The organism is Alteromonas sp. CyTr2 (assembly GCF_947311905.1).
Classification (GTDB): Bacteria; Pseudomonadota; Gammaproteobacteria; order Enterobacterales; family Alteromonadaceae; genus Alteromonas; species Alteromonas macleodii.
This window is the reverse complement of record NZ_CAMZMZ010000017.1, coordinates 1-57,671: the sequence shown is the minus strand read 5'-3', so window position 1 is coordinate 57,671 and position 57,671 is coordinate 1. Positions and strand designations below refer to the sequence as shown.

The 57,671-nt window shown below is 46.2% G+C and carries 48 protein-coding genes (1 of these 48 running past the window's edge); 31 read left to right on the top strand and 17 right to left on the bottom strand.

The features are described 5' to 3' along the window. A protein-coding gene (gene ilvY, locus QME20_RS10865; RefSeq protein ID WP_156079065.1) for an HTH-type transcriptional activator IlvY crosses the window boundary here: on the top strand, positions 1 to 521 show its 3' portion. It extends 352 nt beyond the left edge of the window; the window shows 521 of its 873 coding nt (coding positions 353-873); its start codon lies beyond the left edge, outside the window; it ends in the stop codon at positions 519 to 521. A 20-nt stretch (positions 522 to 541) separates the two neighbouring features. Here ilvY and QME20_RS10860 read toward each other — a convergent pair whose 3' ends face one another. After that, positions 542 to 2,056, bottom strand: a complete 1,515-nt coding sequence (locus tag QME20_RS10860; protein WP_281715920.1) for a YifB family Mg chelatase-like AAA ATPase — start codon at positions 2,054 to 2,056, stop codon at positions 542 to 544. 208 nt (positions 2,057 to 2,264) lie between these two features. Then, positions 2,265 to 2,882, bottom strand: a complete 618-nt coding sequence (locus QME20_RS10855) for a trimeric intracellular cation channel family protein (protein WP_014951393.1) — start codon at positions 2,880 to 2,882, stop codon at positions 2,265 to 2,267. Positions 2,883 to 3,324: 442 nt separating this feature from the next. Between QME20_RS10855 and ilvD the strand changes: the two genes are divergently transcribed. Both ilvD and ilvA read left to right on the top strand, forming a co-directional pair. Then, positions 3,325 to 5,175 (top strand): dihydroxy-acid dehydratase, encoded by a 1,851-nt coding sequence (gene ilvD, locus QME20_RS10850; RefSeq protein ID WP_281715919.1) that lies wholly within the window; start codon positions 3,325 to 3,327, stop codon positions 5,173 to 5,175. Next, positions 5,175 to 6,728 (top strand): threonine ammonia-lyase, biosynthetic, encoded by a 1,554-nt coding sequence (gene ilvA, locus QME20_RS10845; protein ID WP_014977809.1) that lies wholly within the window; start codon positions 5,175 to 5,177, stop codon positions 6,726 to 6,728. The genes ilvD and ilvA overlap by 1 nt, the downstream gene beginning before the upstream one ends. Positions 6,729 to 6,973: 245 nt before the next feature. Here ilvA and plsB read toward each other — a convergent pair whose 3' ends face one another. Next, the gene (gene plsB / locus QME20_RS10840) at positions 6,974 to 9,427 is read right to left on the bottom strand and encodes a glycerol-3-phosphate 1-O-acyltransferase PlsB (protein ID WP_281715918.1); all 2,454 of its coding nucleotides are present in this window, start codon (positions 9,425 to 9,427) and stop codon (positions 6,974 to 6,976) included. A gap of 267 nt (positions 9,428 to 9,694) precedes the next feature. On the opposite strand from plsB, the gene QME20_RS10835 reads away from it, so the two are divergent. The 7 genes from QME20_RS10835 (at position 9,695) to QME20_RS10805 (ending at position 21,503) form a co-directional block, all read left to right on the top strand. Beyond that, the gene (locus QME20_RS10835; protein ID WP_039228784.1) at positions 9,695 to 11,980 is read left to right on the top strand and encodes a diguanylate cyclase; all 2,286 of its coding nucleotides are present in this window, start codon (positions 9,695 to 9,697) and stop codon (positions 11,978 to 11,980) included. Positions 11,981 to 12,152: 172 nt separating this feature from the next. Then, on the top strand, positions 12,153 to 15,713 hold the full coding sequence (locus QME20_RS10830; RefSeq protein WP_281715917.1) for a hypothetical protein: 3,561 nt from the start codon (positions 12,153 to 12,155) through the stop codon (positions 15,711 to 15,713). Positions 15,714 to 15,825: 112 nt separating this feature from the next. Next, positions 15,826 to 16,452, top strand: coding sequence for a transcriptional repressor LexA (lexA, locus tag QME20_RS10825; protein ID WP_014951387.1), 627 nt, complete (start codon positions 15,826 to 15,828; stop codon positions 16,450 to 16,452). A gap of 582 nt (positions 16,453 to 17,034) precedes the next feature. Next, on the top strand, positions 17,035 to 18,198 hold the full coding sequence (gene coxB / locus QME20_RS10820; RefSeq protein WP_014951386.1) for a cytochrome c oxidase subunit II: 1,164 nt from the start codon (positions 17,035 to 17,037) through the stop codon (positions 18,196 to 18,198). A gap of 9 nt (positions 18,199 to 18,207) precedes the next feature. Then, the gene (gene ctaD, locus QME20_RS10815) at positions 18,208 to 19,851 is read left to right on the top strand and encodes a cytochrome c oxidase subunit I (protein WP_014977806.1); all 1,644 of its coding nucleotides are present in this window, start codon (positions 18,208 to 18,210) and stop codon (positions 19,849 to 19,851) included. 147 nt (positions 19,852 to 19,998) lie between these two features. Continuing rightward, positions 19,999 to 20,586, top strand: coding sequence for a cytochrome c oxidase assembly protein (locus QME20_RS10810; RefSeq protein WP_014951384.1), 588 nt, complete (start codon positions 19,999 to 20,001; stop codon positions 20,584 to 20,586). A gap of 23 nt (positions 20,587 to 20,609) precedes the next feature. After that, positions 20,610 to 21,503: a cytochrome c oxidase subunit 3 gene (locus QME20_RS10805; RefSeq protein WP_014951383.1), complete on the top strand. Its 894-nt coding sequence runs from the start codon at positions 20,610 to 20,612 to the stop codon at positions 21,501 to 21,503. A gap of 15 nt (positions 21,504 to 21,518) precedes the next feature. Here the strand turns inward: QME20_RS10805 and QME20_RS10800 are convergent, their stop codons facing one another. Continuing rightward, positions 21,519 to 21,728 (bottom strand): DUF2909 domain-containing protein, encoded by a 210-nt coding sequence (locus tag QME20_RS10800; RefSeq protein WP_039221374.1) that lies wholly within the window; start codon positions 21,726 to 21,728, stop codon positions 21,519 to 21,521. A 45-nt stretch (positions 21,729 to 21,773) separates the two neighbouring features. Here QME20_RS10800 and QME20_RS10795 point away from each other — a divergent pair, with 45 nt between their 5' ends. From QME20_RS10795 to QME20_RS10770, 6 genes are read left to right on the top strand one after another with little or no spacing between them, the layout of a single operon-like run. Next, positions 21,774 to 22,478 (top strand): SURF1 family protein, encoded by a 705-nt coding sequence (locus tag QME20_RS10795; protein ID WP_061096216.1) that lies wholly within the window; start codon positions 21,774 to 21,776, stop codon positions 22,476 to 22,478. Continuing rightward, complete coding sequence (locus tag QME20_RS10790; protein WP_281715916.1) at positions 22,471 to 23,010, top strand: hypothetical protein; 540 nt, start codon at positions 22,471 to 22,473, stop codon at positions 23,008 to 23,010. The genes QME20_RS10795 and QME20_RS10790 overlap by 8 nt, the downstream gene beginning before the upstream one ends. A gap of 5 nt (positions 23,011 to 23,015) precedes the next feature. Continuing rightward, complete coding sequence (locus QME20_RS10785; RefSeq protein ID WP_281715915.1) at positions 23,016 to 24,233, top strand: COX15/CtaA family protein; 1,218 nt, start codon at positions 23,016 to 23,018, stop codon at positions 24,231 to 24,233. Next, positions 24,226 to 25,143 (top strand): heme o synthase, encoded by a 918-nt coding sequence (gene cyoE / locus QME20_RS10780; protein ID WP_281715914.1) that lies wholly within the window; start codon positions 24,226 to 24,228, stop codon positions 25,141 to 25,143. Before QME20_RS10785 ends, cyoE begins: the two co-directional genes overlap by 8 nt. Further along, positions 25,140 to 25,784 carry an SCO family protein gene (locus QME20_RS10775; RefSeq protein WP_014977801.1) on the top strand — a complete coding sequence of 215 codons (645 nt, stop codon included), beginning with the start codon at positions 25,140 to 25,142 and terminating at the stop codon, positions 25,782 to 25,784. The genes cyoE and QME20_RS10775 overlap by 4 nt, the downstream gene beginning before the upstream one ends. Position 25,785: 1 nt before the next feature. Continuing rightward, complete coding sequence (locus QME20_RS10770) at positions 25,786 to 26,373, top strand: GNAT family N-acetyltransferase (RefSeq protein ID WP_014951376.1); 588 nt, start codon at positions 25,786 to 25,788, stop codon at positions 26,371 to 26,373. A gap of 79 nt (positions 26,374 to 26,452) precedes the next feature. Here the strand turns inward: QME20_RS10770 and QME20_RS10765 are convergent, their stop codons facing one another. Beyond that, positions 26,453 to 27,679 carry a polysaccharide deacetylase family protein gene (locus QME20_RS10765; RefSeq protein WP_281715913.1) on the bottom strand — a complete coding sequence of 409 codons (1,227 nt, stop codon included), beginning with the start codon at positions 27,677 to 27,679 and terminating at the stop codon, positions 26,453 to 26,455. Between the two features lie 121 nt (positions 27,680 to 27,800). Between QME20_RS10765 and QME20_RS10760 the strand changes: the two genes are divergently transcribed. Then, positions 27,801 to 29,147, top strand: coding sequence for an MATE family efflux transporter (locus QME20_RS10760; RefSeq protein ID WP_168463140.1), 1,347 nt, complete (start codon positions 27,801 to 27,803; stop codon positions 29,145 to 29,147). A 75-nt stretch (positions 29,148 to 29,222) separates the two neighbouring features. Here QME20_RS10760 and QME20_RS10755 read toward each other — a convergent pair whose 3' ends face one another. The 4 genes from QME20_RS10755 to nfuA all read right to left on the bottom strand — a co-directional run bounded on the left by QME20_RS10755 (position 29,223) and on the right by nfuA (position 32,473). Next, complete coding sequence (locus QME20_RS10755; protein WP_281715912.1) at positions 29,223 to 29,975, bottom strand: class I SAM-dependent methyltransferase; 753 nt, start codon at positions 29,973 to 29,975, stop codon at positions 29,223 to 29,225. Between the two features lie 270 nt (positions 29,976 to 30,245). After that, complete coding sequence (locus tag QME20_RS10750; RefSeq protein WP_014951372.1) at positions 30,246 to 30,629, bottom strand: VOC family protein; 384 nt, start codon at positions 30,627 to 30,629, stop codon at positions 30,246 to 30,248. Positions 30,630 to 30,716: 87 nt separating this feature from the next. After that, entirely contained in the window at positions 30,717 to 31,421 is a 705-nt protein-coding gene (locus QME20_RS10745; protein WP_281715911.1) for an aspartate/glutamate racemase family protein, read from the bottom strand. 473 nt (positions 31,422 to 31,894) lie between these two features. Beyond that, complete coding sequence (gene nfuA / locus QME20_RS10740) at positions 31,895 to 32,473, bottom strand: Fe-S biogenesis protein NfuA (protein WP_014951369.1); 579 nt, start codon at positions 32,471 to 32,473, stop codon at positions 31,895 to 31,897. A gap of 160 nt (positions 32,474 to 32,633) precedes the next feature. Here nfuA and QME20_RS10735 point away from each other — a divergent pair, with 160 nt between their 5' ends. Continuing rightward, positions 32,634 to 35,291, top strand: a complete 2,658-nt coding sequence (locus QME20_RS10735; RefSeq protein WP_281715910.1) for a M14 family zinc carboxypeptidase — start codon at positions 32,634 to 32,636, stop codon at positions 35,289 to 35,291. 56 nt (positions 35,292 to 35,347) lie between these two features. On the opposite strand, the gene QME20_RS10730 is transcribed toward QME20_RS10735, so the two are convergent. Then, complete coding sequence (locus QME20_RS10730; protein WP_131137175.1) at positions 35,348 to 36,061, bottom strand: ComF family protein; 714 nt, start codon at positions 36,059 to 36,061, stop codon at positions 35,348 to 35,350. A 98-nt stretch (positions 36,062 to 36,159) separates the two neighbouring features. Here QME20_RS10730 and bioH point away from each other — a divergent pair, with 98 nt between their 5' ends. From bioH to QME20_RS10715, 3 genes are all read left to right on the top strand, one after another. Beyond that, entirely contained in the window at positions 36,160 to 36,969 is an 810-nt protein-coding gene (gene bioH, locus QME20_RS10725; protein WP_156087274.1) for a pimeloyl-ACP methyl ester esterase BioH, read from the top strand. A 177-nt stretch (positions 36,970 to 37,146) separates the two neighbouring features. Further along, positions 37,147 to 37,464 (top strand): hypothetical protein, encoded by a 318-nt coding sequence (locus tag QME20_RS10720; RefSeq protein ID WP_014951365.1) that lies wholly within the window; start codon positions 37,147 to 37,149, stop codon positions 37,462 to 37,464. 14 nt (positions 37,465 to 37,478) lie between these two features. Then, entirely contained in the window at positions 37,479 to 38,405 is a 927-nt protein-coding gene (locus QME20_RS10715; protein WP_281715909.1) for a putative metalloprotease CJM1_0395 family protein, read from the top strand. A gap of 121 nt (positions 38,406 to 38,526) precedes the next feature. Here the strand turns inward: QME20_RS10715 and QME20_RS10710 are convergent, their stop codons facing one another. From QME20_RS10710 to greB, 3 genes are all read right to left on the bottom strand, one after another. Continuing rightward, positions 38,527 to 40,305 (bottom strand): C1 family peptidase, encoded by a 1,779-nt coding sequence (locus QME20_RS10710; protein WP_281715908.1) that lies wholly within the window; start codon positions 40,303 to 40,305, stop codon positions 38,527 to 38,529. Positions 40,306 to 40,732: 427 nt separating this feature from the next. Beyond that, on the bottom strand, positions 40,733 to 43,081 hold the full coding sequence (locus QME20_RS10705; RefSeq protein WP_281715907.1) for a Tex family protein: 2,349 nt from the start codon (positions 43,079 to 43,081) through the stop codon (positions 40,733 to 40,735). Positions 43,082 to 43,259: 178 nt separating this feature from the next. Continuing rightward, a complete protein-coding gene (greB, locus tag QME20_RS10700; RefSeq protein WP_014951337.1) occupies positions 43,260 to 43,745 on the bottom strand; it encodes a transcription elongation factor GreB in 486 nt (161 codons plus the stop codon). A 174-nt stretch (positions 43,746 to 43,919) separates the two neighbouring features. Between greB and QME20_RS10695 the strand changes: the two genes are divergently transcribed. Further along, complete coding sequence (locus QME20_RS10695; RefSeq protein WP_170826521.1) at positions 43,920 to 44,189, top strand: hypothetical protein; 270 nt, start codon at positions 43,920 to 43,922, stop codon at positions 44,187 to 44,189. A 266-nt stretch (positions 44,190 to 44,455) separates the two neighbouring features. Here QME20_RS10695 and fkpA read toward each other — a convergent pair whose 3' ends face one another. After that, positions 44,456 to 45,241: an FKBP-type peptidyl-prolyl cis-trans isomerase gene (fkpA, locus tag QME20_RS10690; RefSeq protein ID WP_014951335.1), complete on the bottom strand. Its 786-nt coding sequence runs from the start codon at positions 45,239 to 45,241 to the stop codon at positions 44,456 to 44,458. A gap of 197 nt (positions 45,242 to 45,438) precedes the next feature. Here fkpA and QME20_RS10685 point away from each other — a divergent pair, with 197 nt between their 5' ends. The 3 genes from QME20_RS10685 to QME20_RS10675 all read left to right on the top strand — a co-directional run bounded on the left by QME20_RS10685 (position 45,439) and on the right by QME20_RS10675 (position 47,070). Further along, positions 45,439 to 46,371, top strand: coding sequence for a hypothetical protein (locus QME20_RS10685; RefSeq protein WP_281715928.1), 933 nt, complete (start codon positions 45,439 to 45,441; stop codon positions 46,369 to 46,371). Positions 46,372 to 46,380: 9 nt separating this feature from the next. Beyond that, positions 46,381 to 46,629 (top strand): SlyX family protein, encoded by a 249-nt coding sequence (locus QME20_RS10680; RefSeq protein WP_156079025.1) that lies wholly within the window; start codon positions 46,381 to 46,383, stop codon positions 46,627 to 46,629. Positions 46,630 to 46,911: 282 nt separating this feature from the next. Beyond that, positions 46,912 to 47,070: a hypothetical protein gene (locus QME20_RS10675; RefSeq protein ID WP_012520154.1), complete on the top strand. Its 159-nt coding sequence runs from the start codon at positions 46,912 to 46,914 to the stop codon at positions 47,068 to 47,070. A gap of 22 nt (positions 47,071 to 47,092) precedes the next feature. On the opposite strand, the gene QME20_RS10670 is transcribed toward QME20_RS10675, so the two are convergent. After that, the gene (locus QME20_RS10670) at positions 47,093 to 48,205 is read right to left on the bottom strand and encodes a DUF748 domain-containing protein (protein ID WP_281715906.1); all 1,113 of its coding nucleotides are present in this window, start codon (positions 48,203 to 48,205) and stop codon (positions 47,093 to 47,095) included. A 177-nt stretch (positions 48,206 to 48,382) separates the two neighbouring features. Further along, positions 48,383 to 48,589: a YheV family putative zinc ribbon protein gene (locus QME20_RS10665; protein ID WP_012520152.1), complete on the bottom strand. Its 207-nt coding sequence runs from the start codon at positions 48,587 to 48,589 to the stop codon at positions 48,383 to 48,385. Positions 48,590 to 48,707: 118 nt separating this feature from the next. On the opposite strand from QME20_RS10665, the gene QME20_RS10660 reads away from it, so the two are divergent. The 4 genes from QME20_RS10660 to QME20_RS10645 are packed head-to-tail and all read left to right on the top strand — an operon-like array spanning position 48,708 to position 52,490. Then, a complete protein-coding gene (locus tag QME20_RS10660) occupies positions 48,708 to 50,660 on the top strand; it encodes an ATP-binding cassette domain-containing protein (RefSeq protein WP_281715905.1) in 1,953 nt (650 codons plus the stop codon). Beyond that, the gene (locus QME20_RS10655; RefSeq protein ID WP_281715904.1) at positions 50,641 to 51,150 is read left to right on the top strand and encodes a TIGR02444 family protein; all 510 of its coding nucleotides are present in this window, start codon (positions 50,641 to 50,643) and stop codon (positions 51,148 to 51,150) included. The genes QME20_RS10660 and QME20_RS10655 overlap by 20 nt, the downstream gene beginning before the upstream one ends. A gap of 20 nt (positions 51,151 to 51,170) precedes the next feature. Beyond that, positions 51,171 to 52,205 carry a hydrolase gene (locus QME20_RS10650; protein ID WP_281715903.1) on the top strand — a complete coding sequence of 345 codons (1,035 nt, stop codon included), beginning with the start codon at positions 51,171 to 51,173 and terminating at the stop codon, positions 52,203 to 52,205. Between the two features lie 48 nt (positions 52,206 to 52,253). Next, on the top strand, positions 52,254 to 52,490 hold the full coding sequence (locus QME20_RS10645) for a YheU family protein (RefSeq protein WP_061486828.1): 237 nt from the start codon (positions 52,254 to 52,256) through the stop codon (positions 52,488 to 52,490). Between the two features lie 53 nt (positions 52,491 to 52,543). Here the strand turns inward: QME20_RS10645 and QME20_RS10640 are convergent, their stop codons facing one another. After that, complete coding sequence (locus tag QME20_RS10640; RefSeq protein ID WP_131137166.1) at positions 52,544 to 53,098, bottom strand: outer membrane beta-barrel protein; 555 nt, start codon at positions 53,096 to 53,098, stop codon at positions 52,544 to 52,546. Between the two features lie 857 nt (positions 53,099 to 53,955). Between QME20_RS10640 and QME20_RS10635 the strand changes: the two genes are divergently transcribed. Further along, complete coding sequence (locus QME20_RS10635) at positions 53,956 to 55,581, top strand: glucan biosynthesis protein G (RefSeq protein ID WP_156079023.1); 1,626 nt, start codon at positions 53,956 to 53,958, stop codon at positions 55,579 to 55,581. Then, complete coding sequence (gene mdoH, locus QME20_RS10630; protein ID WP_281715902.1) at positions 55,562 to 57,553, top strand: glucans biosynthesis glucosyltransferase MdoH; 1,992 nt, start codon at positions 55,562 to 55,564, stop codon at positions 57,551 to 57,553. The genes QME20_RS10635 and mdoH overlap by 20 nt, the downstream gene beginning before the upstream one ends. Positions 57,554 to 57,671 lie beyond the last annotated feature (118 nt).

Genomic DNA, 57,671 nt, shown 5'->3' with positions numbered 1-57,671 from the left:
CGGGTGTTGATATACGCCTAATTACCGGCGATCCTGCCCTTGCGATAGAAAAAGTGAAAGGCAAACAGTGCGACTTATCTATTGCTATCTACACCCCTGATATGCCGACAGATTTACATTTCACCGCGCTTGATAATGTACCTTTGGTACTTATTGCCCCAAGAGAGTGGCGACTTACTCAACTAAGCCAGTTGGACTGGACCAAGCATCAGGTGATTATGCCCGAAACTGGCCCAACCCGTCGTACTGCCTATCACTGGTTTGCTGAGCATGGCATTCGTCCAAATGTGTATGCTTATGTCGGCGGTAACGAGGCCATCGTGAGCATGGTGGCACTTGAATGTGGCGTGGGATTTGTGCCTAAAGTGGTACTTGATCACTCCAGTATGGCCAATGCTGTAACCCAAATACCTGTTGAAGATATTGAGCCTTATGCTTTAGGTTTGTGCTGCTTGCAGGATAAGCAAAACGAGCCGCTTATTAACGCCTTTATGCAGCTTAATTTGCAAGCGCGAGGCTAAGTTTAAGGCATAGCTGATGCTCAGCTAGCGCTCAACTGTTTAATAAGGTTATCGAGGGCGCGATAGCCCAATGCTTCTGCAATGTGCGCCCGCGATACAGCGTTCTGCTCTTCAAGGTCAGCAATGGTTCTTGCCACTTTTAACGTGCGATGAAACACCCGCATAGACAAATTAAGCTGTTTAGCAGCGGCTTGTAAAAACTGCAAGTCAGCGTCATCTAGCAAGCATATATCGGCAAGCTCACCTGCGTGCAGCGCACCATTTGGCTTACCTTGCCGTAGCCCTTGTTTGTGACGAGCTGCAATGACTCGCTCTCGCGTTGCGTGTAACGAGTCGTCAGGTCTATTGGCACGCTCTGGCAGGTCGTAGTCAGGTAGGCGCGGCACTTCGACTTGTATATCAATTCTATCAAGCAGTGGTCCCGATAACCGGTTCAAGTAGTTGAGCTGTTGCTGCGGGGTTAGTCGGTTATCATCAATATCACCCGTCGGGCTTGGGTTCATCGCCGCTACTAGTTGAAAGTTGGCGGGGTATGTGGCGCTTCCTGAAGCACGAGACAAATGCACGTCGCCGGTTTCAAGTGGCTCGCGCAATACATCCAGTGCCTTTCGCCCAAATTCAGGCAGTTCGTCTAGAAACAAAATACCATTATGAGCCAGCGATATTTCACCCGGTACAGGGTTTGAGCCACCGCCAGTAAGCGCCACCGCAGAGCTAGTATGATGGGGCGAGCGGAGGTGGCGAGTTAGAAAACGCTCTGCATGCAGTTTTTCGCCTTTCACAGAGTGAATGGCAGCCACTTCCAACGCTTCTTCCTCGCTCATATCGGGTAATAGCGATAGCATTCGGCTGGCGAGTAAACTTTTGCCTGTGCCTGGAGGGCCAACCATCAAAAGATTATGTGCACCACTTGCCGCGATAATAAGCGCTCGTTTGGCCTGCTCTTGGCCGATAATGTCATCCCACCCTGTTAAGGTTTTGTTAGGCGCCCGTGAGGTAAACGGCTGGCCTTTGACGAGTTTTTTGTTGCCGGTAAGGTGTTCATAAACAGACAGTAAATCGAAAGCGGGATAGCGCGTTGCGTGAGAAACCAATGCAGCCTCTACGTCATTATCCCCCGGATATACGAGCGCAATATCTTCATTTGCGGCTGCCATGACAACAGGAATAAGCCCGTTAACCGGCTTTATTTCACCGTTTAATGCAAGCTCGCCCACAAAGGCAATGTTAAGTAGGCTAATGTCTGAGATGTAGCCCGACGCAGCTAAAATGCCTACGGCAATGGGAAGGTCGAACCGCCCGCCAAACTTGGGAATATCTGCTGGCGCTAAATTGACGGTTATTCGTTTTGCGGGAAACTCAAAACCACTGTTTATCAGGGCGCTGCGTACTCTTTCTCGCGCTTCTTTAACGCTGGTTTCTGCCATGCCGACCAGTTGAAAAGCAGGTAAACCATTAGCTAGGTGAATCTCTACACTTACCTCTGGCGCTGCCACGCCCTGCCCTGCAAAGGTTTTAAGAACAGCCATTCCCATAATCTAAACAACCTCCTCTCGCTGAATACTTATGATTCGTGGTTATGAAACGCAAACGTGTCAGCGCGGTAAAAATGTAAGCCAACGCAGTCGGCGTAAACTTTAGAGAGAGTCGGGATAAGATGTAACTGTACTAACGATGGGATCTACTGAGAGTGCATAAAACGCTTGGCATGTAATGATCCTGCTCAGCAAACTTAGGCTAGTGCTAGTGGTGGTCGTTGTAGAAAACGGGCAGCTGCCAATGCCAGCGCATGGCGCCAAGCCTAAACAGTACGGTTGTGACAAGGGCCGCAATACCACACCACTGTGTGGCGAGTTCCATTTGCATGCCTATTCCATAAACCACGCCCCCTGCAATACAGGTCATGGCATACAGTTCGCCGTTGAGTACCAGCGGTACCTCTCGGCAAATAACGTCCCGTAACAGACCGCCAAACACGCCGGTAATGGTGCCCATGGCAACCGCCACGGCCATGCCTGTGTCGTTTGCCAAGGCTTTCTCTATGCCTACTACGTTAAACAGCGCCAGCCCGAAAGCATCGGCAATTAATAAATAGTGAAAAGGAAAGCGTGGACTAATACGCAGCCAGATAATGGGTATAAAGGCGGCTATCAGTGTGGTGTATAAATAATCGGTATCGGCAATCCAGAAGACCGGGACATCTAACATGACATCACGCAGTGTTCCGCCGCCAATGGCGGTTGCGCTGGCAAGCACGACCACGCCAAATCCATCCATACGCTTTTGATAGGCCATCAGGGTGCCGGAAATTGCGCACACTGCAACCCCCGCTAAGTTTAACCAATGAAACCAATCAAACATCTTCTTGTACCCTTTTACTACCCTTAAAAACTCGCCATTCCTACCGCAAAATACTTGATCAGGCCTTATGTTTCATGCTATTTCTTTGCCCAATATCGAAACGTACTGTTGAGATTACGGTTCGTGATATTGAGTGATGAGGTAAAGCCATAACCTCTAACGAACAACATTTCATAATTACAATGCCAATGGATATAGGTATTGTATGTCAAATATATCATATAAAACAAAGCGCTACTGATGTGTTAGCAGTTAGGCTTTGTTGCTCCTCGCTTTGAACGACCTTAGATGATGTGTTACATCACCAGTATGACATGCAATTTTGAGTAAAACAGCGCGTATTGGAAGTTGAGCCAAAGCATTACTGGTTTACCACTGTTTTTTAGTTTCACAAAAAGGTCTAGCGCCTAAACCTAGAACCTTAAATTAACGGGAAGGATTTATGCCCAAGTTACGTTCAGCAACTACCACCCAAGGTAGAAATATGGCGGGAGCTCGCGCGTTATGGCGAGCAACTGGAATGAAAGACTCTGATTTCGGCAAGCCTATTATTGCTATTGCGAACTCATTTACGCAGTTCGTACCTGGGCATGTTCACCTAAAAGATCTCGGCCAATTAGTGGCACGCAGCGTTGAAGAAGCGGGTGGTGTGGCGAAAGAATTCAACACTATCGCGGTGGATGACGGTATCGCCATGGGGCACAGCGGTATGCTGTATAGCTTACCATCTCGAGAAATCATTGCTGATGCAGTGGAATACATGGTGAACGCACATTGCGCCGATGCCATCGTTTGTATTTCTAACTGCGACAAGATTACCCCGGGAATGCTAATGGCGTCTATGCGCTTGAACGTACCGGTCATTTTTGTGTCTGGGGGCCCAATGGAAGCGGGTAAAACCAAGCTTTCAGACCAGCTTATTAAACTAGACTTGGTTGACGCCATGGTAGCGGCTGCTGACGACAAAGTTAGCGATGCTGATACCGACGAAATTGAGCGCTCAGCCTGCCCTACCTGCGGCTCATGTTCAGGGATGTTCACCGCGAACTCCATGAACTGTCTAACCGAAGCGTTAGGTTTATCTTTGCCGGGCAACGGCTCTATGCTGGCTACCCACGCCGACCGTGAAGGTTTATTTAAACAAGCGGGCAAACAAATTGTTGAGCTGTGCAAGCGTTACTACGGCGACGATGATGACAGTGTATTACCACGTAATATCGCTAACTTTAAGGCTTTTGAGAATGCCATGAGCTTGGATATTGCCATGGGTGGGTCGACCAATACCATTTTGCATCTGCTAGCAGCGGCAATGGAAGGCGAAGTGCCGTTTACTATGGCAGACATCGACAGATTGTCTCGCAAAGTGCCTCACCTATGCAAAGTGGCACCTTCAACACCCAAATACCACATGGAAGACGTACACCGAGCGGGTGGCGTTTTGGGTATTTTGAACGAGCTAAATAAGGCTGGCTTGCTGAACACCGATGTTAATCATGTTTTAGGAAAACCGCTTACCGACGTTATCAGCGAGTGGGACATCACTAACCCTGATAACGAAGACGCTATTACCTTTTATCGCGCGGGTCCTGCGGGTATTCGCACGACAAAAGCATTTAGCCAAGATTGTCGTTGGGACGAAGCCGATGACGACCGCGAAAACGGCTGCATTCGCTCTATCGACCATGCGTTCAGTCAAGAAGGTGGCCTAGCCGTGCTTTACGGTAATGTGGCTGAAGATGGCTGTATTGTAAAAACGGCTGGCGTAGATGAGTCTATTCTTAAATTCAACGGAACTGCGAGAATCTACGAAAGCCAAGATGATGCGGTAGCAGGTATCTTGGGCGATGAAGTAAAAGCCGGTGATGTGGTCTTCATTCGCTACGAAGGTCCCCGCGGCGGCCCGGGTATGCAAGAAATGCTGTACCCAACGTCTTACTTGAAATCTAAAGGGTTAGGCAAGCACTGCGCTTTGGTAACAGACGGACGCTTTAGTGGCGGTACCAGTGGGTTGTCTATAGGTCACTGCTCACCTGAAGCCGCCAGTGGTGGTGGCATTGGCCTAGTGGAAGATGGCGATAAAATTGAAATAGATATACCCAATAGAAGTATCAATATTGCTATTAGCGATGAAGAACTAGCAGAACGCCGCGCGAAAATGGAAGCCAGTGATAAGCCTTGGAAGCCGAAAGAGCGCGTTCGTGAAGTCTCCACATCACTTAAAACCTTTGCGGCGTTAGCAACCAGTGCCGATAAAGGTGCAGTGCGTGATGTGACTAAGCTGGAAAATCTTTAATGGCAGCCGAACACGTTAGCGATCATGAATATTTGAAGAAGATCTTACTTGCCCCTGTTTACGATGTAGCAGTGGCAAGTGAACTTTCCTATATGTCTTTGCTTTCAGCCGAGCTTGGCAATGAAATTTTTCTGAAACGCGAAGATCAGCAGCCGGTAAAAAGCTTTAAGCTGCGCGGTGCCTATAACCGTATTTGCTCACTAAGCGACGAGCAATTGCAAGCTGGCGTAATTGGCGCCTCGGCGGGTAATCATGCGCAAGGCTTAGCGTACAGTGCAAAAATGAAAGGTATTCAGGCGACTATTGTCATGCCTGAAACCACGCCTGATATCAAGGTAGACGCAGTACGACGCTTCGGCGGTGAAAACGTAAATGTGGTATTGCATGGCACCAGCTTTGATCAAGCAAGTAGCCATGCAAAAGCATTATGTGAGACCCACGGTTATACCTTTGTTCCGCCCTTTGACGACCCCGATGTCATTGCAGGGCAAGGTACAGTCGCGCGAGAGTTGCTAGAGCAAAACCCACACCTCGATATCTTATTTATTGCTGTGGGTGGCGGTGGTTTAGCCGCTGGTATTGCGGTTTACTTAAAGCAACTAAAACCAAGCATAAAAATCGTTGCGGTAGAGTCGGAAGAATCGGCCTGTTTCATTAAAGCAAAGGCGCAAGGCGCGCCTACCGAGCTTGAAAGCGTCGGCATTTTTGCTGATGGGGTTGCTGTTAAAGTGATGGGGCAGGAAACTTTCCGTCTGTGTAATCGTTTAATTGATGAAACCATTACGGTTACTAATGATGAAATATGCGGAGCAATTAAGGATATCTTTGATGATACCCGTGTTATTGCAGAGCCTGCAGGCGCATTGTCGGTGGCGGCAATTCGCAAGTACGCTAAGCAACACGACCTCAAAGGTAAGAAGTTAGGCGGCATTCTGTGTGGCGCAAACATCAACTTTCATACCCTTCGCTATGTGTCTGAACGCTGTGAATTAGGTGAGCAGAAAGAAGCGGTCTTTGCGGTTAAAATTCCTGAAAACAAAGGTGCGTTTAAACAGTTTTGCGAGTGCGTTGGGGCAAAAGCAATCACCGAATTTAACTATCGCTATGCCAGTGAGAGCGAAGCACATATTTTCGTGGGCGTTAAGCTCAAAGGCGGGCAGCAAGAGTTCGCGGCACTGCAAAGCGACCTTGAAAGCAAAGGGTATGACTGCGTTAACTTAACCGATAATGAGTTAGCGAAGCTCCATGTTCGCCACATGGTTGGTGGCCGTCCGCCAACTATTCTCAACGAGCAAGTCTTCAGCTTTGAATTTCCTGAGCGTCCGGGGGCGCTACTGAACTTCTTAAATACGTTAGGTGAACAGTGGAATATTACCCTATTTCACTATCGCAACCATGGCGCAGCAGAAGGTTTGGTATTGGCAGGCTTTGATATCGCACCAGAAAGTAGAGATGACTTTAACCAGCATGTTGCTGAGTTAGGCTATAAGGTTGAAGAAGTAACAGACAACCCCGCCTATCGTTTTTTCCTGTCGCAACCAGCGAAGGTTTAAATAGCGAAACAGGCGAAACGAGCCTATCTCCCGTTTTCGCTTTGTATTGCTTCGCGTTAAGCGCAGGTTTACCGGGGAGCGATACGAAGCGGCACTATCTAGCGTCTATCTATCAATGAAGTATGGGGATTTTCAATGCCTGCCTAGATAGATTGACGCGCAATAAAAAGCCCATGCAGTAGCATGGGCTTTCTCTTTTTACCTAAGCTCCGTAGTGCTGGCAAATTCAGCCAGCTAGCGTCGCCTTAATTCGAAGCGTTTAGTGTAACGTTCTCCAAATGCTGCATCATTTCTGGCCAAATCAGGGCCATAACGTCAGCACGTAAGGCTTCACACTCTTCTGAGTACTTCAAGCTGCCATCTTTTTCAGAGTCCAGCCAGTGGTTTTCTTTCAATGCACTGATAAAGCTAGACAACACATTCTTATCGTAAAACTCTGGTGAGCTTAGCCCGTAGAGAGCAGATAAGCGTTCAGCCACTTGCTTACTTTCGCGCTCAAGCGCACTTCGGCTAATCACTTTTTCTTTATCAAGAATGGTCAATACCACCGCGTAACGCTGAAGCGTTTCCTGCATACATCGGCTTAACAGCCATGCTGAGTGGAATTGTTTGCAGTGTGCATCTGGCGGCAACAGTTCATCGCCCTCCTGACGCAACAATCCTTTGTTTAGTAGCGCTGTTATAAGCGCATCAGTATGCGCAAGCGCCTCATCTTGGGTAAGGTGCAAGAACAGCTCTTTTTGCAGCAACGGATAAAGCGCCGCAATAAGCTGAAAAATACTGTTCTTCGTGGTGCCTTTCTTCGCGAAGATAGACGCCATAATAAGACCTGGGATCGCGAATAAGTGCAAAATGTTGTTGCGATAATAAGTAAGGTATACCGCAGATTTTGGTTGAGGACTGATCAAACGCCCATAATCGTCTTCTTTTACGTCAAAGCGGCCTAATTTCAGCGTATCGCGCAGTAGCTCTTCCGCTGATGAATCTGGAATGGTGGCATCATCGCTGAACGGTACCGCTTTAAACAAGTCCATGAAATCGCCCATTGCTTGTTTTAACTCAGCTTCACTCATGGTCTGTCGTTTAGAAGACAGTAAGCATAACGACGCTAAGGCCATACCATTTAATGCCGCTGCGCGGTTAATTCGCGTCATGACATTATTGGCCAGTTCGTTAACCGCAGGTGTCAGCCACGCTGGTTTTTTCTCTGGCTCGGCATCGCGACAATCTCGCCAGTTAGGCACATGATTTTCAAGAAACTGGTTAAGCGCAATGGGTTCGCCAAAATTCACGTATCCGTGACCATAATTCTTGAGTTTACGAATAGCTGAGAACACCTGAAGGTTAGATTCTTTTTTCTTCTTAGAGCCTTTGAGTTCGTTCAAGTAGCTCTTCACTTCCATCACGTTCTCATAGCCAATATAGACAGGCACGATACTAACGGGACGGTTAACGCCTTTGAGCATGGCTTGAATGGTCATGGCTAGCATGCCCGTTTTCGGTGGGATCAAACGGCCGGTTCGGCTGCGGCCACCTTCGGGATAGTATTTTACCGAATAGCCTTTGTTAAACAGCAGCTCTAGATATTCTCTGAATACAGCTGTGTAGAGCTTGTTGCCTGCAAAACTGCGGCGTAAGAAAAAAGCACCGCCACGACGGAACATTTTTCCAACCGGCCAAAAGTTCAGATTGATACCTGCAGCGATATGTGGCGTAACCATACCCTCGTGATAAATCACGTAAGTCAATAATAGGTAATCCATGTGACTACGGTGGCACGGTACGTAGATGATTTCATGACCATTAGCCGCCAATTCACGAATGCGATCGGCATGACCTACACTAATACCGTTATAAATTTTGTTCCAGATACGGGTAAGTAGCCTGTCGCCAAAACGAATTAGCCCTTCGCGGTAGTCTGCCGCGATTTCTGTGATGTAGGTTTGGGCAGTCTCTTTCGCTTTTTCATGAGGCACCTTCTTGCTTCGTGATTCCTCAGCAATAGCGCGACGCACTGCATCAGAGCCCAACACACTATTATTGAGTTCTTGGCGCTCTAACAGCGTAGGGCCAGTCATGCTTTGGCGCTTTCTTTGAAAGTGAGTGCTTGCTACGCGCACAAGCTTATGTGCAATACTTTGGTCACTACCATGTTGATTGGACATCGCGCGTGCAGAAACGGCTTTAGAGTAGTTAATAAAGTTGTCGCGGCCCAAAAACAGCACAATGAACAACTTACGAAGCCAACTTGGCGCCGCTTTATCAGCAATGAGATCGCTTAAGCCTGGCTTACCACGACCCGGGGCACGGCCCCACGTCACATAGACAGGAACAACTTGTAAATCTAGGTTTTCATGGTCTCTATGCAAATGAAAGAGATCAGTAAAAACGTCTTCAATTCCCGTATCTTTAGCCGACGAACGGAAAAGAGGCTGGGTTTTGCGTAAAAATAAGGTCGACGAATACTCTCGCCCCGCTAATGTGAGGGTTTCTGTAGGACTAGGTAAACCTAGCGCTTTAGTCGACATTCTCAGTGCAAGTTGGTCTGTCACTGAGTTGGTGGGAAGTAGATAAACGATAGGTTTACTTTTATCTATTCCTAATTCGGTTTCAACGTTAACTGGAATGCTGTGGGCTTTAACCAGTAACTTAACAGGATAATGAAATACCGACAGAAGGGCTTTTCGCATCCACGACATGAATTATGTAATCCTATGAAATAAAAACGGGTGAAGTGTAACACAAACGCGTCACAATCTCGCGACAAGCCAATTTCATCGCTTCTCATGCTGTAATGACTATCCATAACATGGGAAGTTCAAAAGCGCCCTTCTCCTTTTCTTGTGAGTCACAGCCATTTCTATAATGGGTTCGAATACAGAGAACGTAACATTAGCTGTATTTAATTGCGGTACAGCCGGACTGTTACTACTTTTATAAGGGCAAATGAATATGAGCAAGCAGTAGTGGATGATCAAAGCCGTTTAAAGACAATTGATGACTTTATGCTCAATAGCGAAGTGCCGTTAGATCTAGATGATTTAATGATGGTGCTCGCAGAGGCATACAAGGTGCCGATCGCACTCATTGGCGTCGTCGGAGAGTTTGAAGAAACCTTTAAAGCACACTACGGAACCACTCTTTCTAAAGTCACTCGTGAACATGCGTTTTGTAGTCACGTCGTTGAAGAGCGCAAGCAGGTGGTTGTTAGCAACGCGCAAGAAGATCCACGGTTTATGCATAATCCTCTCGTCACCGGAGAGCCTCACATTTGTTTTTACGCAGGAACGCCGATCGAGATAAATGATCAGGTAATCGGTGCCGTATGTTTAATTGATACCGTGCCAAGAGAAATAGACGCAAAACACTTAGAAGTTTTAGAGAGAATAGGTGCTTTGGTTAGTCAGCATATTTCGCTTTCAAGAGAACACGAAGCGCTTAAACGCGAGCATGGGCTTATTGAGAAGTCTCCTATTGTGTTGGCAACGTGGCGCTATGATACGTCGTTGAGGCTGGTGTATATCTCGAAAAATAGTGAGCGTGTATTGGGAGTTTCACCCCAAGATTTGCTCACTGGAACGGTGGCATTGAGTGAGGTGCTGTCTGAGGAGGCGGAGGGTGATTTTACCTTTGCTATGCAGGCCCACATGGAAGGTGTGGAAACGCACACCTGCCGTCTTCAGATAAAGACGCCAACGCGTACTATTTGGGTGAGCATGATATCAACGGCAAATTTTCGCGAAGACGGCATGTTGTACTCGGTTCAAGCATTTTTGTTTGACACTAGTGACCAAAAGTATGTGGAAGATAAGCTCAACAAAACCAATCAGCGGATGCGTTTATTACTCGAGGCTTCAGAGTTAGGAACATGGGACTGGAACTTGGCCGCCGATGTTAATCAAGTCAACAAGCGCTGGTGCGACATTGTTGGTCTTGAGTATGAATACTACGACAGTGGCTCCCGCTTTTTTAGACAGCTCATTCATCCCGCGGATTACGTCAAAGTTGAAAAGCAGCTCAACATGCATCTAATTGGTAAGAGCAAAGTCTTTAACACCACATTTCGCATGAAACACACTGATGGCTCTTGGGTTTGGGTTGAAAGTTATGGGAAAACCGTTGAGACAGATGCCCAAGGTAAGCCGGTTCGTATAGCAGGTATTCATAGAGATATAACGCAGCGAATGGAAAGCGAACTGCATGAGAGAAAGAAAACCCAGCTCCTTCAATTTATCAATAAAACCCGGGCATCATATCTGCAAAACAATGACTTGACGATGGCGTGTCAGTCCGTACTGGCTGAACTCATAGATATCTCAGATAGCCAGTTTGCCTTCGTCGGCCAAATGAAAGGAGACGGTAGCTCATCTAGACTTTTCATTCATGCGATTTCTGAAATTGTTTGGGATAACAGTAGCTTTTCTCAATATGCAGAATACAAAAAACGAAACCTCTACTTTAGTAACTTCGACAACCTTTTTGGAACCTCAATTTTAACGGGAGAAGTTACCATTAGTAATGCGCCAAACAGTCACCCTAATTCCAAAGGTGTTCCGCACGGTCATCCGCGCATTAGCCGATTTTTAGGCCTACCTATAAAAGTGAAAGATAAAGTAGTGGGAATGGTCGGTTTAGCGAATAAGTTTGATACCTACACTGACGAAGATGCTGAGTTTCTACAGCCCTTTTTAGATGCATTGGCTGGCTTGTTCTACGCAGTAGAGCTTGAGGAAGCCCGAGCCGTTGCTGAAGAGAAGCTTAGGCATTTGGCGATGACTGATTCTTTAACGGGCCTTTATAACCGACGCGCGTTCCTTGACGAGTGCATCTCATTTTCAAAACAACATTGTCGTGGATGTGTTGCTATCGTCGATATTGATCACTTCAAAAAAGTAAACGATACCTACGGTCACGATGCTGGAGATCAGGCGCTTATTGCTGTTGCGAGAAAAATAGCTAAACATAATCAAACGCCAAATGTCGTGGCTCGATTAGGAGGAGAAGAGTTTGCAATAGTCATGATAGGTGACAAGAAAGAAGAGATCCATAGGCAGCTAGAAGCACTGCGCATTGCTGTTGAAGAAGGAAGGGTGACCTACAAGACAGACACGATGAATTTATCGATCAGCATCGGCGCAACATTTATCAAAGACACCTTTGAGGCGGATTTCAGCGCCCTCTTATCGCTTGCTGACAAGGCGCTGTACAGAGCCAAGGAGCAGGGCAGAAACCAAGTCGTATGGGATGAATAATAATAGTACGTGGCTTCGCCTACATTAAATATAAGCGTATACGCCCAAGGCGCTGTTGCTAGATTGATAAAGTTAAGTTATAAAAAACGAATATTTTATTAAACTTAATAATTAGGCTTGTTTTGAGCTTTTAACTAAAAAGCCGACATGCCTTTTAAATCAGGGACGATGTATGAAAACTTCGCGCTTGGGTTTTTCTGGCCTTTTTTCTCTTTTAGCTCTAACTGCGTGTGGTGGTGGAGGTGGCTCTGATTCTTCTCCACCTACAAACCCACCACCTCCACCTGAGCCGACAGCACTAGAAATTTTATCAAATCCTTTAGATTACTCAGAGTCACGACTAAACTCGGCGGCAACCACCTATGCTGATGCGAACTACAGTGGAGAAACGAAAGTCTCTACTGTGGATATCGGCGCAGTACAAGAGGTTTACATCACGCTCTTTGGTGACAATACAAGTGGCTCACCCTATGTAGATCAATATGATATCTACACCTTCCTAGATGAGAACGGCAACGTTGAAGGTACGACCGAGTGCTATGAATCAGGATCAGTAACATACTCAGGTAAGCTTGATGAAGACACGGGTAAAGGAACGATTACTGTAGACTATGATCAGTGCATTCAATATTACGACTCCACTCGGTATGACGGACAATTTTCGCTAGTTATTACTGACGCAGGTGAAAACAGCTCCGAAGTAACGTCTTATTTCACTACTTTGTCTATGCTAGACGGTGGCGTGCGCACAACATTAAAAGGCTACTTAAGTGTTGATTTTCGCTACCGCCCACAAACAGGTACGTTTTATGAAGAGACGAGGCAGTATCTTACTGTCACGCACAATGGTGAAACTTACAAGGTCAGTGGCACATCAGCAGAAGGAGTGACAAACAACACCTTCGTGTCTGAACTTAATGGTTCAATCTACATTGCGTCTAAAGGCAAATTGGACTTTGCATATTCTTCTGATCAGGGCGACCTTCCCTATTCGTCATCTGGCTCGCTGGTCGTAAAAGGAGATAAAACGGCTGGAATTGACGTTATTGATGGCGCAGTTCGCTATGGCGAAGATAACAACGGCGATGATATTTACGATGTAGGTGTATACTTTAATAATCTAACAGCGTTTGCCAGCGGAAATCATACTGGCCTTGCGCTTTCAGATATCGATGCGATATCCGTACCTCCTGTAGTGAATCAGCCTTATTACTATGCCTATGAGACTGTCTATACCACAGATGAAGTCACCGTTGAGCCTGGCTACTATCATGATTCAGATACTCCCGACTCAGAGCTGGTGATTTCGTTTCGCTGGTATGTAAATGGTGTAGTCCTTGACGATGTTAATGGTACCACGCTGCCACCTTACAGCGCAGTCTTCGGTGATGAAGTTAAAGTTACCATGGTGGTGTCAGACGGTATTAACGTTGTTGAATCCCAGCCTACTTTCGTTGAGATCGGCAATTCTCCTATGACGCTCACTGCATCGAATATGCCTGAAGTAGTAACTGCGGGCGGATACGTAGAGTTTACCGTATCGATGAGTGACCCAGACAGAGTTGACGATGACGTCGCGGGAGAGCTTATTTCAGCGCCTCCCGGTGCTTCGTTAAATGCGGAAGGTCTGATGACCTGGAATGTACCTGCGAATCAACTTTTCAACGCTCAAACTTATATGTTTAGTTTCGCTAGCTTAGACGGAACTGAATCCCAACACACGCTCGAAATCACTTCTTATGCGGACAAGGCCCCGGCTTATGCTCGTACTACTGTGATGACACCAATTTATAATCACGGCTTTGCTATTGCTTCGACCAATGGTGTAAGTGAACTTATCACGGTAAATGCTCGCAACGTGGGCGCATTTTCGCTAGAAGGCAATACGCTTAAAAATACCTATGTGTATCCGTATAAACTGCCAACTAAAGGCGAAATTAGAAGCGTGCATACCCAAGATGTTGATGGTGACAATAATGATGAAATCTACCTTCTTACTCAACAGGGATTGTCTGTAATAAAAGACCGCGAAAGTAACGCAGAAGCGGTGTTTATTATTGAAGATAGTATTATTTCTGGCTTATTTTACGACATCAATGGTGACGGAGTTGATGAAGTTGCTTATTTATATGGGAGCGAATATTACAATGCGACTTCTATTGCCATTGTAGATGTTCGCACAGGTGAGCAGTTGCAACAGTACGATATTGACGGCGTCAATAACCTTGCTTTTGGTAACGTAGATGATGACGCATCGATAGAAATGGTAACGAACAATGGTTATGTATTTGATATCGAAAGCGGTGCCAACCAATGGCTATACGGTAGCGGGTTCAGCGACGCATTTGTTGTGCTGGGTGATATGAATAACGATGGTGTAGATGAAATCATCGGTGCCGATAGTTGGAATGATATCTCAATCTACTCAGCAGTATCGAAAAGCAGTTTGGCAACGGCGGAACATGGTGACATTTGTGATATCGCCTATAGTAAAGAAAGCCCAGCTACAGAAGGAATAGTGGTTGTCTCCGAGTGTCAGTGGGGACAAGTTAGAGGTTTTGCATTAGAAGCGGGACAAATCTCTGAGCAGTGGGCTCTTAACCACAACACTTACAGTGGCATGTCACTTCTCATTGACGATTTAGACAATGACAATGTGGACGACATTATTTGGACTGGTGAGAATCAAATTTTAGTAGCGCAACAAGATGCCAACGGTGAATATGCCTTGTCAGATATAAAAGGTGCGCCGCGCGCGAGTAGATATCATGCCGCGGGTTGGGCACCTTATGGCGATAATGATGAAAGAGCCGTCTTTGTTAGCGATACAAGTAGTTACGAATCATCTATTCAGATTTTATCGGTAGATAAAGAGGATAACTTTGCGATAAGTGCTGAGGTTGGCGAAGATGTCTATAACTATAGCAAACCGGTCGTTACAGACTACAACAATGACGGTGTGGGTGAGTTACTAATAGGGGCACTGGATTATAGTTCGTCGTTTAATGTCGTGAGACTTACAGATAACGCTATTCAGTGGACACTGAACAATAATCAGAATAGTGAAATTTCGTTTATTGAAGCCATTGACGTAAATAACGATAGTTACGCCGATGCAGTTATTATTGAGAACAATCGACTTAAAGCGTTTGATATCGAGAATCAAGTGCTTATCGACTCAATCATTAACGATTTTTCAATTAATGCGCTTGCTGCCTCTGAAAAAGACGGTGTGCATTATTTTGCTGTTGGGGGCTATAGTTCGCTCAAGCTCTATAAAATGCAGGATGGTGAATTTGTTGGATTGAATGAATTGGAAACCAATTGTGACCAATTGCTCACGGTAAATTTTGATAGTGATAGCGAACTTGAATTTGCGTGTTTAAATAGAAACTACAACACCATCAATGTTTATGACGTGGCGAGCGATGCATTAGAACTCAAAGACGCTATAGCACCGTCATTCTACCCTCAGTATATAGCGGCTGTTCCAACGACGTCGTCTAATCAGTCGATTCTCGCTATCTACCAGCCTAACGAGAATGACTATTCGTACAATTATTATGACAGCATCGCATATCGCGTGGTTGAGGTTGATAATAAAGGCAATGTGGTGTGGCAAAGCCCTGGACTTGGGCTCGATAATGTTGAAGGCATGCGCACACGTCAAAATAGTGATGGGGAGCTGGAGTTACAAATTAGTAACCCGAACATGGCTCTTCTCGTAAAATAAGAGGAAAGCACTTGTCGTAGGCTATTGCAGATCGCAAAAGACGCGGCAAGTGCTTGTTATTTAGTTTTAGGTGTATATACTTACAGGAACTGTATGAACAGACAGGTCTTTTATGCGCCCACTCACAGCTCGACAAACCGAAGTTTTAGAACTTATTAAAACAACCATGTTAGAAACGGGAATGCCGCCTACTCGTGCGGAAATAGCCCGTCAGCTTGGCTTTCGTTCTGCTAATGCAGCAGAGGAGCATTTGAAAGCATTGGCGCGTAAAGGCGTGATTGAAATTTTGCCTGGTACGTCTCGTGGCATTAAGCTCAATATCCCTCTTGATAACGACGCACAAGAAGAAGAAGGCCTACCGTTAATTGGGCGTGTTGCAGCCGGTGAGCCGATCTTGGCGCAAGAGCATGTTGAATCGCACTACAAAGTCGATCCTGCACTGTTTCAACCCCATGCCGACTTTTTGCTACGCGTTAACGGTATGAGCATGAAAGACATTGGTATTTTAGACGGTGATCTTCTCGCTGTTCATCGCACCACTGATGTACACAACGGTCAGGTGGTTGTGGCGCGTGTAGATGAAGACGTCACCGTAAAGCGTCTAGAGAAACGCGGGCGTGAAGTATTGCTTCATGCTGAGAATGATGAGTTTGCACCAATAAAAGTTGATTTGGCGACTGAACATTTTGCGATAGAAGGCATTGCGGTGGGTGTGATCAGAAACGCTGACTGGATGTAGTATTTTAGCTTGTTTGTATAAAAGCGGCGCGTTAGCCGCTTTTTTTATGTCTTTTGTTCCTGTTTTTTTCTTCAATCTGCCAACTTAGGTTTTATCCTGCCCAGCAAACCTGTTGGTTTTCTGCGCGCTTATTTTTATCATTACTCACGTTATTCTTTCTATGAATGCTTCAAGTATTTTCCATTTTTTATTTTGAATTTTGTTTGAAATCGACATTGAGTAATCGATTACTTATTGATTTCTTAACTAGTTAGTCGAGCATTTACTTTAACCCCGTGTTCAAAATGCCTGTTTGATTCCAAGGGCATCTCACAGCAATGGCTTTCTCTTTTTGCACGTGAAATCCCCCGCGACCATTTTAGCAAATGATTAAAAATTAACCACTTCGTTAAATTTTTAATAGAAAAGACTAGACGGCACGACATTATTGCGCAATTCTTATACAGAGATTAACAAAATAATAACAATGACTCTAAATTTGTTTTACAAGTTGAGGTTATGGGTCAATCGTTCGCAAACCATTTGGTAGGGCATCGCGCAAATTAATCAGCGTCTTTGACCACGCCATTACGGAGGTGCTGAGTGAAACAACTAACGACCGTTTTCGCAAAATGGTGTTCTAGTATACCAATTTTGCTTTTTTCCCCTTTGCTTTTTGCGCAAGAAGCAAGCGAAGAAGCCTCTTCGCTTAATTTGAGACGCGGTGCTACCGACATCAGTGGGCAGGTATACGACCTCCATATGTTGATGTTCTTCATTTGTGTAGGTATCGCGGTTGTAGTTTTTGGCGTGATGTTCGCCTCAATGTATCTACATAGAAAGTCCCGTGGCGCCAAGCCAGCTAATTTTCACGAAAACGTGAAGGTTGAAATTGCTTGGACCGTTATTCCTTTCCTTATTCTTATCTTCATGGCGGTACCCGCAGCGAATACTCTAATTGCTATGGAAGACACGTCTGAGCCTGACATGACGGTGTTAGTAACAGGCTCTCAATGGAAATGGCACTACAAGTACATGGATAGCGATGTAGAGTTTTATTCTTTACTCGCCACTCAGCGCGAGCAAATAGAAAACAAATTTCAGAAAACAGATAACTACCTGCTGGAAGTCGACCGTCCCTTGGTTATTCCTACTGGGAAAAAAGTACGCTTTCTTATTACTTCTGACGACGTTATCCACTCTTGGTGGGTTCCTGACTTTGCCGTGAAAAAAGATGCCAACCCCGGCTTTATTAACGAGTCTTGGGCCAAGGTGAATGAGCCGGGTATTTATCGCGGACAGTGCGCAGAGCTTTGTGGTAAAGACCATGGCTATATGCCGGTTGTGGTAATAGCTAAAGAACCCGCCGAGTTTGAAAAGTGGATGGGCGAACAAGAAGAGATTGTTCGTAAAGCAAAAGAAGAAGAGCAGCGTCTACTTTCTATGAATATGTCTATGGATGAACTGATGAAAGAGGGCGAGCGAGTATACAACGCAACGTGCGCTGCTTGCCATATGCCAAATGGTGAAGGTTTACCTGGCGTGTTCCCGGCATTAAAAGGCAGCAAGATGGCACTAGAAGATCAGCAAGGTCACATTGACATCGTGCTGCATGGAAAGTCAGGAACAGCCATGCAAGCGTTTGGAAAAATGCTAAGTCTTAAGGAAATTGCCGCCGTAGTCACTTACGAGCGAAATGCCTGGGGCAATAAAACTGGCGATATGGTTCAAGCCAAAGATGTCAACGCAGTGGCAAACGGAAACTAGGAGCAGACAATGAGCAAAGCAACTGAAGTTATTTCGCCAGATACCTCTGCGCCTCACAGTGGTCAAGTAAATGGTGGTCACCTACATGATGACCATGAACACCACGATCATATTCCTAAAGGGATAACGCGTTGGTTGTTTACCACTAACCATAAAGACATAGGCACACTTTACCTGTGGTTTGCCTTTATTATGTTTTTAGTTGGTGGTGCGATGGCCATGGTGATCCGCGCTGAACTATTCCAACCCGGTCTACAAATTGTAGAGCCAAACTTCTTTAACCAAATGACTACGGTACACGGGCTTATCATGGTATTTGGTGCAGTAATGCCAGCCTTTACTGGGCTCGCAAACTGGCTTATTCCCATGATGATCGGCGCCCCTGACATGGCGTTACCGCGCATGAATAACTGGAGCTTCTGGATTTTACCAGGTGCCTTTCTCATTCTATTGAGCTCGCTCTTTATGGAAGGCGGCGGCCCTGCTTTTGGATGGACTTTCTACGCGCCCCTTTCAACGACTTACAGTGGCGATTCGACAGCGTTGTTTGTGTTCTCTGTTCACATCATGGGTATTTCATCCATTATGGGTGCGATTAACGTGATTGTGACCATCTTTAACATGCGTGCGCCAGGCATGACCTGGATGAAAATGCCGCTGTTTGTATGGACGTGGCTTATCACGGCATTCTTGCTGATTGCGGTAATGCCAGTGCTCGCCGGTGCGGTTACCATGGTGTTAACTGATAAGTTCTTTGGCACGAGCTTTTTTGATGCTGCTGGTGGCGGCGACCCGGTTATGTTCCAGCATATTTTCTGGTTCTTCGGGCACCCTGAAGTGTACATTATGATCTTGCCCGCTTTCGGCATTATCTCGCAAATTGTTCCTACCTTCTCTCGAAAGCAGCTGTTTGGATACGCGTCTATGGTGTACGCCACGGCGTCGATTGCGCTGCTCTCTTTTGTTGTATGGGCTCACCATATGTTCACCACGGGCATGCCGGTGTACATGGAAATGTTTTTCATGTTTGCCACCATGCTTATCTCGGTGCCAACTGGCGTGAAAGTGTTCAACTGGGTAGCGACCATGTGGCGCGGCTCACTGAGCTTTGAAATGCCAATGATGTTCGCTATTGCCTTTATTGTGCTGTTCACCATTGGTGGGTTGTCAGGGCTAATGTTGGCGATCACGCCCGTGGACTTCCAATATCACGACACTTACTTCGTTGTAGCCCATTTCCACTATGTACTGGTAACTGGCGCGGTTTTTTCCATCATGGCTGCGGTGTATTACTGGTTGCCTAAATGGACGGGAAAAATGTATGACACAACCTTAGCTAAATGGCATTTCTGGTGTTCATTGGTATCGGTCAATGTGTTGTTCTTCCCTATGCACTTTGTGGGTTTGGCTGGTATGCCACGCCGTATTCCTGACTATGCATTGCAGTTCGCTGATTTTAATAAATGGATAAGCCTGGGTGGTTTTGCATTCGGTTTATCTCAGCTCATCTTTCTTGCCCTGCTTATCAAGGCATGCAAAAAGCAAGGTGAGCCGGTATCAGCGCAAGTTTGGGACGGCGCAGAAGGATTGGAATGGGAAATTCCATCACCCGCTCCTTATCACACTTTTGAAACGCCACCTGTCGTTAAGTAACGGTAGGTGGAGTTGTGAATAGGTCATTCCTTTCAACCGGCAAAAGCCGATGGGAATGACATTCACACATTGCAGGTGGTGAGGGAGATAAACGACTAAGCAAGCGTTTACCAACCTTCATCTATGGATTCACCCGGAGGTCACGTGATGTCACAGCAAAGCGCAAACAACAAGATGGTTATTAAACTTGTTGCTATTGTCATTGGCATGTTTGGCTTCGGCTTTGCCCTTGTTCCCTTGTACGACGTATTTTGCGACGTTACGGGAATTAACGGAAAAACCGAAGGCACGGCTGCGGTTTATCAATCGGTTGAGATTGATGAGTCGCGAGAAGTGACCGTCGAGTTTATTACTCGCACAAATACCGGTATGCCGTGGGAGTTTCGTGCTGAAACCAAGCGCGTGAAAGTGCACCCTGGCGAACTTAATACGGTGTCGTTTTATGTGAGAAACCCTGCATCAAGCAATATCGTAGCTCAGGCCATTCCCTCTGTATCCCCCGGAACGGCAGCACTGTACCTGAACAAGACTGAATGCTTCTGCTTCAATCAGCAGCCATTAGATGCGGGTAGTGAAGCCTATATGCCCATGCAGTTTTATGTAGACCCTCAGCTACCTGAAGAAATTACGTTTTTTACCTTGCAGTACACACTCTATGACGTCACAGCGCGAGCCAGTGACCTAACGACAACACCGAATCCCTTTATGGCTTCAACACCATCAAATGGCGAATAGGCCGAAGGGGTAAGGAGAAGAAAATGCAACCCGAAGTACAGAATCACGAATACCAAAAATATTATGTACCCGCACAAAGTCCATGGCCCATCGTAGGGGCCGTTGCTCTATTTCTTATCGCCGTAGGTGCGGGCAATTATGTGGTGCAAGCAACCAAAGGTGAAACAGGCTATGGCGGTCATATCCTTTTAGCGGGGATAGCAGTATTGCTCGTTATGCTTGTAGGTTGGTTTAAAAATCAAATAGACGAATCTATGGCAGGGCTTTACAGCGATCAGCTGGGGCGTTCATATCGACAAGGTATGAGCTGGTTTATCTTTTCAGAGGTAATGTTTTTCGCTGCGTTTTTCGGCGCCCTCTACTACGCGAGATTTATTTCCGTTCCGTGGCTGGGCGGCGCATCGAACAACGCTATGACCAATGAGGTCTTATGGCCGACCTTTGAGGCCATGTGGCCGCTGGTGTCAACGCCAGGCGGCACTACCACACAGGAAATGAGTGCTGCGGGTTTGCCCACAATCAACACGGTTATCTTGCTTATCTCATCTATTACACTGCACTTCGCTCATGTGGGACTAGAGCAAAACAAACGCAAACAGCTAACCCTAATGCTGGGTATCACTATCTTACTTGGATGTGGGTTCTTGTTCCTACAGGTAGAAGAGTACATACATGCGTATCGCGACTTGGGGCTTACGCTTCAGTCAGGCATTTACGGCAATACCTTCTTTATGCTCACAGGGTTTCACGGCATGCATGTGACCCTTGGCACCATCATTCTAATTGTACTGTTTTTTAGGGTCTTGAAAGGGCATTTCACGCCTGAAAACCACTTCGCGTTTCAGGCGGGGAGCTGGTACTGGCACTTTGTAGATGTAGTGTGGGTCATGCTCTACATCTTTGTTTACGTACTTTAAAAGGAATCCCCAAACTCAGTAAGGCCTTGGGTTTGGGGTAATTAAACCGGTACCAATAGCGATAAGAATAATAATAACAATGACGGCAGAAGTGAGCACGCGTCGACCAATGTACTTACTCATAGGGCCCTTAGACGTGTCATTTTTCATCATTATTCGCATCGCCATGAACAAATTCACAATCATGTACAGCACCAACGCAACAAGGACTATTTTTATCAACATATTCACCTCTGTTTTTATTCTAATTTTGCATGGTGCGAAATAATCATGTTTTCTCGCACTCGCCACGTTATTCCTTGGTTACTCACGGGCTTTAGTGTGGCGATTATGTGCGGTTTAGGGTACTGGCAACTTGATCGCATGGTCCAAAAGCAACAACGCTTAGCTAGCATAGCGCAAAAGCAAAGTAATGGAACCTTGAGTTTAGAAGAGGCGTTGTCTCATGATGATCCCCGGGATATTACCGTATCGTTCAGCGGCGCAATAGACGCTAACCATGTGTTGCTATTAGATAATCAGATTCACAATCAGCGGGTGGGGTTCGATGTCATCGTACCGGTAAATACCAATGTCGGGTGGCTCTTGGTTAACTTTGGCTGGGTGCCTGCGCCAGACTTAACGCGCACGCTACCGGATATAAGTTTTACAAGCCAAACGCGCGAATTAATCGGCGTGCTTAGCGTGCCGGGTAACAACCCCTTAGTGAAGGAAACCAACATGGCTTTGTCGCAAAGCCCCGCGCTGGTACAACACATAGAATTCCCTGCACTAAGCAACGCCTTAGAGCGCAAACTTTTACCCTTTATTCTTCACCTTACCACGCCTGACCCCGCGTTTATTCGTGAACATCAGGCCGTCGTAATGTCTCCTGAAAAGCACCTTGGCTATGCAGTTCAATGGTTTGGTTTAGCTATTGCCGCTGCAGCCATTGGCGGCTTTGCAATTAGTAAGAAAGGACGTAGTTATGAGTAATGCTGCTTCGAAAAAAACATTAATTATTATGGTAGCCGTGTTTGTTTTACCTGTTGTTTTGGCAAAGCTCGCACTTGATAACGATTGGTTTACTAAAGGCGCGACAAATAAAGGTCAGCTGCTCGCGCCGACCATCGACATGAGTGCGCTTTTAGAAAACGCGGAACCTAAATGGCGTTTGTTGTATGTGATGCCAAGTAAATGTGACGCAGTGTGCGAAAACGCACTTTTTAGCATTAACCAAGTGTGGCTTGCGCTAGGTAAAGAATCGGACCGTGCCCAAGCAGTGGTCGTTACTACCGCTTCAAGCGACCAAACTGCGATAGCCGCGCTAGAAGACTACCCTTTTGTCGAAACCTTACCCGTTACTACACCAACGGCGCTTGCCTCTAGCAGTGTTTATATTGTTGATACGCAAAATAACGCCATGCTCTTTTACGACATTAAAGACGATAGAAAAGACGCCGTGATGGAAAGCCGCAACATGCTGGTAGATATGAGAAAGCTCCTAAAATTATCGCGTATAGGATAATGGCCATGAAAAAATTAACCCTATTCAGTATTTTTTTGGCGGCGGTCGTTATTATTCTCGGTGCGTATACGCGTTTGACCGACGCGGGGCTAGGATGCCCCGACTGGCCTGGATGCTACGGTAATTTAACCGTGCCTTTGAGTGAGGAAAAAGTGGCCCAAGCCAACGCCGCTTTTCCCGAACGTCCAGTTGAGGCGTTTAAGGCGTGGAATGAAATGATTCACCGCTATTTTGCAGGAACGCTGGGGCTGTGTGTTCTGGCTATTGCCATTATTGCTATTCGGCAGCGCGACAAAGGAATGCCCGTTAAATTACCTCTGTTACTGCTGGGGCTTATTATCTTCCAGGCAGCACTTGGTATGTGGACCGTGACGCTCAATCTGCTTCCCGTCGTAGTTATGGGGCATTTGCTGGGGGGCTTCTCTGTACTCTCTTGCCTGTTTATTCTCTACCTCCGCTTGCGCAACACCGCAGGCGATGCATCGAAAACTAAACAAGCGCCCATAGCGTCAGCTATGCATGATCAGGATATTACCGACTTACCTCAAGCCAAAGTCTTTCAACGAAACCTTAAACTTTTCGCCTTCATTGGGCTTGGCGTGCTTGTTACCCAGATTGCTCTTGGTGGATGGACTTCTGCCAATTATGCTGCGTTGGCCTGTACGGAAATGCCGGTCTGTGAAAGCGGTTGGCAGGAAAGAATTGATTTGGCAGGTGCATTCAGTGTGCCTGATGCAGACAACTATGAGTTTGGTGCTCACGATTACGGCGAACGAGTTACCATGCACATAGTGCATAGGTTCGGCGCGGTCATCACGTTTTTATACTTGCTAGCACTAGGTATAAGTGTGTTGGTAAGCCGCTACACCACAAGTAAACAAAAATATGTGGGTGCGTTTATGTTGGTAGCATTGTGCACGCAAGTGGCATTAGGACTTAGTAACATTATCTTTATGCTGCCGCTGGCTGTCGCTGTAATGCATAACGCGGCCGCAGCCGTGTTACTTCTCTCCCTACTCAACCTCATTTTTACCGTATTTTTGGCACTAGAAAACGATAACGTCTTCGGTACAGAAAAACGAAATACAGGCTCATTCTCAGGTTCGAAACCACTGCAGGGTGCAGGTGCATTTAGCATCCACGAAGCGCCTTTGCACGACCCTTTAAACGCGTCAACGTCTTCTCATATTCTCCCTAAAGCTCCAGGAGGTTTCCATGGCTAAATCGGTCTCTTTACATGCGCGCACTTCACGTCAGCACAATGTAGTCACGTGGCGAGATTACTATGAAATGACTAAGCCTAATGTCGTCATGTTGTTGCTGTTAACCGCGTTAGTAGGCATGTGTTTAGCTACGCCTTCGTGGGTAAACGCAACCGTACTTATCTGTGGCTTATTGGGTATTGGTATGTTGTCTGCGTCTGCTGCGGTTATTAATCACGTTGTCGACCATAAGATAGATAGTGTGATGGCGCGTACATTTAATCGCCCCGTCGCAAAAGGCAAGGTTAGCATAAACAACGCGCTGTGGTTTGCAGGCGTTTTAGGTGTGGTTGGATTTGTAGTGTTAGCTCTTTTTGTGAATATGCTAACCGCGTGGTTAACCTTAGCAAGTCTAGTAGGCTACGCGTTTATCTACACGATGTATTTAAAGCGAGCGACACCGCAAAACATCGTGATTGGCGGTTTAGCAGGGGCTGCTCCACCGCTTCTAGGTTGGACCGCGGTTACAGGGGAAATACATGCCCATGCCCTGCTTTTAGTGCTGATTATCTTTACCTGGACGCCGCCGCATTTTTGGGCGCTCGCTATTCATAGAGAAAAAGATTACGCCAAAGCGAAGGTGCCCATGCTGCCGGTAACCCACGGTGTGTCATTTACGAAAACGTCAGTGTTGCTGTATACAGTATTGTTGGGGCTTGTATGTTTGCTGCCCTACCTTACAGGCATGAGCGATCTCATTTATTTGATTGGCTCAAGTGTGCTTAACATTGGGTTTTTATACTATGCATTAAAGTTAAAATTCGATGCAGAGCCACAAACTGCAATGAAAACTTTTAGGTTTTCAATTATTCATCTCATGGTATTGTTTGTCGTATTACTCTTAGATCACTACATACCACTGAGTTTATGAATCAACGAACTACCGTCGGCCTTGTTGCATTTTTAGCGCTATGTGCAGGCATCGTAGGGGCGCTGTATATCGCGCCCCCAAATGTTGAAAGTCAGCCTGAATACTTTCAGACTTACCCAGAGCCGAGAGCATTATCACCGTTTTCACTTACATCTCATGAAGGTGAAGTGTTTGATAATTCGTCGCTTGAAGGGCAGTGGAGCTTAGTATTTGTGGGCTATACCTTCTGCCCCGATATTTGCCCAACTACCATGGCTGAACTGAACGGCATATATCCTGAACTAAAAGCATTAAATAGTGTCGAACCTATTCGAATTGTTTTTGTATCCGTTGATCCAAATCGCGATTCAATTGAAAGACTTTCAGAGTATGTGAGCTATTTTAATGAGGAGTTCATTGCCGTAACTGGAGAGCACAAGGCGCTATTCCCGTTTGTACGTAATTTAGGAATGATGTATGCCATTGCTGAAAGTACCGATAACCCCAACTATTTAGTTGATCACAGTGCATCTGTCGTACTTGTCGACCCTGAAGCTAGGGTGATAGGAAGATTCAAACCAAAAAGAGAGCCAGGAAAGCTATCGATAAGTGATTCCCAGCAAATATTGGCTGATATGCCAATAATAATCTCGAAGCAGTAATATGGAAATCAAAATAAGGCAAGGTGTGGCATCTGATGCTGCGCAAACTACGCCGCTTATATTGAATGCGGCGCAGTCTTTGTTAACGTCTATTTTTGGACAAAATAAAAATAAAACAGCTGAGGGCTACCTGTCTCATGCATGGGAGCTCGGTGGCGGGCAATATGGCTTTAAGAATCATTGGGTGGCGTGTAGCGGCGACGAAGTACTCGGTGTTGTGACCTCTTGGCACAGCAAACTTGGTGCAACATTTGATAGGGCGACCCTTGATAGCATCACATCGTACTTTACCCTCGATGAGGCTATGACAGTGCTCATGCGCAATCAGACCGTGGCCATCAATCTTACGCCGCCTACTAATACCGAACTCATGATAGGCCATCTCTCTGTTGAAGAAAGTGCCCGTCGAACGGGCGTGGGAACGATACTGGTAGATGCTATGCAAGCGCGAGCAGAAAAACTGAATAAACGTAAAGTGGTACTAGATGTTGAAGTGTCGAACGTGCCAGCCATTCGTTTCTATCAGCGCCATAGTTTTGTGGAAGAGTCGATAAATAAAGGCTTTATTCGATTTTCTAAACCTGTATAGGTAAGCGTTTCCTTATATAAGCGCGAGCCCAATCGATATGCGCTCGCGCTCAAGCATAGATGTGCCTTATCGACATGCCCTAGTCTGGGTAATTACCGTTCTCATCTGCCACAAAGAAGGGCGTAGAGTACCAATAATAACGCCCTGATTGCGCATTAGACGGTGCTGTACAATTCACACGTGAACGTCCTACTGGAAGCGTTTCATCAAGGGTAAACGTAAGCACATTTTCTTCTAGGCTAGTCTCTATAGGGTCGCCGCCGAAAAAACAATTTACTTGTGTAAGGCGAACATCGTCACTGTCTATCGTTAAACTAATGGGCGATGACAGGTTTCGTGTTGTCATACGAGGGTCTTTATGTGAACTTTGCGTCACTGGCATGGCTAGACTATTAAGCTTGGTCTTTAGCGTTGCCAAATTGGCGTAAGGACCGGCCGCGGGGAAGCGCGGTAGTGCCTGCATGTCGCTAGATAGGCCCACAGCCCCGGAATGCTGCCCGAATCCAATGTAACCTTCAGCTTTGAGCTTATTAGCGAGCGCCGTGTTGTATTCACCAAACGGGTACGCTAAATATTTAAGGCTAATATCCAGTTTATCTTCAATCTTCTTTTCAGCACTTTCTACGTTCTGCCAAACTTTCTCCAGCCATGCGCGCTCGCCCATTGCTTGCTCACCGTTTAGCATATGAAGGTGGTCTAGCGTGTGGTTGGCAAAAACAACGCCATCGTTATGCATAGCAATAACTTGCTCCCATGTTAGCTGCTTAGGACCTACGCCAATTTCATCAGGGTTGATAAACACGGTATAGGGAAAACCTAGGTCAGCCAGTATTGGGTGAGCATTGTCTAAAATGTTTGCGTAGCCATCGTCAAACGTAATCGCAACCGCATTTTCTGGCAGTGTAGTGTTGTGTTGTATCGCAGAAACAACGTCCTGAAGCGAAACAACAGTGTGGTGTGCGTCCAAGTATTCCATGTGCGATTTAAAGGCTTCAGGCGAAATACTGGTACTGGCTGGTGTTGAAGACGACACATGGTGATAAAGCAAAATGGCGGCGTTAGGCGTGGTGCTCACACTAGAGTCGATGTTACTACCACTTTGTTCCTTTGTAGTGGAAGTCGCATCAGCAACAGGGTTTGCATCTGAGCCTGAAGCAATGCTAGGTGAGACCAACAAAACATTGAAAATTCCCGCAAGCATTGAAGATAAGATCTTCAAACGCGTACGACTCGTCGTTCTATTTTGAATTACATTGTTGGTTTTCATATCATCATCCACTGAGTGCCTAATCAAATTCAATAGCATGGTAAACTCCAAATAATGCGACTTGGCCAATCTTATACATGGTCAAGCTGGTACGCATTTCACTTATGCCGCTGCATAGGTTGATAGTATATAGCGAAATTAACCCCTACTGAGATCATTTATGTCCCCTGCTCAACTAACTCAGCGCTCCTTTTTTGACGACCATTCCCGTCTGTTGGCGTTAGCGCTTCCCATGATCTTAGCGAATATTACTACGCCTCTATTAGGTTTGGTGGATACCGCGGTTTTGGGACACATGTCTTTACCAGCCATGCTTGCAGGGGCTTCGGTGGGCGCACTTATCTTAACGCAAATATACTGGGTGTGCGGGTTTCTTCGCATGTCATCAACAGGTTTGAGTGCACAAGCTAAAGGCTCACCGAACAATACATTAGAGTCAGCAAAAGTGCTGTGGCAAACGGTGGCGGTTGCTCTAGTGTTGGGGGCTGTGGTACTCGCTCTTCAATCTCCTATCTTGTCTATAGGCTTAGCTTTAACTCAGCCAAACAGTGAAGTTGCCCTGCATCTTCAAGACTATTTTTCGACGCGGGTATGGGGCGCACCAGCTGCCATGCTTAATTTGGCATTAGTTGGATGGTTAGTAGGGCAGCAAAAAACGCGCAGCGTCATGGCTATTCAAATTGTGGGAAATTTATTGAATGCGGGACTCGATGTAGTGTTTGTGTTCGGGCTTGGTTTGTCTGTAGCTGGCGTGGCGCTGGCCAGTGTTATCGCTGAGTATACCATGGCTATAATGGCGCTAGCGGTGGCGTTTAAGCGCGTAGGCGGTGTCGCGGTGAGTGCATCGTGGTTTAACCGTGCAGCTCGTAAGGTACTGATGAAGCTTAACGGTGACATGCTATTACGTAACTTAGCATTACAGGGCTGCTTAGCGTTTCTCACCATTCAAGGTGCCCGTTACGGCGAAACGTCGGCGGCCGTCAATGCCATACTCATGCAGTTCTTTGTTCTTATTGCATTGGGACTTGATGGCATAGCCTATGGGGTGGAAGCGCTGGTGGGTGAAGCCAAGGGGGCGTCAGACAGCAGCGAAGTGAAACGACGCACCTACCAAGGGTTAGTCTGGTCGAGTATTTTTGCCCTTATTTATAGCTTGATATTTTTCGCTGGCGGTGAGGCCATTATCGCGCTGCTTACCGAACATAGTGACATTGTAAAAGCTGCGCTACCTTATCTTGGTTTAATGGTATTACTTCCTCTATTAGCGCATTGGTGTTTTTTGTACGATGGCGTATTTGTTGGTCTTACCCGAGCCAGCGCAATGAGAAATACCATGATAATAAGTGCGTTAGGGGCGTATTTCCCCGTTTGGTATCTCACGCAAGATCAGGGTAACGTCAGCCTTTGGTATGCTCTCCTTGCCTTTTTACTCGCTCGCGGTATGACATTGGCCTGGAGCTTTTATCGATTAGATAAACGCGGTGAGCTAGCGACACCGCAAAGCTAGTGTTTTATAACGCTTCGCTGACCTTACTTAGGGAAGGCGTGCTGAGCACGCTGCCTCTCTCAGTTTTTCTAGGCATCATTCAGTATTATTCTTGCTAATGTGTTTTTGCGCGGTTCTTTTTTGCACAATGATAATAGTGTGTAGTTCAGGGTGCTGATCGAATTCAACGTGACGAACAAACCCGCCTGCTTCTATCAATATTTCTATGTATCTATGTAGCCCCAGCGAGGCGTAGTAGACTTCTGGGCCCATCACTTCGTTTGTGTGTTGGCCGCTTTCATCTGTACCTCCACAGCTAAAAAGCAACACACCGTCATCGTCTAAGTGATCCACTAGCTTCTTAAGCAAAGGCTCTTGCTGCGTTAGGGGAATATGCCAAAAGCTATCCCAAGCGCTAATAAACGAATAGTGCTTGGGGATAGTGAATGTACACACGTCGGCGCAATAGAAGGTATGAGCGGGTAATTGGGACGTCGCAATGGCCAGCATATCTTTAGAAACATCTATGCCTTCGTAAGCTAGCCCTGCGCTTTCGATAATCGGCACAAAACGATTGGTGCATCCGCAACCTATGTCTAGTGCGTAACCTCGTTTCTTTGGTTTGTCGTTATTGCTCGCTTCTCCCTTATTAGGCGCTTCACTCTTATCATGCGCTTCTCCCTTATCAAGCGCTTCGCTAGGCACCGTATCAGGCTCTTGTGATGGGGTGTCCGCTAAAAATGACAGTGCTTTTTGGTAGGCGGTTAACCCATTTTTCTGATTAAATTCAGGGCGAGTCCAAAGGTGTGTAATGGTGTCGTAGGCCTTGCCAGTTTCTTCAGGTGTCATATTCCCTCTGTTAGCTGAGCTTTTACTGGTTCAAGGTTAATTCATCTAGCAACAATGTATAGTGCAAAGAAGAGAAAAGGCGAAACCCGTTTAGGATATTGAGCGGCCAGACAGTAACACCTATGCAGTTTCGTTTGGTTAGGGCTTATATGTAGACATAACTAGGCATTACCCAAAACGCTATTATTCAAAGGGCTTTGGGCCAAATAGACAGCTAAAAGTGAATAGCCTGCAAAAAGAGCGTGATCATTTAAGCAGGCAGCACTACAGCTATTTTCTTACGATGTGCGTGGCACAGAGCTTGTTGCCTGCTGGGTCTCGCAAATAAGCAAGGTAAAGTTGGCGTTCCCCATTGCCTCGAATACCCGGTGGGTCCTCGCATGGCACGCCCCCATTCTCGCTTCCTACTTTATGCCATTCATCAACGATGTCTGGTGTTCGAGCGGCAAGGCCGAGTGTGGTGCCATTACCGTGTGTGGCAGCCTCTCCGTTAATCGGCTTTGTTAGCGCTAAAATACCTTTCGGCGTATAGTAAAAAACCCGTCCGTATTCATCAAAAACGCCTGGTTCGTATCCTAATACTCCTAAAATAGCATCGTAGAATTTTTTTGATGCTTCAAGGTCGTTCGCACCAATCATTACGTGGCTAAACATAGCTGTGTCCTCTGAAAATAGTAGGGCCAATTCCCCTTTATCAAAGTTAGGTTATGTGTGTTTCGCTACTTACCCTTTGCTAACGCTTTAGGGAGCTAATGCAAAATCTACCGCAGCTGAAGCATGGATAGCGGTAGTATCGTATAACTTAACTTTGGTGTGATGTTGTTGAACTAATAAGGCAATTTCTGTGCAGCCTAAAATGATGCCTTCAGCACCCTCGGCCGCCAGTTCATTTATAATGTCAATATACGCGTTACGGGATTCAACACAAATCACGCCCTTGCATAATTGTTCATAAATAACGTTATGAACCGTGTCTCGTTGTTGGGCATTTGGAGTAACAACATCAATGCCAAAAATCTCTTTAAGGCGTGATGTATAAAAGGTTTGTTCCATGGTGAAGCGGGTGCCCAGTAGCCCAACTTTCTTAACCCTATCTTGTTGCAACACGCACCCCGTAGCGTCGGCAATGTGAATAAGTGGAATGGTGATCTTCTGCTCTATGTCTGTTGCTACTTTGTGCATGGTATTGGTACAAATTAATATGGCTTTTGCACCCGCAGTTTCTAAGTGCTTCGCCTCGCGGATCAGTATATCGGCGGTTTTATCCCATTCTCCTTTATGCTGAAGCTGCTCTATGTGGGCAAAGTCAACGCTGCTTATTATCAGCGGTGCGCTGTGAAGGCCGCCAAGTCGAGCGTTTACACCACGGTTTATGGCTTGATAGTAACTGACCGTTGATTCCCAACTCATTCCGCCAAGCAGGCCCAGCTTCTTTGTTGTATTCACCACAGCTCCTTTTCATATTGTTAGGCACTTTGCGCAACCTCTAATCTACCTATAACCCGAGACGAGCGCTAGGCGAACATAAATGAACGGGAGACAGCTGCGCAATGTAGAGTATGGCGTATGGGTAAAACTGAGTGCAATCAGACTGGCTTACATAAAGAATAGGGCAAGAAGATATGGCGTAGAGCCGGAAGTAATCAGAATTTAGGCGGTGGCTTTTTGTTTTTCATAAAAGAAAAGCGCTGAATAAAAATTCCCCAGTAACCCAACATGGCGATAGCGAAACCGACAAATAATATAAGAAGGCTCAGGTAATGCAGCGCGATATGAAGTTCACTTAAGGTAAACAACAGCAAGACGCCGACAACGAAAATAGATAGACCTATTTTGAATCGTTGCCAGCTTTTGTGAATGTCTTGCTTTAGCATGAGATAGTTATCGAGATATGCACTTAAGCAAGTGCAATATTACGCTTAGTAGTAAGAGTGCTCACCCGCTTGGTGCTCAGTCGCATCGCGCACGCCCTTAAGCTCGCCAGCGAATTGCTCAACCATTTGCTTCTCAATACCTTCTTTAAGCGTTACGTCTACCATTGAGCAACCATTGCAGCCGCCGCCGAACTGAAGTATGGCATAGCCATCGTCAGTCAGTTCTGTCAAAACAACATTGCCACCATGGCTCGCTAACTGAGGATTGATTTCCGACTCAATCATATAGTTAATTCGCTCAATTAATGGTGCGTCGTCAGACACTTTACGCGCTTTTGCATTAGGTGCTTTTAAGGTTAACTGTGAGCCCATTTGATCGGTAACGTAATCAATTTCCGCTTCCTCTAAATAAGGCGCGCTTTCTTCATCTACGACCGCATCGAAACCATTAAATGGCAAACGGGTATCTGTTTCTTCAACCGCGTCTGGTGGGCAATAGGACACGCCACACTCAGCCGACGAAGTGCCTGGATTTACGACGAATACACGAATATTCGTGCCAGACTCTTGTTTACTCAACAGTTTTACGAAGTGAGCCTGGGCTTCTTCTGATATAGTTATCATCAGCAAGTCCTACATATTTTGAAATTTGGATTATTGTATCAAATTTACCTGAGTAAAACAGTCAGGTATTAATTAAATAAATTATTCCAGTGAATCGAATTTGTTGAGAGGCGTGCACGTCGACACTATTCTCAACCATAACAACAAGACGGGAAGCGCTATGTTCGCGAAATTGCATTACACCGCCAAAAAGAATCCATTCTCACTCGTTTCATTATTAGCCTTTGGTACCATCGCCTTTGGGGCAACAGCCAGTCAGAAATCATTAGCACATCCCGCCTCTGCTTCAACTGTTACTATTGCACCTGATGTAGGCGGGCAGCCGGTGACAGCATACTTACCTGACACGGTATCCTACAACCCAGCTATTCCCACGCCTGAATCGATACTAGGCGCCAACATTGGCGAGTGGCATGTGCGTCACGACCAAGTCGTCAATTATATGAAGCTACTTGCCGAGAAGTCTGACCGTATCACCATTGAAGAAACCGGCCGTACTCACGAAAACCGCCCACTTCTGTTACTGACAATCACAGCGCCCTCAAATAGAAACAATATTGAGGCGATGAGGCAGCAACACATTGATGCAATGGAAAGCGGCAAGAAAGTAGGTAGCGATGCTCCCCTTATTTTCTACATGGGCTACAGTATTCACGGTAACGAGCCTTCCGGAACCAATGCTTCACTTGCGTTGGCTTATTATTTGGCCGCGGCTGAAGGTAAAGAAATTGATGCCTTGTTGAATAACAATATTGTGCTGTTTGATCCGTCTTTCAACCCCGACGGGCTTTCTCGATTTGCTCAGTGGGCAAATATGCACAAGGGCAAGCAGCTGGTTTCTGACAGTCGACATCGTGAACACGATGAGGGGTGGCCGTCAGGTCGAACAAATCATTACTGGTTTGATTTAAACCGCGACTGGCTATTACTGGCGCACCCAGAGTCGCAGGCGCGAATTAAACAGTTTCATAAATGGCGCCCACATATCCTCACCGATTTTCATGAGATGGGGACAGACAGCACCTATTTTTTCCAGCCTGGTGTGCGCTCGCGTAAAAATCCACTGACGCCTGATGAGAACGTAACGCTAACTGAAGCGCTTGCCCAGTATCACGCTGCCGCGTTTGACGAGCAAGGGGAGCTCTATTTTACCCAAGAAGCGTTTGACGATTTCTACGCAGGCAAAGGCTCGACCTATCCTGATTTACACGGCAGTGTGGGTATTCTTTTTGAGCAAGCAAGCTCACGGGGCCACATTCAGGACTCTATTAATGGCAAGCTTGCCTTCAAAGACACCATAGCAAATCAAATTACTACGACTTTAAGCACTTTTAGAGGCGCATTGGCAAATAAGGCTGCTATTCTCGATTATCAATCGGGTTTTGTTAAGAGCACACAGTCACTGGCTGCAAAGGATGAGCAGGTAGGTTTTGTTGTTAGTGCATCGAATGACACAGCTCGCTTTAACGCATTTGTTGCATTGCTTGAACAGCATCATATTAATTACGAGGTGTTAACGAAAGATGTTGAGGTAAGCAAAGTTCGCTATGGTGCAGGTAGCGCGATTTATATTCCTTCAAACCAGCCTCAATACCGTTTAGTAAAGTCAATTTTCTCTACCCAAACCTCGTTTGAGAACAACACGTTTTACGATGTATCAACGTGGAATTTGGCTTTGGCTTTCAATTTGGATTACGCGCCTCTAGATAGGGGCGATGCGCGAAGCCTAAAACTTAGCGACAACACCGCACTTGCACAACCAACACTTAACGATATTCACCCAGACGCATACGCGTATGCGTTTTCATGGCAGCAGTACTATGCGCCAGCCATGCTGCAAACGCTATTGGAAGCTGGCGTTAAGGTACGTAGTAGTGAAGAAGCGTTTTCCGCTATTAAATACGATGGCAAAAGCATTAAGCTTCAGCCTGGCAGCATAGTTGTACCAAAAGGACTGGGTCAGCCAGAAGACTTGGCGGCCATTTTGCGCGATGCGCAACAGCAACTTCAGGTGCCTGTGTTTAGTTTGCGCAGTGGGTTAACACCCACAGGGCACGATTTGGGTAGCCGGAGCATGGCACCTGTTACCTTGCCACAGGTGTTAATAGTGGGCGGCGAAGGCACCAGTGAATACGAAGCGGGTGAAATATGGCACTATTTCGACACAAAAGTGGGGCTGGCTGCCAGTATTGTTGAGCAACAACATCTGACAAGCGCGCTTAATGATCCGAGCGTTACTTATACTCACCTTTTATTCCCTAGCGGTGGATATCGCTTCAGTGAAAGTGAAAGAACTCAAATTGAACAGTGGGTGAAAGCCGGTGGCGTGATCGTGGGGCAGAAATCCGCGTTGCGTTATTTCGCTCAACATAAATGGTTAGACGTAGAAATTGTTAGTCGAGAGAGTATTGATAACGCGTTCGATGAAAGCGAACTCAGCTATAAAGATGGCGCATCGTTATACGCCAGAAAGTTGGTGGCTGGCGCTGTGTTTGAAGCCAATATCGACAATACTCATCCATTGTTCTACGGCTATGATGACGACACACTGCCCATGTTTAAAACCAATAATATGATAGTGGAGGCCAGTAGCTCACCCTTTATAACACCTGCACGCTACACTGATGAGCCTCTCATGGCTGGGTTTAGTGACAAAAGAATGGTTGCGCTAATGGCTGAATCAACTGCTGTGACGACTCAAAAAATGGGTCGCGGCGTTGTCATTGGCTTTACCGACAATACGCAGTTTAGAGGGTACTGGTATGGCACGAACAAGATGCTGGCCAATGCAATCTACCAATCGCATTTTATTCGCTAAATCAGTTTGAAAGGCGCGGCGAATGCCGCGCTTTTCAGTATCACCGCTTCTGATCACTAGGCTTTCTGATACAGACTGCTTTTAGGTGGTGGCGTAAATGCCGCTACCCACACCTGAATGTGTAAATTTGGGTAGCGTTTTTTGAGCCTTTTACTCAATGTATTCACGGTCACGCCGGTGGTGAGTACGTCATCGACGATTGCAACGCTGAAGTTGCTGCCATCTTTAATGCCTTGCGCTATTGCTATCTCATCATCGATACACTGCGTCGATAGACTAAATACACGGCTTGCGTTTTCGGCTCTCGCCATTTTGGATAAGTGATGCTGCACGCTAAAGCCCCGTCGTTTGGCCCACGACTGGTTAACTGGAACATTCAGCTCACTGCTTATGCTTTCACACAGAAGCGTAGCCTGATTGTAGTGCCGTGTAGCAAGTCGCCATGCACTAATTGGCACCGGAAGCAGCACATTGGGCACTGTTAAAGTGCACTGTCGCATTTTATGGACAAACCAGTTACTTAATACTTTTCCTGCCGTAAGGGAATGCGTAAACTTTAACTGGTGAACCAGTGATGACATTGGCCACGTATGAAGTCCCAAAACGCGTAACGCGTCATAGTGGCTATGCTTGACGTGGCCTGCCACAGGGCCATATTGAAGTAAGTTACTTCCGTGCAACGTGGCATCGAAAAAAAATATGTCATCTTCACACCAGTGACATACTGGCGTAGGACTTGCCTGATAACATAGCAAGCATGAAAGGTTCATAGTGTTGATTCCATCAACTTCCTTGAATTGTCGAACGTCGACCTGTTTTCATTATTTCGTGTTGCCTCAAAAACACGTGACTGCCTAAGGAGGTGTAAATGGAAAGTTTGCATACAAACGGCGAGCTTGTCACCCGTACTCAGGGTACAGGCGTAGATGTGGTATTTCTTCATGGTTGGGGTATGAACAGCGGAGCGTTCACATCCTTTATCCCTTATTTAAGTGATAATTTTCGCGTCACCACCATAGATCTTCCTGGGTTTGGGGAAAATGCGGAGTTCGTTCCGTCACCGTATAACGTGGAAACATTGGCTCAATCCATTGTGAACCAACTGCCAGACCAGTGTGTGTTGGTTGGGTGGTCATTAGGTGGCCTAGTTGCCCAAAAGTTAGCGCTGTTAGCACCAGAAAAACTTACCGGACTGGTAACGATTGCTTCAACACCTCGATTTATAGCAGGGCCTTGTTGGCCGGGTATTGCTGCCGATTTACTTTCAATGTTCGAGACTCAGCTTGAAAAGAACTATCAGAAAACACTGGAACGTTTTTTGGCAATTCAAGCGATGGGCAGCGAAACGGCAAAGCAGGATATTAAGGCGATCAGAGAACAGGTAACCCAATTCCCAGATCCCGCCGAGGAAGCGCTTAAGAAAGGTTTACGCATATTGTCTACTGAAGACATGCGTCAAGACGTGGGGCGAATAACTATACCCACGTTACGATTGTATGGCAGGTTAGATAGTCTAGTGCCGACCAGCGGAATAGATCGTATATGTGAGCTACATCCGCAGGCCGATACCGTTGTTCTGCCTCATGCGTCGCATGCGCCGTTTATTTCACATCCTCAGCAAACTGCTGACATTTTATTTCGCTTTGCCGCTGGCGTTTACCAGCAAAAGGCGTCTTAATAAAGCGATGACATGAAGCTTCAAACCGCGGCTTGCCGATAGTTTGAAGCTTTTCTTATCTTTGACAGCTTAATAAAAATCGCCTGCTTACAATAAGTTAATGACAGGGTGTGATACATGTCTTTCCATTTGTGTGAAATTGGTTAATAATTGCACATGAGAGGTTAGGGGTAGTGTATGACAAGTATTGATGGTTTAGGTGCAGGCTCTGCATTTGCAGCGGCTCAATATGGTTTACAAAATGCCAGCGACGGAATTTCGCAGGCAGCATCAAATATTGCTCAGCGAACTGCTGAGGATGCGGTAGCACCCGCTCAACCTATTGCGACCAATACCGACACAATAAACACGTCATCGAATTCAACGTCTACCTCCACGCGTCTCACTGACGACTTAATCGCGCTCAATGTAAACGAACGTAATGCCCAAGCCTCTGCCAAAGTATTAGGTGTTGCCGATGAGATGCTTGGTACCATCATAGACGTGCTTGCGTAGGTGGAACAGTTACGGTGAATATCGTTACACCAATCCTTAACGCCATTGCTTATCCCACGGCGAACATAAATACAGAGTCTGCACGTAGAGATAACGTGCAGCGAGAAACTATTCCCCAAGCGTCAGATTCCCAGCAAGGGGCTTCTCAAAAAGGCTTGGGGTCAGAAGCCGATAAAGCGAAGAGCCCCGGCCAGCCGCCAGCGCCGGTTACTTACGAACGCCCTCAGGTACAAACAGAACTTCAAGCTGCCTTTCAAAACGTATTTGGGCAACAGAAAGATAATGCGCAAGATGAGAGTGCAGGCAAGCAGGGCGCGCAAGACAGGCAACAAGAACAGCAAGAGAAACAAGACGCTGCTGAAATTGAGCAGTTAAAAGCCCGCGATCAGGAAGTGAGGGTTCACGAGCAAGCGCATGCTTCAACAGGCGGTCAGTACGCCGGTGCTCCGCAATATGAATACACTACAGGCCCTGACAATAAACGCTATGTGACCGATGGCGAAGTGTCGATTGATGTTTCAGAAGAAAAAACGCCTGAAGAAACGCTGAAAAAAATGGAGCAAGTGCGCGCAGCCGCCCTCGCACCAGCTGAACCTTCATCACAAGATTTAAAAGTGGCTGCAGAGGCTTCTCAAAAAGCCACAGAGGCCCGTAGCGAGATTGCCAAAGGCCAAACAGAAACGGCTTCAGCAGGTTCTACCTCAGCACAAAGCAATGGCATTGTCGCAGACACTGGGGCAGCTGTGCAGCCCGATACAAATATAGGCACCACAACCGATTCCACTGCGAATATGGTGTTAGATAATCAATCTTCATCAGCAGACACACAAGGCTTTCAGGCAAATGAGTCTAATGCGATGCAAACACGGATTGGCCGAATTCAAAATGCTTATTTGCAAGCTTACACCCCCTCTAGAGAAGGTTCATCGCTTCAAGCATGATAACGTGTAATTAACGCTAGCTGCTTAACATTGCACGAACGATTTAGCCCGTCATAGCTAAGGGCTAAATCGCGAAAAAAGCACTTTCACTTCCCTTGCATTGCCTTAAAACCAGCAGGACTTAATAATCCAGTATTGCCTTTGTAAACGGATATTTAGGTGAGTCGCCAGTGATGTCTGAAAGTACCGAGTTCATGGTATCTACGTCGCTATCGAAGCCGCCGTGGGATGTGGCAGCGGTGGGTTCACCTTCTTTCCCCTCACTGTACTTAAACGTCACGTTAGGCAGCGGCTGATTAAACACAGCCATACCTAACAAGGGCATCTCTGGTTTGGATTCAAACGCATTTGATACTAAATAGAGCAACGACTTCTGGTAAATGCGCGCTACGTGGTCATCTTTTTCCAACGCTTCAGATAAGTTGTAAACCGTGGTCGATTCAATGTGTTTCCCTTCTATAAGCGCAGAGAGCTTTTCGTTGAACAAGGGGTAGCTAATGGCTGGAGCCAGTAAATGCAGACTCTTAATCGTTATGTTTTCATCAACTTTACACAGCCTAGATAGGCTGTGAGCATGAAAAATAGAGCCTGCCGAATGACCGACGACATGCAGCTTAATATCTGAATTGTCTTTCAAGTAGGCGGCCAATTGCGTTAGGAAATACGTACCATCTGATGTGGTACGGGTAAAAGGCGTGCAAGCGTCTGATTTCATTTCTCGCCACAGGGCGCCGCCTACTTTACGTGTTGCCCATTCTAGTATGCGGTCGGTGTAGTCAGTGAAGGCTCCAACTTTGTTGCTAATCTCTTTATTCTTAAAGCCCAGAATATCTTTGAGTTCTTCTAGCATACCCGTGTCGTACATGAAGTGAATGGGGTAAATATCGTTTTTAAGAAAGGTGTCTTTCATGGCAGCAATGCGTTTAGCCGAAGCTTTTATGCTATTTAAGCCGCCGTGTGCATATAGCATTACATGGCGATGGTTACTGTCAGAAAGTTTTTCAATAATGGCATCGACGTGGTTTTTATTGCTCCAATATTTACTTCTGGTATCAAAGTGTCCATCGTCGAAATGAACGAAGTGATCTTGAATGCTCACCCGTGGTGTGGAGCGAGAAAACAAACCCTGTGCAATAGAGCGCGTAGCCTGATGGTAAGTTCCTGTGCCTGAAATAGGAAGTGCGAGTTGAACAACCCATGCATCCATAACGTTTAACGCCCAGTCATCGTAACGCCAAAGTGCCAGCCCTGACTTCTTCCAATCCGTCCCCCAGGAGTTTTGGATCCAGAACCCTTCATCGTTATAGCCAACAATGGCAAACGCATGGCCACCCATGGGTTCAGGCCTTAGGCTTATTACATCACCTTCGCTATCTTTCCAGCCTTCATGAATTCTGGCAGAAACAAAGATTACGCCCACTTCGTTAAGCGCCGCATGAAAATCGCTAATTTCTCGTTCAATACGGTAGTACGCACCTAGCCTGTGATTGCTTGCATTGTTAGCAATAGCTAGGGTCATTTCAAATTCGTTGCTGTGCTTAATATCTTCAGTTAGTGACTCGTTACATACGCCACTGTTGTACCACCCCTTAATTGCACCGCGGCAGCTAGAGCCTTCATACGCTTCACCTAACCACTCATCATGACGTTTAGCCATGGCATAAAGCATCCACGGGCTAACAGTATGTTTTCGGCCTTGCTGACGGTAAATGAAATTAATGGTAGCGGCCAATGCAAAGCCGGTACACGCTCCATCTTTTCCTTGGTCTAAAATAACCAAATTGCCTGGCGGGTCGATAAAAGGCTTAAGTGGAGTAAGATTCGGCTGGTAATAACGATCCCGAAGGTCGGGGTAATCGGCGCTGACATTCAGCATGTTTTTTGAGACAGGCGAGTTCATAAAATCATCCTTTGATGGGGGCAGATAATCTTTGCTGTACAGTTGGATGATTACGCTCGTACACCAAAGGTTAGTGGCCCTTAGCTCATTATGGTTGTCCGAAAGTGCTGCCTAGAAAAAGGCTGTGGTCAAATGAGCAACATTACCTTCGTTAAACGTTAAGGCTCTAAAAGCATGTCAACGGCCTTGTTAAACGCTACCAATATACGAACTTCGGTTTCGGTGTGACCTACACCTCTTCATTATTTCGGTATTCTCTATTTTGGTGCTTTTGGCTAAAGAGTTTTTGGGCACATAAAATTTCTATGCGCCCGAACTAATGTACCACAATCTAATGTAGCAAAAACGGCAGGCTAAATGGAAGCGTGATACAAAAAGGGCCCGTCAGTGACAGGCCCTCTATAAGCAACAGTAAATTCGCTACTGTTTACTTTTTTGCTTTAGCAAATGCATCAGCAAAGGCGTTGCCCATGGCGCTGTTTTGAGGCTGGCTGTTGCGATTGCCGCCACCCTGATTTGAACGAGGGCTTGCTTTTGCGTTAGCACGCCCAGCCCCTTTACTTTGTGGTTTTCCTGCTGCTGGTTTACCGCCTGCATTATTGCTTTGACTCGGTGTATCGCCTAAGCGCATGGTGAAGGAGATACGCTTGCGAGGTACGTCAACTTCAAGCACTTTTACTTTGACGATATCGCCTGCTTTAACTACCTCGCGCGGGTCTGAGATAAACTTGTTAGTCAGTGCTGAAATATGCACCAGTCCATCCTGATGTACGCCTACATCAACGAACGCGCCAAAGTTGGCCACGTTGCTAACCACACCCTCTAAAATCATGCCTGGTTTAAGATCGTTAATGGTTTCAACGCCTTCTTTAAACGCGGCAGTTTTAAACTCTGGACGGGGATCGCGGCCTGGTTTATCCAGCTCTTTTAGAATGTCTTTAACCGTTGGTAAACCGAATGCGTCGCTGGTAAAGGTGTCTGGCGACAGGCTTTTTAGTAGCTCGGTATTGCCGATGATGTCGTTAACCGCAACAGCGGTAGTATCAACAATCTTATCGACCACTGGGTATGCTTCAGGGTGAACCGCAGAGGCATCAAGTGGGTTGGTGCCGTTTACAATGCGCAGGAAGCCTGCCGCTTGCTCAAAGGCTTTAGGCCCTAAACGTTCGACTTTCAATAGCGCTTTACGGTCTGGGAAAGCACCATTGGTGTCTCTGAAATTAACAATGTTATGCGCAAGTGTTTTATTTAAGCCCGATACGTAGCTCAACAGCGCAGGCGATGCAGTGTTTAAGTCAACGCCAACGGCGTTTACACAGTCTTCAATAACACGGTCTAGCGATTTGCCTAACTGGCTTTGGCTTACGTCATGCTGATATTGGCCTACACCAATAGCTTTAGGTTCAATTTTAACCAGCTCTGCCAGCGGGTCTTGCAAGCGTCGAGCGATAGACACTGCGCCGCGGATTGACACGTCAAGGTCAGGCAATTCTTTTGAAGCAAGCTCAGAGGCTGAATACACCGATGCACCCGCTTCACTGACCATAATTTTTTGTGCAGTAAGCTCGCTGTTGTTCTTGAGCATTTCGCCAACGAGTTTGTCTGTCTCGCGCGAGCCAGTACCGTTGCCAATGCTGATTAAATCTACTTTGTATTGCTTGCACAACGTGGTGAGCGTGCGAATAGATTTATCCCACTGATTTTGTGGCGCATGCGGGAATATGGTGTTGGTTGCGACCACTTTTCCTGTGCTGTCTACGACTGCTACCTTAACGCCGGTTCTCAAACCTGGATCTAAACCCATAGTGGTTTTTGCACCTGCAGGTGCAGCCATCAACAGGTCGTTTAGGTTTTTAGCAAATACCTCAATGGCTTCCTCTTCAGCGCGCTCACGAAGGGCGCTGAATAGCTCAGTTTCCATGTGTAACCCAATTTTGATTTTCCACGTCCACTGTACAACTTGAGCTAAAAAGTCATCTGCACCACGGCCGCGGTGCATAATATCGTAATGGCTGGCAATAATATGTTCGCAATGCGACGGGCCGTTGTCTTCTGACTGCGGGTCGGCATCTAGCTGAATGTGTAGCATGCCTTCGTTGCGGCCTCTAAACATCGCCAACGCGCGGTGAGATGGTACGTTCTTGTACTTTTCACTGTGTTCGAAATAGTCTTTGTATTTGGCGGCTTCTTGCTCTTTACCTGATACAACCGTGCTTTTTACATAAGCATTTTCAGTTAAGTACTTGCGCACTTTTGCCAGCAGCGTAGCGTCTTCGGCGAAGCGCTCCATTAAGATATAGCGGGCGCCTTCTAATGCTGCTTTAGTATCTGCAATGCCACTATCTGCGTTAACGTATTCACTTGCTGCACTTTCAGCATCGGTATCTGGGGCAGAAAATAAGGTATCAGCTAAAGGTTCAAGGCCCGCTTCAATAGCAATCTGGCCTTTAGTGCGTCGACGGGGCTTGTACGGTAAGTACAAATCTTCCAAGGTAGTTTTGCTGTCAGCACTGGTGATACTGCTTTTAAGCTCGTCGGTTAGTTTGCCCTGTTCCTCGATAGATTTAAGGATTACATCGCGGCGCTCTTCAAGCTCTCGCAGGTAGGTTAAGCGCTGCTCCAAGGTACGCAGCTGTGTGTCATCAAGGCCTTGTGTCACTTCTTTTCGGTAGCGCGCGATAAAAGGTACGGTAGACCCTTCATCAAGAAGTTTAACAGCGGCAGTTACTTGCGAAGGTTGAACGCTAAGTTCATCTGCAATTTTATTGATAATCATAAGTCGCTCTAAGATACTAAAAATTCGCGTCAGGCAATGGCGAATAAACGGTGTGTGAAAGGCTTATATACACAGCGTCGGTAGTGAAAATAGGAGCGGTGAGTATATCACCGCGGTGTAGGGGAAGTCGTCTGATCATTGTGTTACAAATGGGTGATTAAATAGGGCATATTAGTGCTCACAGTTTGTCTGTTGCGTCGTACCAAATACGGTTTATCCACCACTCTTTCGTGCCCGTCTCGGTTTTTACAACAAACTCATCGTCTTCTTCTTTGCCAAGCAGTGCTCGCGCCATCGGAGAGTCGATAGAAATGTAATCCTTTCGGCCGAAAATTTCGTCGTAGCCCACGAGCCTAAGTTCCATCACCTTGCCCGCTTCGTTTTCAATTTCAACCCAGGCACCAAAGAAGACCTTACCCTCTTGCTGTGAATCGTAGTCCACAACCTTTAGGTTTTCCAAGCACTTGCGAAGGTAGCGTACGCGGCGATCAATTTCCCGTAGCTTCTTCTTATTGTACTGGTAGTCGGCATTCTCGCTTCTGTCACCAAGGCTCGCTGCCCAGGTTACCTTGCGAGTAATTTCAGGTCGTTCTTCACGCCACAAGAAATCCAGTTCTTGTTTAAGCTTTAAGTAGCCCTTTCGAGTGATAAGCGGTGTTTTCACAATGTCCTATAAATAATCCAGCTAATTACCCCTACTTTATGTGGGTAATAAGGCAAAACGCAATCTTTCTGTACGTCAAAAAGTGACAAAAGAGACAGATTGAATAATTATTGAACATAAACCTTTCATTTAGTGTCGTAGTATAAATAACAGTCAAACCATTAGGGGAAATGAATGCGTAACAGGATACCAATGTTGAACCGTCGAAGGTCGGGGAACGATCCGTTCCAAACCAGCGGTACTATCATCGGTTTTATGCTGTTTTTAAGTGGCGCGCTGTTATTGTTGTATGCCTTGCTTGATATCGTTGTTCGCTTAAATAGTATGCAAACCGTGATATATCTTATTTTAGGTTGTGCTATGTATAAGGTGGGTCAGTCTCTGTTAAATCATTTTGCTACGTTTAAGGTACACACAGAAAGACGGCGCGCACCTCAGCGTTAAAACCTTTTGTTTTAAGCACCAAGTTTTAAGGCGAAATTGTTCCAAAAAGGCTTGGAATAGACCGTGAAATTTGGTCGATTTAGACTAAGCTTAGTAGTGTAATTCGAGGCACCAAGCATATTGAATAACCCACTTTACTATTTGGGTACGCGCGTGGTGAAAACCCACTGGCTCGTAGGGAAAAGGTAAGCAAGGATCACGCTGACTCACTAAAACAAAAAAGCCGACGCTATGCGTCGGCTTTCTCTTTTTCTTAAAGCACTAACTTATTCCGTTGGCGCTTCTGCTTCAGGCTTAACCACTTCTAGCAACTCAACGTCAAAGATAAGCGTCGAGTTTGGCGTGATTGCGCCAGTAGAACGCGCACCATAAGCAAGTTCAGATGGGATATGGAAGCGATACTTTGCGCCTTCTTTCATCAATTGAACGCCTTCAGTCCAACCAGAAATAACGCGATTAAGTGGAAATTCTGCTGGCTCGCCACGCTTGTAAGATGAGTCGAACTCTGTGCCATCTAGCAAGGTGCCACGGTAGTGAACTTTAACCATGTCTGTCGCTTCTGGGCTTGCACCCTCGCCTTCTTCAAGTACTTCGTACTGAAGACCAGACTCGGTAGTTACCACACCTTCTTTCTTACCGTTTTCTTCTAGGTAAGCTAGGCCTGCTTCAATATTTTTTTCAGCGGCTTGTTCCGCCATTTCTTGCTGCTTAGCGCGAAGTACTTCTTCGCCTTGTTGAGCGATTTGCTGAATCTGCTCTGGCGTAAACTTAAGGGTGTCGTTTAGACCGTCTTTAAAGCCTTGTTGTAGCGCATCTTGGTCTAATGTTAAACCCAGTTGCTCTTGTTGTTCGGCACGGTTGCTAACGAACAAACCCATGCTTGCGCCCATGGCGTAAGCTTGCTTTTGCGTATCTGTCATTTCTTCTGCTGAAACAGAAGTTGTTTTTGCACTATCAGCGCTTGTAGAAGCGGCCTCATCAGATGTATTTGGCTGGCAAGCGAAAAGGCCTAGCGCAGCGATAGTAGATAAGGCAACGAGCGACTTCTGCATAAAAACGTCTCCATAAATTTTTATCATCATGCGTCTATGTCTATACTGCTGCATCCAAGGCAGTGTGCACGATAGTTAAAGATGCGTGATCCATGCTATGTTAAACCTAGCGTTTACAAAGCGAAACCCATTTGATTATGTTTAGGCCTCAAATGTTCCATAGAATAGCGTTACTCATCGTACTTATAGGTAATTCCATGGGATGCTCTGTCCCTGATACTACGCCAATACAGCAGTGGCGTCATGTAGAAGAAGGCGCCTATGCCGCAGATATTTCTACCGACGGCACGTTAGCGGTGGTTTCTGGCGTGAATAACGGGGTAAACGTATGGCGAATTGGACAAATTGAGCCCCTTTATCACTGGAGCCACCAAGGTGAAGGTGACAACCTGGTCATGTCAGTGCACATTAGCGCCGACAAACGCTATGTTGTGACCGCTGACCGCGAGGCGTTTGCCTTATGGAGTCTGGAGACCGGCGAACCTGAAGGTTTTTGGCGCATCGACGAGTCATCAATTAGAGATGTGGTGGTTACCAATAATGGTAACGGCATACTGGTGGCGCGCTCAAATGGCAAAGTTATGTACTTTGAACCTCGTACTTCGCGTCGACTAGAGTTTTTAGGGCATCAAGAAAAGGTTAACTCCATTGATATTTCCCCTAACGGTAAGTTCGCATTGACGGGGGGCAACGATTACATAGCGTATTTATGGAGCACTGACACTGGGCAAATAATTCATACCTTCACCCACCCCACGCGAGTAACAAAAGTAGCGCTTGATGATGAAGGCCGCTTTGGTTTTACTGCGGACAGCCAGAGCAAGTCGCAAGTGTGGAATGTGCAAACCGGGCAGCCTGTGGCATCCCTCAAATATGCAGCGCGTCAGAAAATCTTCACAGACGTTGAGTTTTCCAAAGATGGTCAGTTTTTACTAACAGGCTCTCCCGCCAGAAAAGTATACCTGTGGGATTTGGAAACTGGCGAGCAAGTGCAATCTATTCAGGTTGCTTCACGAGAGTCAGTTTCACCGCCGACCGCAGTTGTGTATGGCGTCGCCTTCCTCCCCAATGATAATATATTGTCTATAAGCAGTAGTGGCCTTGCCGAAGAATGGCAACGAGAGAGATAGAGAATTTACATGACAGAGAAAAGCGCTGAGCATCTACAACAGCAAATAGATAGCGCCAATAGCTATATTGAAGAGCTTCAAACTAAAGTTGCGTTTCAGGAGCACACCATTGAGGCGCTAAACGATGCGCTGTCTTCGCAACAAAAGCAGCTTGACGATTTAGCCTTTAAAGTACGCCATGTCGTTGACCGCGTTAAGTCTATCGAGCCGTCTAATATTGCTAAGCAGTCAGAAGAAACCCCGCCTCCGCATTACTAGAACAATTGAAGCGCACTAGTAATTGCAACGCGGTATTCATTTGAATCACGTCCATTGGCGATCACACTTATTGCGGGGCGCTCATCGTGGGGAGAGGCCTGTGAAGACATCAAAGGCGCTTCGTTGATGTGCAGTAGTGTTGAAAAAACATCACGCTAGTTCATCTTGTTATGAGTTAGGCGAAGTCTTCATTTAGCCAGAATATACATTTGAATTACACTTGCGCCCCGATACAAAGGCTTCAGCAAAAAGAAGCTTTTTTACTATTTAAGAGAGTGAGTTATGAGCGATTTTGATATGGATGCGTTTGATAGCATCGATTTTGACTCTGTTGAGCAGTCAGTAGCAGAGAAACAGGCTGAAAAAGACAAGCAAGAGAGTCAAGAGATTGAAGGTATGCGCGACGGCGCCAACGACTGTGGCGATAGCTGTACTATTTAAGCGCGCTCAGCGGCGAGGGCTCTTAATTTTCAGAGCCTTCCGGCGCTTCCAACTTATCCAGCTCGAGTCTATCCAACTCTATACTTTTCTCCACATCGCCGTTAAAAGCTTCGATAAATGCATTTTTTAAAATCGCGGTAAATGCCTCCCATGTTTGGGTGTCAGGGCTTGATAAATCGCCTTCAACAGGAATCCGTGTAGCAATTTGGTCTTCGCTTTGGTTTTCAAACAGTTCGGTGACAAACGCGGAGATGGCTTCGATACTGCCTTCAATAAAACCATCGCCGTCACGTTCAATGTCACCCTTCCAAGAAAATACCTCCACATTATGCAAAATGGGTTTGATATAGCCTTTTATTTTCCCTTCATTAGACGCCACTTCAGCCGCAAGCGTGAGGGTACCGGCTTCCAGATCAAACGGTGCGTAGGTATCAAGTAGGTTCTTAAAGTTCACTAGTCCAACGTTGTCAGCTTGAATATCAACGTCAAATGTGGGGGCTGTTGTTGCGGGGTTGAGTTTAGCGTTTAAGGATATCGTGCCCTGCTGTGCCGTTTGTCCTTGCGCTTTGGCCGTTGCTACACGTGAGTCTGACAAGTTATCGCTATTCACCAAGTTATTCACTTCAAGCTGAATATCATGAAGCGCAATGTCGATAGCCGGAGAAGTATCGGGGTTGTGGAAAGCGACTTTTCCTTGGTTAATAGTTAGCTTATCGATGCGTAACGGGAAGAGTTGGTCGGCGATAGATAACCAGTTTTCATCCTTACCAGACTGGCTTCTCTCCTCCGTGTTGCCGTCTACAAAATTAATCTCGGGGGAATTAACAATGACTTTTCCCACCGCTGCACCTTTGAAAAGCTGTGACCATGAAAGCGTAAACTCCACATAGTCAGCTTTAAATAGCGGCCTATCTACTTGCCCGTTCGCCTTATAAAGCAAAACGTGTTCTAAACTGTATGCGCCGCGCCATAGCATTAAATCTACATCGCCCACGCGGCCGTTATACGCTTTTGACTGACTCAGCGTCGTGTTGATGTATGACGCTGCGGCGTAAGGCAAGTAAAGTCTTATGGCAATAAGCGTAAGCAACAAGGCTATAAGGACATAGCAGACACGTTTTTTAGCATGTTTCATATTCACTCCTTTGCGAAGGAAATACAAAAATTATGCCTGAGCAACCTCTTTTGTTAGGTAATGAGGATACCCAGTGTTGGCGTGGCATGAAGAGACGTTTGCAAAAAGCCTGAGCACAGCGTTGTAAGGTGTTACACAGGCTTAACGGTAAGATTTACTGAGACGTGGGTAGGAATGTTAGTGCGGTTTAAAGATGCCAATCACATTTTCGTTTGAGCGTGTGGCGGCACTCACCTTTTCATCAGTTTGCGCTTCATTGTATCCACACGCAACGCACTCCAACTTTTCTACGTTATTTTCAAAATATAACGAAATCGTATCTAGCTCTTGGCATTTTGGGCACGTAGCCCCTGCAACAAAGCGGCGTTTTACACGTTTTGACATACATATACCTTTGGAGAATTTCGCGATTATTATACCTTGAAATGGTAAGTGTTGATCAGCTTTTACCTTAAGTTTTTGATATTATACGCGCCCTAGTTTGTTCCATCACAGGTTACTCATGATAAAGCTTTCAAATGTATCGCTACTTCGCGGTCGAAAAATGTTGCTAGAAGAGGCGTCGGCGCAGGTTTTTCCAGGCCACAAAGTAGCGCTGATTGGCAGCAACGGCTGCGGAAAGTCCACGCTTTTTGCACTGCTGAGAAGTGAGTTAAGTGTCGATGCTGGCGACTGCAGCGTACCGAATGACTGGCGAATTGTAAGCGTGGCACAGGAAACGCCAGCAACTGACCGAACCGCGATAGACTATGTGGTGGACGGTGACAAACATTTACGTAATCTACAAGCGCAATTAGAAGCCGCTGAAAAAAGCGGCGACGGTGTAAAGATTGGCCAAATTCACGGGCAGCTCGAGCAAGCGGGAGCATACGACGTGGAAGCTCGCGCAGCGACCATTCTGTCGGGTCTTGGGTTTACCAATGTGCAGTTAAGCGCACCAGTTAGCGATTTTTCAGGCGGCTGGCGTATGCGCCTAAACCTAGCTCAAGCGCTGCTTTGTCCTTCAGACTTACTGCTGCTTGATGAACCTACTAACCACTTAGACTTAGACGCCGTTATTTGGCTAGAGAAATGGCTTCAACGCTACGCGGGAACGCTGTTGCTGATTTCTCACGATAAAGCCTTTATCGACAACACGGTTGCGCAAATTATCAGTGTTGAACAACAGAAGCTTATCACCTACACCGGTAACTACTCGTCTTACGAAACCCAGCGCGCTGAACGTATTCGCTTGCAAAACATTGAATACGAAAAGCAGCAGCAAAAAGTAGCGCACCTCAATTCGTTTATTACCCGGTTTAAAGCTAAAGCGAGTAAAGCTAAGCAAGCGCAAAGTCGTATTAAGCAATTGGAGAAAATGGAAACCTTGTTGCCAGCCCATATGGCAAGCCCATTTAGCTTTTCTTTTGCGCCGCCGTCGGCACTGCCAAACCCGCTTGTGCAAATGGAAAAGATACAGCTGGGTTACGACGACCATATTGTGCTGCAACAGGTGAAACTCAATTTAGTACCTGGCAGCAGAATAGGTCTTCTAGGTAGAAACGGACAGGGTAAGTCTACGCTAATCAAACTATTGGCGGGTGTGCATGCGCCAAAGCAAGGTATATTTAATACGGCTAAAGGCCTTAAGATTGGTTACTTTGCTCAGCATCAGTTAGAAACATTAGATGCTAACGCTACTCCGCTTCTTCATTTGCAGCGCATTGACGAAAAAGCCACCGAGCAGCAACTTCGCGACTATCTGGGCGGATTTGGATTTAATGGCGATGAAGCGTTAGCGCCCGTGGCACCTATGTCGGGCGGTGAAAAGGCGCGCTTAGTATTGGCGTTAATTGTTTATCAGAAGCCTAACTTATTGCTGCTGGATGAGCCTACCAACCACTTAGATTTGGAAATGCGCCATGCGCTAAATATCGCGCTTCAAGGTTTTGAAGGCGCCATGGTACTGGTCTCGCACGACCGCTTCTTACTCTCCTCGGTATGTGAAGATTTCTATTTGGTAGACAGTGGCGAAGTTGAACCATTTAAAGGCGACTTGGACGACTATCGCGACTGGATTTTAAAACAGCAGGCAGCGGAAAAAGCCAAGGCCAATAGCGACGCCAAAAACGAAGAGCAACAAGAGACTGGCGCGCAGAGTAAGCCGGAACGCAAATTAGATCGTAAAGAAGAAAAACGCCGTGAAGCCGAGTTTAGGCAAAGGGTTGCGCCACTTAAAAAAGCCATTGAAAAACACGAAAAAGCCATGGAGAAGTGTGGTGCTGCTTTGGCTGAGGTGGAAGCGTCACTTGCCGATACTTCGCTTTACAGCGAAGACAAAAAGGCGCAGCTTATGGGCCTACTCGACAAGCAAACTCAGCTTAAGCAACAGCTTGAAGAAGAAGAGATGGCATGGCTAGATGCCCAAGAGCAAATTGAGCTAAAACGAGAAGAGTATGACAAAGCCAACGCCTAATATCGAAAACCGCGCGTTTTGGGAGTATAGCGTTTCTCGCTATACCAAAGGTGATATGGCTCCCCTTGCGCTTTTACTGCAAGACAACCACAAGGTTAATGTAAACGTTCTCTTGCTGATTTGCTGGTGTTTAGAGAATAATGTCATCATTAATTTGCCACAGCTTAAGGCAGTGATTGCGGCATCAAATGCGACCGAAGAAAAGTTACAGTATCACCGTGCAAGGCGAAAGGCTGCGAGCCCCGAAAAAGGCGGAGACCAAGCAGAATATGACGCACTCAAAGCACAAGAGCTAGAGCTTGAAAGACAGCAGCAGCACGATATTGTTGCGTCGTTCAATGAGCAGCCAGTCACGCATCTGGGTCAAGGGCAATCTGTATCGTCTAACGTATTTAACGCGTCTATCGCAGCGTTTATAAATGCATACGGACTGCGAGACAACAACGAGGCGCGCCAACTAGTGAGCCTAGTGGTTAACCAACTATCGTAAAAACACAATAAGAACACAAAATGAGTAAATCAGCGCTATCGCATGGAAAGATAATAAAAAGCAGCTTTAAGGTGCCAGGGTGGGCGAAGAACCGTCATGTGCAAACCATATGGCCGCGTTTTATTCAAAAGCGGTTGCCTTTGTCTTACGACATGGAGCGTCTAACATTACCGGATGACGACTTCGTCGATGTGGCGTGGGGGCCAAAACCCCAGGAAACATCGGGTATCGTGGTGATGTTTCATGGTTTAGAAGGCAGCATTAAGTCGCATTATGCGAACGATATGATGGTTCAATTGTCAGTGAATGGTTGGCAGGTGGTGATGATGCACTATCGCGGCTGTAGCGGCGTGCCAAATTTAAAAGCGCGGGCGTATCACAGTGGAGAAACAGAAGACCCCAGCTTTTTCTTAGAGTGGCTTCACGATAAATTTCCACGAATTCCTAAAGTGGCCATCGGCTTTTCCCTTGGCGGCAACATGCTATTGAAACTGTTGGGCGAAAACCCTGCGCAAAAGTGGCTTAAGGCAGCGATTGCCATTTCTTCACCTCTTAAACTTTCTGAATGCGCTAAATCAATTAACCAGGGTTTTTCTCGCGTATATCAAAAGTATTTACTTACTAGCATGAAGGATACGCTGCGTAAGAAAATGGAGTACATCGATTATCGCAAGCTTATACAGCTAACAAAAACTGATGTGGAAGAGATCACCAGCTTTACCCAATTCGACGAGAAGATCACAGCGCCGCTTCACGGCTTTGCAGACGCTCAAGACTACTATGAAAAGTGTAGTGCGTATCACTTTTTAAGCGCGATCCACTGTCCTACACTGGTATTGCATAGCATTGATGACCCCTTTATGAATCACTTAATTGTGCCTAAGGAAGAAGAGCTTGCGCGCAACGTTACCGTGGAGCTAAGTGAACGAGGCGGTCACGTTGGGTTCATGCAAGGTTCTATATTAAATCCTAAAGTATGGCTGCACGAACGGGTGAAACGTTTTGTAAGTGAAGCCTTACCTGTAAATACTACGTGTCGTTATGTCAGCCGCTAATGTTGATGTTCTAATAATTTACCCAAACGCTTTTTATCAGGAGTGTGAATGATAATCCCCATTGACGCGCTAGAAGCCGATACGCTTTATAGCTTGGCTGAGTCTTTTGTTCTGCGAGAGGGCACGGACTACGGCGCTGAAGAAGTTGCGCTAGATGTGAAAGTGCAGCAAGTGTTAAACAGACTCAAGTCGGGTGAGGCGGTGCTGGTCTATTCAGAGCTTCATGAAAGTGTAGATATCAAAAGAAAAGAAGATATTGAGCCAAACGAAGCTGAAGAACAATAGACACAAAAAAGCCGGGTCGAGCAACCCGGCTACCTACCTGAGGAGAGGAAGGCTTAAAACGCGTAACGTGCAGTTACCTGCATAATGTCTAAATCATCAATGATTCTGTAGTTTGCACCCACAGCCCATTGTGGCGTGATGTAATAGTTGGCGCCTACTCTAAATGTCGCTTCACCATCGTCTACATCGTAGTAGCCAACTTCACCCGCCAGCTCTACCTGCTCTGTGATCATCGAGCGAAGGCCAGCATTAATGCTGTAACCTGTTTCGTCGTTTACGTCACCGTCGATACGCTCTAAGTTGGCACCAAAATACGCGTCTGTTGTCGCGTTAACAGGTAAACGGTAACCCGCACCTAGTGTCAGCATATCAAAGTCAAAGTTGCCCTCTTCAAAGAAGCTATACTCGCCGTTTAGGTACCAGTTGCTATTCAATAGGTATTTACCGTTAACGGTTAAACCGTCTGGTTCAAAAGACTCATTGTCGTCAAAGTCCATTTTGGTGTAACCACCTTCTACGTAACGCCAGTCAGGCTTGTCGGCCATTGCTGTAAGAGGAAGTGTTGCCGCTGTTAGTGCTGCTGCAATAAGTGTGATTGATTTACGCATGTGATAACTCCTTAGTATGTTCAGTAACCCACCTTGTTCACCGAAAACGTTTTCGTTGTTTAAACACGTTCTAGGTACTTTATAAAGCTCTAACCTTTTCATAATGGTTCTAGTCTTTACACAATGGCTCTAGACAGTTTGCAAAACGTGTTGCAAGTCAGTGCTTTACGACACACTGCAAAAGGTTACTCAGTTGATGAGCACAAAGCTAAACTCGCCTTTATGTCATCTTTTTTATTTCCGTTAAGAAATAGTGTCCGATAAATTTATCAACATGATGAATAGCAAAGCGTTTGCCAACTTCGTGAAAAGCGATTAAGCATGTGCAGCGCAATTTATCTATCTAACTAATTAATAAAGATAAAATTGTTACAGGAAAAGTAAGCGAGTGATGCCTCACTAAGTAAAATTACTGAATGGTTTTAAAACCCAAGCATATTGGCACCTTCAACTGTCTCTAAAAAACAACAGTTAACCTTTTGTCTAACTCATCGGACAAATTTACAACAGGGTAATCATGACCGAGTTCTAACAACATGAAATGTAAATTACTGTAAATAAAAGTAATTATAAAAAATATTGCCGCTTTATTCGTGTTGGAACAGCTTTTGCTCAAGTCATTATGAGTTATCCAACGTTCACTCAAGCCATTAGGCAAGGAATTCGGCTTTCGCGATATCCGCGATGCCAGTGAACAAAGAAAGGAATAGAGCGCCTTTCTCGCATGGTTTCAATCAGCCCTTTTTTTAGATTTGCATCTTAAGTAACAGACTCACTGTTAACAGTAATATGTAGCAAGGCAGTAAAAGGGTGTGGTGGCCATCTGGATAACCATTGTTTTCATAAGGAGAGGACAAATGGCTAAGCCAGTTTCAATTTTCGGTAAAGATTTACAAACGAATGTGCGCCAGCGCAACAAGCTGTCACACCTTCTTTTAGCGATGAGCAGTGTCATCGCATTATTTGCGTTTCAACAAGCCGGTGCAGTTGAGGTTAACAACGACAATCAGCCTCAAAAAGCATCGCCGGTTCTTCAGTCAATTATTGATGCTGCACGCCAGTCAGCGACAGAGAGCTACGAGCAGGACGATCACGGGTTAAACAGCAAGCTTAAAGAAATTGACTACACCACGTATCGTTCAATTCGCTTCAAACCCGAGCAGAGTCTTTGGCATGGCGAGAATGACTACGAACTGCAGTTTTTTCACCCGGGTTTTTTATATGAATACCCTGTCACTATCCACACTATTGGTGAAAGCAATAAGCCTGAACGCCTAGCGTTCAACAGTGACATGTTCAACTACGACGGGTCTGCGTCGGGGTTAGCTGGGCTAACGGACGAAAAGTCAGGGTTTGCTGGATTTCGCGTTCACTACCCTATCAAGAACGAAGAGTACAAAGACGAATTTGCTGTATTTTTGGGGGCATCGTACTTCCGCCTTGTAGGTAAAAATCAAGTGTACGGTATCTCTGCACGAGGTCTTGCGATTGATACGGCGCTAGCCAAAGGCGAAGAGTTCCCCCACTTCACTGAGTTCTGGGTCATAGAACCGAGTGAGGGTAAGCCTATTACTGTTTATGCGCGTCTTGAAAGCCCTTCTGTAGCGGGCGCGTACAAATTTGTTATACAGCCTGATATTGATACCAGCGTTAAGGTAGAGAGTTGGTTATTTGCCAGAGATGACGTGAGCAAGCTAGGCATTGCACCGTTTACCAGTATGTTCTTGTATGGCGAGAACACAGAAAAGCGCCATGACGACTATCGTCCAGAGGTGCATGATAGTGACGGTGTACTCATGGTAACTCACGCTGGTGAAGAAATTTGGCGCCCGCTGACTAACCCTGCACGCCTTCAAGTCACGTCACTTAGCGACGCAAACCCTAAAGGATTCGGCATGCTTCAACGCGACGGCGAATGGGATAATTACCTCGACGCAGAGGCCAATTACCATATACGCCCAGGGCTATGGGTGACGCCAGAAGCTGGTTTTGAGAAAGGCCGATTAGAAGTCGTCGAAATTCCGACTAAATCCGAAATACACGACAATATCGTGGCTTTTTGGACGCCTGAAAAGCCATTCAATTCGGGCGAATCACTGTATTTCGCTTACGAGCTTAAAACCGTAGAACAAAATCCGTTTGTTAGTGAACTGGCCTCAGTAGTACGTACCCGCCAAGGCAAGGCTGTGTTGCCGGGTGACGAGTTTAAAAACGACAGTCTAAATACGACACGACAGTTCAGCGTGGACTTCAGCGCGCCTTCTGCCATTGCTTTTGATAACGAGTCGATGAAGTTGGTGGTACAGGGTACTAACGGCACGATTTCTCAGCAGCGACTTTACCCCGTTGCTGATGGACAAGAGTGGCGGGCCACCTTCTTTGTTAAGCCGAAAGAAAAGCAGACGGTAGATATGCGCGCTTACATAGAGAAAGACGGTAAACGTGTGAGTGAGGTTTGGAATTATGTCTACCAACCAAAATAATCGCGCTTGCATAGCGGTATCGGACGAGGCTAAAGCCGTGCCTCAGGTTAAAAGTGATGGCACTGCGCGTGCTTCACACTTCATCTTAAAAGGAGAGCATATGCGTTTGTTTATCATGGCAATGCTAGTTATTCCAAGCACGGCACTGGCCGGTTGGAGTTTGTACGAGATCTTTTTACCTAACGGCCTTACCAACTTAGAGATTGCACAGTTGGGGTTGGGGCTAACCCTGTTCGCATGGTTGTGTATGGCGTTTTGGACAGGCATTATCGGTTTCTTTTTGCAGCTTTTTAACATTGACCCGCTAAGCTTGCGCAGAAATCAACCTCAGCCTGATGCTACTGCGCCATTAACGCAAAAGCACGCCGTGGTTATGCCGGTTTATAACGAAGACACCCGCCGTATCATGGTAGGATTTGAAGCCTGTATTCGCGAGTTGATGGAAAGTGAAAACAGTTCGAAATTCGACTTTTTCATGCTTAGCGACACCCGCGATATGGAAAAAGCGGATGCAGAGCTACGTGCCTTTTCCCGATTGAAGAAACGTTTAGGTGCGTTCTCTAGCCAAGTGTTTTACCGTCGTCGCGAACAGAATCTGCACAGAAAAGTAGGTAACCTCAAAGAGTTTTGTGAACGCTGGGGGGCAAACTACGAGTCGATGATCGTGTTAGATGCTGATAGCGTGATGAGCGGTGAGCGTATGCAAGACTTGGCGCGTCGTATTGAGCAAAACCCTGATACGGCTTTAGTACAGACCATTCCAATGCCGGTACGTCAAAACACCTTCTTTGGTCGTTTTGTGCAGTTTGCTGCTCACCTTTACAGCCCAATGTTGGCGACAGGTCTATCGTTTTGGCAAACAGACAGTGCAAACTATTGGGGGCACAATGCCATTATTCGTATTGCACCATTTATGCAGCATTGCGGGCTACCTACCCTCGAAGGACGCGCGCCTTTTGGTGGTGAAATTTTAAGTCATGACTTTGTTGAGGTTGCGCTACTGCGCCGTGCTGGCTGGCAGGCCTACTTGCTTACAGACACCACGGGCAGCTATGAAGAAGTGCCAAGTAACATTGTTGACTACGCGATTCGCGACCGTCGTTGGGTGCAGGGCAACATACAGCATTTAGGGTTATTGAACGTTAAAGGTCTTAAAATGGCAAACCGCCTGCACTTCTTATTTGGTGCGTTTGCGTACATCTCTTCACTCATACTATTTTGCATGTTGGCGCTAGGTACAGCAGATGCGTTAATTCGCGCCACGTCAGTGCCAGAGTTCTTCGTGTCTGAATACCAGCTGTTCCCTAGTTGGCAGGTAGCGCGCCAAGACATGATGATGGTAACCATGTGGGGTACGGCGGCCTTATTATTCTTGCCTAAACTTCTCGGTATTACTTTAGCTTTAATAAAACGTCGCGGCGAATTTGGTGGCGCGTGGTCTTTGCTTAAAGGGGCAGCAATTGAATTAACTATGGCCGTGCTTATTGCACCGCTAATGATGTTCTATCACAGTTATTTTGTGATTAGCGTTTTTGTTGGCCACTCTGTTAAATGGGAAGCGCAAGAGCGTGAAGGGCGCAAAGTGCCATGGAAAGTTGCAATTAAACACACGCAAATTATGAGCTGTTTAGCGGTAGCGTGGGGCGTAACTACTTTCTACTTCACCCCGTCGCTATTTATGTGGTTGTTACCCGTATTAGTAGGCATGGTGTTAGCGGCGCCGGTTATCCGCTTAACAAGCAGCGATAAACTAGGCATAGCCATGCGTAAGTGGGGCGTGTTTGTCATTGACCAGGAAGTGAATGAGTGTAAAGCACTTAAGCGTTTACGCGTTGCAATGGGGTATTTCGCTATATCACAGCACAAGGCAGAAGTACCTGCGCTTCCTGATAACGTGTGGCAGAGCATGCCAGAGCAAGTACTAAGTCAAAAGCCATTGCCTATGCGCCACAGGCTTCCTAACAGCGCATAATAGACTCACAGTAGATATCAAAACAAAAAACCGCACATGTGTGAAGTGACCCCATTAAGTTGGACTCATTTCTAAGCGGCAACCAAGGTCTGATTTCGATATTGTATCGGACTCAGGC

What these genes read in the sequence shown, in the direction of transcription:
- QME20_RS10860 (WP_281715920.1), bottom strand. Translation starts at nt 2,056, where the DNA reads ATGGGAATGGCTGTTCTTAAAACCTTTGCAGGGCAGGGCGTGGCAGCG.
- QME20_RS10855 (WP_014951393.1), bottom strand. Translation starts at nt 2,882, where the DNA reads ATGTTTGATTGGTTTCATTGGTTAAACTTAGCGGGGGTTGCAGTGTGC.
- ilvD (WP_281715919.1), top strand. Translation starts at nt 3,325, where the DNA reads ATGCCCAAGTTACGTTCAGCAACTACCACCCAAGGTAGAAATATGGCG.
- ilvA (WP_014977809.1), top strand. Translation starts at nt 5,175, where the DNA reads ATGGCAGCCGAACACGTTAGCGATCATGAATATTTGAAGAAGATCTTA.
- plsB (WP_281715918.1), bottom strand. Translation starts at nt 9,427, where the DNA reads ATGTCGTGGATGCGAAAAGCCCTTCTGTCGGTATTTCATTATCCTGTT.
- QME20_RS10830 (WP_281715917.1), top strand. Translation starts at nt 12,153, where the DNA reads ATGAAAACTTCGCGCTTGGGTTTTTCTGGCCTTTTTTCTCTTTTAGCT.
- lexA (WP_014951387.1), top strand. Translation starts at nt 15,826, where the DNA reads ATGCGCCCACTCACAGCTCGACAAACCGAAGTTTTAGAACTTATTAAA.
- ctaD (WP_014977806.1), top strand. Translation starts at nt 18,208, where the DNA reads ATGAGCAAAGCAACTGAAGTTATTTCGCCAGATACCTCTGCGCCTCAC.
- QME20_RS10810 (WP_014951384.1), top strand. Translation starts at nt 19,999, where the DNA reads ATGTCACAGCAAAGCGCAAACAACAAGATGGTTATTAAACTTGTTGCT.
- QME20_RS10805 (WP_014951383.1), top strand. Translation starts at nt 20,610, where the DNA reads ATGCAACCCGAAGTACAGAATCACGAATACCAAAAATATTATGTACCC.
- QME20_RS10800 (WP_039221374.1), bottom strand. Translation starts at nt 21,728, where the DNA reads ATGTTGATAAAAATAGTCCTTGTTGCGTTGGTGCTGTACATGATTGTG.
- QME20_RS10795 (WP_061096216.1), top strand. Translation starts at nt 21,774, where the DNA reads ATGTTTTCTCGCACTCGCCACGTTATTCCTTGGTTACTCACGGGCTTT.
- QME20_RS10790 (WP_281715916.1), top strand. Translation starts at nt 22,471, where the DNA reads ATGAGTAATGCTGCTTCGAAAAAAACATTAATTATTATGGTAGCCGTG.
- QME20_RS10785 (WP_281715915.1), top strand. Translation starts at nt 23,016, where the DNA reads ATGAAAAAATTAACCCTATTCAGTATTTTTTTGGCGGCGGTCGTTATT.
- cyoE (WP_281715914.1), top strand. Translation starts at nt 24,226, where the DNA reads ATGGCTAAATCGGTCTCTTTACATGCGCGCACTTCACGTCAGCACAAT.
- QME20_RS10775 (WP_014977801.1), top strand. Translation starts at nt 25,140, where the DNA reads ATGAATCAACGAACTACCGTCGGCCTTGTTGCATTTTTAGCGCTATGT.
- QME20_RS10770 (WP_014951376.1), top strand. Translation starts at nt 25,786, where the DNA reads ATGGAAATCAAAATAAGGCAAGGTGTGGCATCTGATGCTGCGCAAACT.
- QME20_RS10765 (WP_281715913.1), bottom strand. Translation starts at nt 27,679, where the DNA reads ATGCTATTGAATTTGATTAGGCACTCAGTGGATGATGATATGAAAACC.
- QME20_RS10760 (WP_168463140.1), top strand. Translation starts at nt 27,801, where the DNA reads ATGTCCCCTGCTCAACTAACTCAGCGCTCCTTTTTTGACGACCATTCC.
- QME20_RS10755 (WP_281715912.1), bottom strand. Translation starts at nt 29,975, where the DNA reads ATGACACCTGAAGAAACTGGCAAGGCCTACGACACCATTACACACCTT.
- QME20_RS10750 (WP_014951372.1), bottom strand. Translation starts at nt 30,629, where the DNA reads ATGTTTAGCCACGTAATGATTGGTGCGAACGACCTTGAAGCATCAAAA.
- nfuA (WP_014951369.1), bottom strand. Translation starts at nt 32,473, where the DNA reads ATGATAACTATATCAGAAGAAGCCCAGGCTCACTTCGTAAAACTGTTG.
- QME20_RS10735 (WP_281715910.1), top strand. Translation starts at nt 32,634, where the DNA reads ATGTTCGCGAAATTGCATTACACCGCCAAAAAGAATCCATTCTCACTC.
- QME20_RS10730 (WP_131137175.1), bottom strand. Translation starts at nt 36,061, where the DNA reads ATGAACCTTTCATGCTTGCTATGTTATCAGGCAAGTCCTACGCCAGTA.
- bioH (WP_156087274.1), top strand. Translation starts at nt 36,160, where the DNA reads ATGGAAAGTTTGCATACAAACGGCGAGCTTGTCACCCGTACTCAGGGT.
- QME20_RS10720 (WP_014951365.1), top strand. Translation starts at nt 37,147, where the DNA reads ATGACAAGTATTGATGGTTTAGGTGCAGGCTCTGCATTTGCAGCGGCT.
- QME20_RS10710 (WP_281715908.1), bottom strand. Translation starts at nt 40,305, where the DNA reads ATGAACTCGCCTGTCTCAAAAAACATGCTGAATGTCAGCGCCGATTAC.
- QME20_RS10705 (WP_281715907.1), bottom strand. Translation starts at nt 43,081, where the DNA reads ATGATTATCAATAAAATTGCAGATGAACTTAGCGTTCAACCTTCGCAA.
- QME20_RS10695 (WP_170826521.1), top strand. Translation starts at nt 43,920, where the DNA reads ATGCGTAACAGGATACCAATGTTGAACCGTCGAAGGTCGGGGAACGAT.
- fkpA (WP_014951335.1), bottom strand. Translation starts at nt 45,241, where the DNA reads ATGCAGAAGTCGCTCGTTGCCTTATCTACTATCGCTGCGCTAGGCCTT.
- QME20_RS10685 (WP_281715928.1), top strand. Translation starts at nt 45,439, where the DNA reads ATGGGATGCTCTGTCCCTGATACTACGCCAATACAGCAGTGGCGTCAT.
- QME20_RS10680 (WP_156079025.1), top strand. Translation starts at nt 46,381, where the DNA reads ATGACAGAGAAAAGCGCTGAGCATCTACAACAGCAAATAGATAGCGCC.
- QME20_RS10675 (WP_012520154.1), top strand. Translation starts at nt 46,912, where the DNA reads ATGAGCGATTTTGATATGGATGCGTTTGATAGCATCGATTTTGACTCT.
- QME20_RS10670 (WP_281715906.1), bottom strand. Translation starts at nt 48,205, where the DNA reads ATGAAACATGCTAAAAAACGTGTCTGCTATGTCCTTATAGCCTTGTTG.
- QME20_RS10665 (WP_012520152.1), bottom strand. Translation starts at nt 48,589, where the DNA reads ATGTCAAAACGTGTAAAACGCCGCTTTGTTGCAGGGGCTACGTGCCCA.
- QME20_RS10660 (WP_281715905.1), top strand. Translation starts at nt 48,708, where the DNA reads ATGATAAAGCTTTCAAATGTATCGCTACTTCGCGGTCGAAAAATGTTG.
- QME20_RS10655 (WP_281715904.1), top strand. Translation starts at nt 50,641, where the DNA reads ATGACAAAGCCAACGCCTAATATCGAAAACCGCGCGTTTTGGGAGTAT.
- QME20_RS10650 (WP_281715903.1), top strand. Translation starts at nt 51,171, where the DNA reads ATGAGTAAATCAGCGCTATCGCATGGAAAGATAATAAAAAGCAGCTTT.
- QME20_RS10645 (WP_061486828.1), top strand. Translation starts at nt 52,254, where the DNA reads ATGATAATCCCCATTGACGCGCTAGAAGCCGATACGCTTTATAGCTTG.
- QME20_RS10640 (WP_131137166.1), bottom strand. Translation starts at nt 53,098, where the DNA reads ATGCGTAAATCAATCACACTTATTGCAGCAGCACTAACAGCGGCAACA.
- QME20_RS10635 (WP_156079023.1), top strand. Translation starts at nt 53,956, where the DNA reads ATGGCTAAGCCAGTTTCAATTTTCGGTAAAGATTTACAAACGAATGTG.
- mdoH (WP_281715902.1), top strand. Translation starts at nt 55,562, where the DNA reads ATGTCTACCAACCAAAATAATCGCGCTTGCATAGCGGTATCGGACGAG.